Annotated in this window: 61 protein-coding genes and 1 pseudogene (2 of these 62 cut by a window edge); 27 read left to right on the forward strand and 35 right to left on the reverse strand. The window is 69.2% G+C overall.

Annotated features, from left to right (window positions below; genetic code table 11):
• Both ACIBL3_RS10510 and ACIBL3_RS10515 read right to left on the reverse strand, forming a co-directional pair.
• Positions 1-474, reverse strand: the 5' portion of a protein-coding gene (locus tag ACIBL3_RS10510) for a LysR family transcriptional regulator (RefSeq protein ID WP_396353016.1). The gene continues 396 nt to the left of window position 1, outside the view; 474 of the gene's 870 nt are visible here — the first part of the coding sequence; its start codon is at positions 472-474; its stop codon lies beyond the left edge, outside the window.
• Positions 475-517: 43 nt separating this feature from the next.
• Positions 518-1,387, reverse strand: a complete 870-nt coding sequence (locus tag ACIBL3_RS10515; protein WP_396353017.1) for a hypothetical protein — start codon at positions 1,385-1,387, stop codon at positions 518-520.
• Between the two features lie 428 nt (positions 1,388-1,815).
• Here ACIBL3_RS10515 and ACIBL3_RS10520 point away from each other — a divergent pair, with 428 nt between their 5' ends.
• Entirely contained in the window at positions 1,816-2,526 is a 711-nt protein-coding gene (locus ACIBL3_RS10520) for a 2OG-Fe(II) oxygenase (RefSeq protein ID WP_396353018.1), read from the forward strand.
• A gap of 400 nt (positions 2,527-2,926) precedes the next feature.
• Here the strand turns inward: ACIBL3_RS10520 and ACIBL3_RS10525 are convergent, their stop codons facing one another.
• Positions 2,927-3,562, reverse strand: coding sequence for a hypothetical protein (locus ACIBL3_RS10525; protein WP_396353019.1), 636 nt, complete (start codon positions 3,560-3,562; stop codon positions 2,927-2,929).
• Positions 3,563-3,579: 17 nt separating this feature from the next.
• On the opposite strand from ACIBL3_RS10525, the gene ACIBL3_RS10530 reads away from it, so the two are divergent.
• The 3 genes from ACIBL3_RS10530 (at position 3,580) to ACIBL3_RS10540 (ending at position 6,027) form a co-directional block, all read left to right on the forward strand.
• The gene (locus ACIBL3_RS10530; protein ID WP_396353020.1) at positions 3,580-4,032 is read left to right on the forward strand and encodes a GNAT family N-acetyltransferase; all 453 of its coding nucleotides are present in this window, start codon (positions 3,580-3,582) and stop codon (positions 4,030-4,032) included.
• Between the two features lie 153 nt (positions 4,033-4,185).
• Entirely contained in the window at positions 4,186-5,046 is an 861-nt protein-coding gene (locus tag ACIBL3_RS10535; RefSeq protein WP_396353021.1) for an LLM class flavin-dependent oxidoreductase, read from the forward strand.
• A 24-nt stretch (positions 5,047-5,070) separates the two neighbouring features.
• Positions 5,071-6,027 (forward strand): formylglycine-generating enzyme family protein, encoded by a 957-nt coding sequence (locus ACIBL3_RS10540; protein ID WP_396353022.1) that lies wholly within the window; start codon positions 5,071-5,073, stop codon positions 6,025-6,027.
• Here ACIBL3_RS10540 and ACIBL3_RS10545 read toward each other — a convergent pair.
• Together ACIBL3_RS10545 and ACIBL3_RS10550 are read right to left on the reverse strand one after the other, a co-directional pair.
• Positions 6,014-7,252, reverse strand: coding sequence for an MFS transporter (locus ACIBL3_RS10545; protein ID WP_396353023.1), 1,239 nt, complete (start codon positions 7,250-7,252; stop codon positions 6,014-6,016). The two genes, ACIBL3_RS10540 and ACIBL3_RS10545, sit on opposite strands and share 14 nt — an antisense overlap.
• The gene (locus ACIBL3_RS10550; protein WP_396353024.1) at positions 7,249-7,725 is read right to left on the reverse strand and encodes a MarR family winged helix-turn-helix transcriptional regulator; all 477 of its coding nucleotides are present in this window, start codon (positions 7,723-7,725) and stop codon (positions 7,249-7,251) included. The genes ACIBL3_RS10545 and ACIBL3_RS10550 overlap by 4 nt, the downstream gene beginning before the upstream one ends.
• Before the next feature lie 27 nt (positions 7,726-7,752).
• On the opposite strand from ACIBL3_RS10550, the gene ACIBL3_RS10555 reads away from it, so the two are divergent.
• Positions 7,753-7,908 carry a hypothetical protein gene (locus ACIBL3_RS10555; RefSeq protein WP_396353025.1) on the forward strand — a complete coding sequence of 52 codons (156 nt, stop codon included), beginning with the start codon at positions 7,753-7,755 and terminating at the stop codon, positions 7,906-7,908.
• Positions 7,909-8,026: 118 nt separating this feature from the next.
• Here ACIBL3_RS10555 and ACIBL3_RS10560 read toward each other — a convergent pair.
• Positions 8,027-8,341 (reverse strand): annotated as a pseudogene (locus tag ACIBL3_RS10560) (MFS transporter); the annotation flags it as partial.
• A gap of 141 nt (positions 8,342-8,482) precedes the next feature.
• Between ACIBL3_RS10560 and ACIBL3_RS10565 the strand changes: the two are divergent.
• The 5 genes from ACIBL3_RS10565 to ACIBL3_RS10585 all read left to right on the forward strand — a co-directional run bounded on the left by ACIBL3_RS10565 (position 8,483) and on the right by ACIBL3_RS10585 (position 11,661).
• Positions 8,483-9,055, forward strand: coding sequence for a TetR/AcrR family transcriptional regulator (locus tag ACIBL3_RS10565; RefSeq protein ID WP_396353026.1), 573 nt, complete (start codon positions 8,483-8,485; stop codon positions 9,053-9,055).
• Positions 9,052-9,558: an SRPBCC family protein gene (locus ACIBL3_RS10570; RefSeq protein WP_396353027.1), complete on the forward strand. Its 507-nt coding sequence runs from the start codon at positions 9,052-9,054 to the stop codon at positions 9,556-9,558. The genes ACIBL3_RS10565 and ACIBL3_RS10570 overlap by 4 nt, the downstream gene beginning before the upstream one ends.
• A gap of 34 nt (positions 9,559-9,592) precedes the next feature.
• Positions 9,593-9,985, forward strand: a complete 393-nt coding sequence (locus ACIBL3_RS10575; protein ID WP_396353028.1) for a VOC family protein — start codon at positions 9,593-9,595, stop codon at positions 9,983-9,985.
• 71 nt (positions 9,986-10,056) lie between these two features.
• Positions 10,057-11,034: an aldo/keto reductase gene (locus ACIBL3_RS10580; protein WP_396353029.1), complete on the forward strand. Its 978-nt coding sequence runs from the start codon at positions 10,057-10,059 to the stop codon at positions 11,032-11,034.
• Positions 11,035-11,100: 66 nt separating this feature from the next.
• Positions 11,101-11,661 carry a BON domain-containing protein gene (locus ACIBL3_RS10585; RefSeq protein ID WP_396353030.1) on the forward strand — a complete coding sequence of 187 codons (561 nt, stop codon included), beginning with the start codon at positions 11,101-11,103 and terminating at the stop codon, positions 11,659-11,661.
• Positions 11,662-11,894: 233 nt separating this feature from the next.
• Here the strand turns inward: ACIBL3_RS10585 and ACIBL3_RS10590 are convergent, their stop codons facing one another.
• The gene (locus tag ACIBL3_RS10590) at positions 11,895-12,920 is read right to left on the reverse strand and encodes a LacI family DNA-binding transcriptional regulator (protein WP_396353031.1); all 1,026 of its coding nucleotides are present in this window, start codon (positions 12,918-12,920) and stop codon (positions 11,895-11,897) included.
• A gap of 197 nt (positions 12,921-13,117) precedes the next feature.
• Here ACIBL3_RS10590 and ACIBL3_RS10595 point away from each other — a divergent pair, with 197 nt between their 5' ends.
• Genes ACIBL3_RS10595 through ACIBL3_RS10615 form a run of 5 tightly spaced genes read left to right on the forward strand, consistent with a single transcriptional unit; the run spans position 13,118 to position 18,306 of the window.
• Positions 13,118-14,359, forward strand: a complete 1,242-nt coding sequence (locus ACIBL3_RS10595; RefSeq protein WP_396353032.1) for an ABC transporter substrate-binding protein — start codon at positions 13,118-13,120, stop codon at positions 14,357-14,359.
• The gene (locus ACIBL3_RS10600; protein WP_396353033.1) at positions 14,356-15,321 is read left to right on the forward strand and encodes a carbohydrate ABC transporter permease; all 966 of its coding nucleotides are present in this window, start codon (positions 14,356-14,358) and stop codon (positions 15,319-15,321) included. The genes ACIBL3_RS10595 and ACIBL3_RS10600 overlap by 4 nt, the downstream gene beginning before the upstream one ends.
• A complete protein-coding gene (locus ACIBL3_RS10605) occupies positions 15,318-16,136 on the forward strand; it encodes a carbohydrate ABC transporter permease (protein ID WP_396353034.1) in 819 nt (272 codons plus the stop codon). Before ACIBL3_RS10600 ends, ACIBL3_RS10605 begins: the two co-directional genes overlap by 4 nt.
• Positions 16,133-16,753: a hypothetical protein gene (locus ACIBL3_RS10610; RefSeq protein ID WP_396353035.1), complete on the forward strand. Its 621-nt coding sequence runs from the start codon at positions 16,133-16,135 to the stop codon at positions 16,751-16,753. Before ACIBL3_RS10605 ends, ACIBL3_RS10610 begins: the two co-directional genes overlap by 4 nt.
• Positions 16,754-16,779: 26 nt before the next feature.
• Positions 16,780-18,306, forward strand: coding sequence for an alpha-N-arabinofuranosidase (locus ACIBL3_RS10615; RefSeq protein WP_396353036.1), 1,527 nt, complete (start codon positions 16,780-16,782; stop codon positions 18,304-18,306).
• Here the strand turns inward: ACIBL3_RS10615 and ACIBL3_RS10620 are convergent.
• From ACIBL3_RS10620 to ACIBL3_RS10645, 6 genes are all read right to left on the reverse strand, one after another.
• Complete coding sequence (locus ACIBL3_RS10620) at positions 18,290-19,108, reverse strand: MerR family transcriptional regulator (RefSeq protein WP_396353037.1); 819 nt, start codon at positions 19,106-19,108, stop codon at positions 18,290-18,292. The genes ACIBL3_RS10615 and ACIBL3_RS10620 overlap by 17 nt on opposite strands.
• A gap of 67 nt (positions 19,109-19,175) precedes the next feature.
• Positions 19,176-19,439, reverse strand: coding sequence for a hypothetical protein (locus ACIBL3_RS10625; protein WP_396353038.1), 264 nt, complete (start codon positions 19,437-19,439; stop codon positions 19,176-19,178).
• Positions 19,440-19,646: 207 nt separating this feature from the next.
• Entirely contained in the window at positions 19,647-20,708 is a 1,062-nt protein-coding gene (locus ACIBL3_RS10630; RefSeq protein ID WP_396353039.1) for a zinc-dependent alcohol dehydrogenase family protein, read from the reverse strand.
• A complete protein-coding gene (locus ACIBL3_RS10635) occupies positions 20,684-20,860 on the reverse strand; it encodes a hypothetical protein (RefSeq protein WP_396353040.1) in 177 nt (58 codons plus the stop codon). The genes ACIBL3_RS10630 and ACIBL3_RS10635 overlap by 25 nt, the downstream gene beginning before the upstream one ends.
• 71 nt (positions 20,861-20,931) lie before the next feature.
• Positions 20,932-21,774: an ABC transporter permease gene (locus tag ACIBL3_RS10640; protein ID WP_396353041.1), complete on the reverse strand. Its 843-nt coding sequence runs from the start codon at positions 21,772-21,774 to the stop codon at positions 20,932-20,934.
• Positions 21,771-22,643: an ABC transporter ATP-binding protein gene (locus ACIBL3_RS10645; protein ID WP_396353042.1), complete on the reverse strand. Its 873-nt coding sequence runs from the start codon at positions 22,641-22,643 to the stop codon at positions 21,771-21,773. The genes ACIBL3_RS10640 and ACIBL3_RS10645 overlap by 4 nt, the downstream gene beginning before the upstream one ends.
• A 183-nt stretch (positions 22,644-22,826) precedes the next feature.
• On the opposite strand from ACIBL3_RS10645, the gene ACIBL3_RS10650 reads away from it, so the two are divergent.
• Positions 22,827-23,753 carry a MarR family transcriptional regulator gene (locus ACIBL3_RS10650; protein WP_396353043.1) on the forward strand — a complete coding sequence of 309 codons (927 nt, stop codon included), beginning with the start codon at positions 22,827-22,829 and terminating at the stop codon, positions 23,751-23,753.
• Here the strand turns inward: ACIBL3_RS10650 and ACIBL3_RS10655 are convergent.
• Positions 23,746-24,807, reverse strand: a complete 1,062-nt coding sequence (locus ACIBL3_RS10655; protein WP_396353044.1) for a hypothetical protein — start codon at positions 24,805-24,807, stop codon at positions 23,746-23,748. The two genes, ACIBL3_RS10650 and ACIBL3_RS10655, sit on opposite strands and share 8 nt — an antisense overlap.
• 12 nt (positions 24,808-24,819) lie before the next feature.
• Entirely contained in the window at positions 24,820-25,932 is a 1,113-nt protein-coding gene (locus ACIBL3_RS10660) for an NAD(P)/FAD-dependent oxidoreductase (RefSeq protein WP_396353045.1), read from the reverse strand.
• Positions 25,933-26,042: 110 nt separating this feature from the next.
• Between ACIBL3_RS10660 and ACIBL3_RS10665 the strand changes: the two genes are divergently transcribed.
• On the forward strand, positions 26,043-27,500 hold the full coding sequence (locus tag ACIBL3_RS10665) for an alpha/beta hydrolase (RefSeq protein WP_396353046.1): 1,458 nt from the start codon (positions 26,043-26,045) through the stop codon (positions 27,498-27,500).
• Here the strand turns inward: ACIBL3_RS10665 and ACIBL3_RS10670 are convergent.
• The 5 genes from ACIBL3_RS10670 to ACIBL3_RS10690 all read right to left on the reverse strand — a co-directional run bounded on the left by ACIBL3_RS10670 (position 27,494) and on the right by ACIBL3_RS10690 (position 30,914).
• Positions 27,494-28,264 carry a hypothetical protein gene (locus ACIBL3_RS10670; RefSeq protein WP_396353047.1) on the reverse strand — a complete coding sequence of 257 codons (771 nt, stop codon included), beginning with the start codon at positions 28,262-28,264 and terminating at the stop codon, positions 27,494-27,496. The genes ACIBL3_RS10665 and ACIBL3_RS10670 overlap by 7 nt on opposite strands.
• Positions 28,265-28,425: 161 nt before the next feature.
• Positions 28,426-29,160 (reverse strand): SigB/SigF/SigG family RNA polymerase sigma factor, encoded by a 735-nt coding sequence (locus tag ACIBL3_RS10675; protein WP_396353048.1) that lies wholly within the window; start codon positions 29,158-29,160, stop codon positions 28,426-28,428.
• 136 nt (positions 29,161-29,296) lie between these two features.
• Positions 29,297-29,734: a VOC family protein gene (locus ACIBL3_RS10680; RefSeq protein ID WP_396353049.1), complete on the reverse strand. Its 438-nt coding sequence runs from the start codon at positions 29,732-29,734 to the stop codon at positions 29,297-29,299.
• Positions 29,731-30,411 carry a hypothetical protein gene (locus ACIBL3_RS10685; protein ID WP_396353050.1) on the reverse strand — a complete coding sequence of 227 codons (681 nt, stop codon included), beginning with the start codon at positions 30,409-30,411 and terminating at the stop codon, positions 29,731-29,733. Before ACIBL3_RS10685 ends, ACIBL3_RS10680 begins: the two co-directional genes overlap by 4 nt.
• 26 nt (positions 30,412-30,437) lie before the next feature.
• Positions 30,438-30,914, reverse strand: coding sequence for an Hsp20/alpha crystallin family protein (locus ACIBL3_RS10690; protein WP_396353051.1), 477 nt, complete (start codon positions 30,912-30,914; stop codon positions 30,438-30,440).
• Positions 30,915-31,046: 132 nt separating this feature from the next.
• On the opposite strand from ACIBL3_RS10690, the gene ACIBL3_RS10695 reads away from it, so the two are divergent.
• Positions 31,047-31,481, forward strand: a complete 435-nt coding sequence (locus ACIBL3_RS10695) for an SRPBCC family protein (protein ID WP_396353052.1) — start codon at positions 31,047-31,049, stop codon at positions 31,479-31,481.
• A gap of 1 nt (position 31,482) precedes the next feature.
• Positions 31,483-32,988, forward strand: a complete 1,506-nt coding sequence (locus ACIBL3_RS10700; protein WP_396353357.1) for an FAD-dependent oxidoreductase — start codon at positions 31,483-31,485, stop codon at positions 32,986-32,988.
• Positions 32,989-33,052: 64 nt separating this feature from the next.
• Here the strand turns inward: ACIBL3_RS10700 and ACIBL3_RS10705 are convergent, their stop codons facing one another.
• Positions 33,053-33,883 (reverse strand): SAM-dependent methyltransferase, encoded by an 831-nt coding sequence (locus ACIBL3_RS10705; RefSeq protein ID WP_396353053.1) that lies wholly within the window; start codon positions 33,881-33,883, stop codon positions 33,053-33,055.
• A gap of 857 nt (positions 33,884-34,740) precedes the next feature.
• On the opposite strand from ACIBL3_RS10705, the gene ACIBL3_RS10710 reads away from it, so the two are divergent.
• Positions 34,741-34,974: a DUF397 domain-containing protein gene (locus ACIBL3_RS10710; RefSeq protein ID WP_396353054.1), complete on the forward strand. Its 234-nt coding sequence runs from the start codon at positions 34,741-34,743 to the stop codon at positions 34,972-34,974.
• Between the two features lie 216 nt (positions 34,975-35,190).
• On the opposite strand, the gene ACIBL3_RS10715 is transcribed toward ACIBL3_RS10710, so the two are convergent.
• Both ACIBL3_RS10715 and ACIBL3_RS10720 read right to left on the reverse strand, forming a co-directional pair.
• A complete protein-coding gene (locus ACIBL3_RS10715) occupies positions 35,191-35,376 on the reverse strand; it encodes a hypothetical protein (protein WP_396353055.1) in 186 nt (61 codons plus the stop codon).
• Positions 35,377-35,405: 29 nt separating this feature from the next.
• Positions 35,406-35,597 (reverse strand): hypothetical protein, encoded by a 192-nt coding sequence (locus tag ACIBL3_RS10720; RefSeq protein WP_396353056.1) that lies wholly within the window; start codon positions 35,595-35,597, stop codon positions 35,406-35,408.
• A 450-nt stretch (positions 35,598-36,047) separates the two neighbouring features.
• Between ACIBL3_RS10720 and ACIBL3_RS10725 the strand changes: the two genes are divergently transcribed.
• Complete coding sequence (locus ACIBL3_RS10725) at positions 36,048-36,920, forward strand: helix-turn-helix domain-containing protein (protein ID WP_396353057.1); 873 nt, start codon at positions 36,048-36,050, stop codon at positions 36,918-36,920.
• Positions 36,921-36,923: 3 nt separating this feature from the next.
• On the opposite strand, the gene ACIBL3_RS10730 is transcribed toward ACIBL3_RS10725, so the two are convergent.
• From ACIBL3_RS10730 to ACIBL3_RS10745, 4 genes are all read right to left on the reverse strand, one after another.
• Positions 36,924-37,550, reverse strand: coding sequence for a DUF2461 domain-containing protein (locus tag ACIBL3_RS10730; RefSeq protein ID WP_396353058.1), 627 nt, complete (start codon positions 37,548-37,550; stop codon positions 36,924-36,926).
• A 112-nt stretch (positions 37,551-37,662) separates the two neighbouring features.
• Positions 37,663-38,871, reverse strand: a complete 1,209-nt coding sequence (locus ACIBL3_RS10735) for an epoxide hydrolase family protein (protein WP_396353358.1) — start codon at positions 38,869-38,871, stop codon at positions 37,663-37,665.
• Entirely contained in the window at positions 38,817-39,107 is a 291-nt protein-coding gene (locus tag ACIBL3_RS10740; RefSeq protein ID WP_396353059.1) for a hypothetical protein, read from the reverse strand. The genes ACIBL3_RS10735 and ACIBL3_RS10740 overlap by 55 nt, the downstream gene beginning before the upstream one ends.
• A gap of 206 nt (positions 39,108-39,313) precedes the next feature.
• A complete protein-coding gene (locus tag ACIBL3_RS10745; protein ID WP_396353060.1) occupies positions 39,314-39,826 on the reverse strand; it encodes a DinB family protein in 513 nt (170 codons plus the stop codon).
• A gap of 57 nt (positions 39,827-39,883) precedes the next feature.
• Between ACIBL3_RS10745 and ACIBL3_RS10750 the strand changes: the two genes are divergently transcribed.
• Positions 39,884-40,306 (forward strand): ArsR/SmtB family transcription factor, encoded by a 423-nt coding sequence (locus ACIBL3_RS10750; protein WP_396353061.1) that lies wholly within the window; start codon positions 39,884-39,886, stop codon positions 40,304-40,306.
• On the forward strand, positions 40,303-41,283 hold the full coding sequence (locus ACIBL3_RS10755; protein ID WP_396353062.1) for a cation diffusion facilitator family transporter: 981 nt from the start codon (positions 40,303-40,305) through the stop codon (positions 41,281-41,283). The genes ACIBL3_RS10750 and ACIBL3_RS10755 overlap by 4 nt, the downstream gene beginning before the upstream one ends.
• Here ACIBL3_RS10755 and ACIBL3_RS10760 read toward each other — a convergent pair.
• A complete protein-coding gene (locus ACIBL3_RS10760) occupies positions 41,237-41,749 on the reverse strand; it encodes a GNAT family N-acetyltransferase (RefSeq protein WP_396353063.1) in 513 nt (170 codons plus the stop codon). The two genes, ACIBL3_RS10755 and ACIBL3_RS10760, sit on opposite strands and share 47 nt — an antisense overlap.
• Before the next feature lie 240 nt (positions 41,750-41,989).
• Here ACIBL3_RS10760 and ACIBL3_RS10765 point away from each other — a divergent pair, with 240 nt between their 5' ends.
• A complete protein-coding gene (locus ACIBL3_RS10765) occupies positions 41,990-42,277 on the forward strand; it encodes a DUF1905 domain-containing protein (protein WP_396353064.1) in 288 nt (95 codons plus the stop codon).
• Between the two features lie 153 nt (positions 42,278-42,430).
• Here ACIBL3_RS10765 and ACIBL3_RS10770 read toward each other — a convergent pair whose 3' ends face one another.
• The 6 genes from ACIBL3_RS10770 to ACIBL3_RS10795 all read right to left on the reverse strand — a co-directional run bounded on the left by ACIBL3_RS10770 (position 42,431) and on the right by ACIBL3_RS10795 (position 50,154).
• Positions 42,431-44,029 carry an ABC-F family ATP-binding cassette domain-containing protein gene (locus tag ACIBL3_RS10770; RefSeq protein WP_396353065.1) on the reverse strand — a complete coding sequence of 533 codons (1,599 nt, stop codon included), beginning with the start codon at positions 44,027-44,029 and terminating at the stop codon, positions 42,431-42,433.
• 287 nt (positions 44,030-44,316) lie between these two features.
• Positions 44,317-45,276, reverse strand: a complete 960-nt coding sequence (locus ACIBL3_RS10775) for an ABC transporter permease (protein WP_396353066.1) — start codon at positions 45,274-45,276, stop codon at positions 44,317-44,319.
• A 3-nt stretch (positions 45,277-45,279) separates the two neighbouring features.
• The gene (locus ACIBL3_RS10780) at positions 45,280-46,206 is read right to left on the reverse strand and encodes an ABC transporter permease (protein WP_396353067.1); all 927 of its coding nucleotides are present in this window, start codon (positions 46,204-46,206) and stop codon (positions 45,280-45,282) included.
• A 118-nt stretch (positions 46,207-46,324) separates the two neighbouring features.
• Positions 46,325-47,338: an ABC transporter ATP-binding protein gene (locus ACIBL3_RS10785; protein ID WP_396353068.1), complete on the reverse strand. Its 1,014-nt coding sequence runs from the start codon at positions 47,336-47,338 to the stop codon at positions 46,325-46,327.
• Positions 47,339-47,414: 76 nt separating this feature from the next.
• Positions 47,415-48,395 (reverse strand): ABC transporter ATP-binding protein, encoded by a 981-nt coding sequence (locus tag ACIBL3_RS10790; protein ID WP_396353069.1) that lies wholly within the window; start codon positions 48,393-48,395, stop codon positions 47,415-47,417.
• A gap of 4 nt (positions 48,396-48,399) precedes the next feature.
• Positions 48,400-50,154 carry an ABC transporter substrate-binding protein gene (locus ACIBL3_RS10795; protein WP_396353070.1) on the reverse strand — a complete coding sequence of 585 codons (1,755 nt, stop codon included), beginning with the start codon at positions 50,152-50,154 and terminating at the stop codon, positions 48,400-48,402.
• Positions 50,155-50,524: 370 nt separating this feature from the next.
• Here ACIBL3_RS10795 and ACIBL3_RS10800 point away from each other — a divergent pair, with 370 nt between their 5' ends.
• The 3 genes from ACIBL3_RS10800 to ACIBL3_RS10810 all read left to right on the forward strand — a co-directional run bounded on the left by ACIBL3_RS10800 (position 50,525) and on the right by ACIBL3_RS10810 (position 53,724).
• Positions 50,525-51,208 (forward strand): response regulator, encoded by a 684-nt coding sequence (locus ACIBL3_RS10800; RefSeq protein ID WP_396353071.1) that lies wholly within the window; start codon positions 50,525-50,527, stop codon positions 51,206-51,208.
• 3 nt (positions 51,209-51,211) lie between these two features.
• Positions 51,212-52,651 (forward strand): ATP-binding protein, encoded by a 1,440-nt coding sequence (locus tag ACIBL3_RS10805; RefSeq protein ID WP_396353072.1) that lies wholly within the window; start codon positions 51,212-51,214, stop codon positions 52,649-52,651.
• A gap of 80 nt (positions 52,652-52,731) precedes the next feature.
• A complete protein-coding gene (locus tag ACIBL3_RS10810; protein ID WP_396353073.1) occupies positions 52,732-53,724 on the forward strand; it encodes a 2-dehydropantoate 2-reductase in 993 nt (330 codons plus the stop codon).
• Here ACIBL3_RS10810 and idi read toward each other — a convergent pair.
• Positions 53,719-53,851: the final stretch of an isopentenyl-diphosphate Delta-isomerase gene (idi, locus tag ACIBL3_RS10815; protein WP_396353074.1), read on the reverse strand. The gene runs 425 nt beyond the window's last position; only the last 133 of its 558 coding nucleotides appear in the window; its start codon lies off the right edge, out of view; its stop codon occupies positions 53,719-53,721. The genes ACIBL3_RS10810 and idi overlap by 6 nt on opposite strands.

Consider the following 53,851-nt stretch of genomic DNA (forward strand, 5'->3'; position numbering starts at 1 on the left):
GCCGTCGCTCGGCGGCTCGTCGTCGTACCGGAAGATGATCGCCAGATCGAGCACTCCCTCACGGAGTTGCTGCTGCGCGACGACCGGATGGACGTCGGTCAGCTCGAGCTCGATGTTGGGGTGCCTGCGGCGGAGCTCGGCGGCCGCGGGCGGGACCAGCACGGTCAGCGCCGAGGTGAACGCGCCGAGGCGGACCCGGCCGACCTCCAACCCGATGAGCGCGGCCAGCTCCGCGTCGGCCGCATCGACTCGGCCGATGATCTCGGCGGCTCGCCGCGCGAGCACCTGGCCCTCGGGCGTCAGCCGGATGCCACGCCCCGCCTTCTGCACGAGCCGCGCGCCGGTTGCCGCCTCCAATCGCGCGAGGTGATGGCTGACCGTCGGCTGGGTGTAGTGCAGGGCCTGCGCGGCCGCCGTCACCGACCCGTGCGCCGCCACCGCCGCCAGCACCCGAAGCCGCACCAGATCGAGCATGCATCGATGATATCGATGAATCCCCGCCGATCACGGCAGATCGTCAATCGACTGTTGACTCGGGTTCGCCGTGGTTGGTCCGGGGAGCGAAGAACTTGGAGGGGTTGCCGGCGGCTCGGGGCCCGGATTCGAGCCACTGGGTGAAGGAGTCGGGGGCGCGGCGTTCGAGCTCGTCCAGGTAGGCGGTCCGGGCGGCGATCACCGCCAGGCGCTGCTCGTCCGTCGTACAGCCCTGGAGTTCGGTGAAGCTGCGCCGCCAGGCGAGGCAGAGGTCCTCGTCGGTGAAGCCGGTCAGGTCGACGGGTGCGGACGGTTCGAGGAGGACCGGCTCCGGGAGTGGTGGCGGCTCGGGGATCGGCTGCCGCTTCGCCTTGCGGTCGGCCTTCGCCTTCCGGTCGGCCTTCGCCTTCCGGTCGGCCTTGCGATCTGCCTTGCGGTCGGCCTTGTGATCGACACCGCGGTCGGGCTTGCGGTCGATCTTGGGCTCGGTGTCCCGCGTCCGGCTCGGGCGGGGTTCTCGCTCGGCCGGGGATTCGGGGGCAGGCCGCCGTACTGATCCTGGTTGCTGAGGCCAGATCCAGGTGACGACCGGTGGTGAGGTGACGCCGAGCAGCAGGACCAGCCAGAGGGTGGCCATCCCGATCGCGGTCGCGTAGCCACAGATCGCCACCACGCAGAGCCCAGCCCGGCCGGCCCAGCGCAGCACGTCCCGGATCAGCTCGGGGGTCTTCCGCTCCTGGGCCAACCCGACACTCAGATAGACAGAGGACACCAGGGTCCCGCCCATCAGGAAGGCGACCAGGTTCGTCGACCACCCGACGAACACCAGTGCGGTCACCAGGCCGAGACCGGCCAGCACCGCCACCGCTGCTCTCCAGCCGCGGCGATACGTTGCCCAACCGTTGTCCGCCATACGCATTCGGTGCCCACCCACCCCTCTCCCAACCGTCGCTCCACCCGCGCCTCCAGTCAAGAGACGCAGGCCTTCCACCACCATGGACCGGCTGGCCGGCCGAGATGTGACGGATCCCCTCACCCCGCCCGCGACCAGTTCGGCCGAGAGCGCCGGCGGGTAGAGCCGATCGGGAGTCGACCGCCGCGACGACGAGCCGGGCCTTCAAACGGCTGAGTCCCTCGCGAAGATGGCCGCGGTCGCGAGTGAGGTCGTGGGTGTTCAAGCGAGTACGACGTACGCCCCGGCGTCGAAGCGTCGGACCAGCTTGGCCGCGTGGTCGGCCGTCCGCCCGGCGTGTCACTCGACGGGCCGCTGGTCCCCTGGCAACCACCGAGCACATTCGCGCCTCGGACTCACAGGCCGGGGCGCTTCGCCGTTCCATACTCATGACCACGTTTGAGCGACGCGTAGCGACGGCTGACTGGGACCAGGTGACGGCCGAGGTGAACGACCTCGGGTGCGCGCTGCTGCCGCAACTGCTGACCCCGCGCGAGGCGGCCCGGATCGCCGCGCTGTACGACGACGCGTCGCGGTTCCGGGCGACCGTCAACATGGCACGGCACCGCTTCGGCGAGGGCGAGTACCGGTACTTCGCCGAGCCCTTCCCCGACCCGGTCGAGTCGCTGCGCCAGGCCCTCTACCCGCGATTGTTGCCGATAGCACGCGACTGGTACGCCAAACTCGGCCGCGACGCCGAATGGCCCGACACCCTCGACGAGTGGCTCGACATCTGCCACCAGGCCGGCCAGACCCGCCCGACCCCGATCCTGCTGCGCTACGGTCCCGGCGACTGGAACGCCCTGCACCGTGACCTGTACGGCGACAAGGTCTTCCCGCTCCAAGTCGTCATCAACCTCAACGACCCCGGCGTGGACCACACCGGCGGCGAGTTCCTCCTGGTCGAACAACGCCCACGAGCCCAGTCCCGCGGCACCGCCACCCTCATCCCCCAAGGCCACGGCCTCGTCTTCACCACCCGAGACCGCCCCGTCCAATCAACCCGAGGCTGGTCCGCCTCCCCCGTCCGCCACGGCGTCTCCCCCATCCACACCGGCCACCGCCACACCCTAGGCCTCGTCTTCCACGACGCCACGTAACCGGACACGACCCCCCGCGCGGGTCGGCGATGTCGGCGAGTCGTCGATTTCGGTCGTCTGGTGAGCGGATCTGCAACAGAAATCCACAACTCGGCGAACGAACCTACGGTCGTTTGGCCGCGTGGCCGGGATGGGGAGCATTCCTGGCCGATTCAGGTGCGAAACCCTCCCCAGGTACGCGGGACGCCAAACAGCAGGATGGCAAGCCAACCTTTCGGACGCGGTACCAGAACCACCGGGACGGACAGTGGGTGCCAGGGCTCTCTGCTCCTCTAACCGCATCCCCTCGACTGCCCCCGTCACGTCACGCGCCGCCGATCACCTCCGACCGCAACACGGTTGAGCGCGCCGCCGGAGGCGGCCGGAAGTCAGCCGCGGCCGGAGGTTGTGTCCGTTGGGGCTACTCGGTGGTGAGGGACTCGCAGATGGTCCAGGCGGATTGGCGGAGGAGGGTGGCGGTGGCGGGGTCTAGGGCCTTTACCGGGACGTCGATGTCGACTGGGTCCTCGTGGAGTAGGGCTATCAGGAAGACGCAGGCGGCTAGGTACGTGCCTGGTAGGGCTGGGTGGCTGTTGTCTTTGTCATGGAGCACCGGCTGGTCATACTCGGCCAGGAAGTGTTGCCAGACGAGGCCTACCGGGATGAGGGTGGCGTCCAGTTCGGCAGCGGCGGCGGCGTACTCGGTGGTTAGAGCCTGTTGGGTGTCGGGCGCGTTGCGGCGGGCCCAGGTCATGTAGAGGGCGGTGCGGGCGCCGGCTGCCTTGATTGCCTTGTCGAAGTCTCGGGCGCTCTCGCGGAAGCGGGCCGGTGACTTGATCGGGAGCGTGCTCTGCTCCTGCAGTACGACGACGTCGTACTCGCCACCCGCGATCGCCTCGAGCGCCTTGCCGGCGTTGAGGTGCTGGCGCAGGGAGGCGCCGCCGGCCTGGATCAGCTTGTGCTCGATCTCGATCCCGCGAGCGGCAGCCATCGCCTTGATCAGCCCGGGCAGGTTGTTGCGCGCCGTGAAGCTGTTACCCACATAGAGAATCCGCACGGCACTAGACTCGCATGGTGCCTGAGCTTCGGATTGTGCCGGTGACCGATGACGCCACGCTGCTGGACTGGCAGCGCGTGCACAACGAGATCATTCCGACCGCGCCGCTGTCGGTGGACGAGGTTCGCGAGCGAGCGGGGCGGCACGTGCTCGAGGTCGCGTACGCCGGTGACGTCCTGGTCGGATGCTCGACGGTTCGGCCGCCGTCGGAGGAGACCGCGGCGGCGACCGTGATCGCACGCGTGCTGCCCGAGCACAGGCGTCAGGGCTACGGCTCGGCGATCTACGAGCGCAGCCTGACGAAGGGCCGCGAGCTCAGCGCCGAAGGCATCGAGACGCACATCCTCGCCACCAACGAGGACGGACTGCGCTTCGCGAAGGCGCACGGCTTCGAAGAGGTCGAGACCTACCTGCTCCCCGGCGACACCATCCCGTTCATCGAGCTGCGCCTAGAGCAACCACGCCGGTGAACGTCGCTCCGCGCTCAGCGGTCAGACCCGACTGACCCCGTGATGGCGGCTTATGTCACCGGTGGTGTGTTGCACAACCCGCTGTTGGTGACATAAGCCGTCATCGGCGGGAACCCGATTGCCGGGGGCGGTCGGAGGGGGCAGGATGCGGGTGTGCGCTTCTCGATCAACATTCCGAACTTCGGGGACTTTGCCGACGCCCACACCGTCGCCCGGGTGGCCACGACGGCGGAGGAAGCGGGGTGGGACGGGCTGTTCGTGTGGGACCACGTCGTCCACAGCAAGAAGCAACGGCAGGGGCAGCCGTTCGGGGACCCGTGGATGTTGCTGACCGCGGCCGCGCTCGCGACCTCGCGGATCACGCTCGGCCCGCTGGTCACTCCGGTGGCACGGCGGCGACCGGAGCAGCTCGCGCGGCAGGTCGCGACGCTCGACGCGATGAGCGGCGGCCGCGTCGTCTTCGGGGCGGGTCTCGGTGGTCCGATCGACGACGAGTTCGGGAGCTTCGGCGACGAGACGGACCCGAAGATCCTGGCCGAGCGGCTCGACGAGGGCCTCGACCTGCTGACGGCGTACTGGTCCGGTGAGCCGGTCGACCACCACGGCCGCCACTACCACGCCGACGACGTGACGTTGCTCCCGGCAACCGTTCAGCGCCCGCGGCCGCCGGTCTGGATCGCCGGGTACTGGCCGCGCAAGACGCCGATGCGACGCGCGGCCCGCTGGGACGGCGCCGTACCGCTGTTCCTGGACGCCAACCACGGCGAAGCCCCGCCGGTCGAGCAACTCCGCGAGCTGGTCACCTACCTGCACAGCCTCCGCAACGACGAGGCGACGCCGTACGACGTGATCGTCGGCGGCATCACCACCCCTGCCGACGCCCGGGCCACCGTCGAACCCTTGGCCGAGGCCGGAGCCACCTGGTGGGACGAACGCCAACTGATCCGCGGTACCGACTTCTACCGCCTCGACCCCGTCCTCCGACGCATCGAGCAAGGCCCACCAACCCTGTGATCAGGGGTTTGAGATCCTGGCGTCATGAGTGAGGAACAGCCGTCGTGTTGCGCGCCGTCCCGGCCAGTGGTCGGGCTCGGTTCGGCACCGCCGCCTGCACCGGCAGCCACCGGGCAGCATGGCGTTGAGCAGGTCGCGCTCGAGGGCGGCGTGTTCGCCATGGGTGACGGCTACGGGGACGGCAACCCCGGTGACGGCGAGGTGCCGATTCACCAGGTGCGGGTGCAGCCGTTCAGCATCGACGCGACGTCGGTGACCAACCGGGACTTCGCCCGGTTCGCCGAGGACTCCGGCTACCGGACCGAGGCGGAGATCTACGGGTTCTCCGCGGTGTTCCACCTGGCGGTGCACGCGGATCCGGCCGACCTGATGGGACCTGCCGCGGGCACACCATGGTGGACCGGGGTGCACGGCGCCGACTGGCGGCACCCCGGCGGCGGACGGTCCGACCTCGATGGGCTCGACGACCATCCCGTCGTGCACGTGAGCTGGAACGACGCGGTCGCCTACTGCTCGTGGGCCGGGCGGCGGCTGCCGACCGAAGCCGAGTGGGAGTTCGCGTCCCGCGGCGGTCTGGAAGGCGCGCGGTACCCGTGGGGCGACGACCTGGTCGGCGAGGACGGTGTCTGGCGCTGCAACATCTGGCAGGGTGTCTTCCCGCAGTCGAACACCGAGCAGGACGGCTTCCTGACCACCGCCCCGGTGCGGACCTTCGAGCCGAACGGCTACGGCCTGTGGCAGACGGTCGGCAACGTGTGGGAGTGGTGTGCGGACTGGTTCGGCCCGCGGTACTACAAGTTCTCTCCGGACGAGGACCCACGCGGTCCGTCCCTCGGCGCCTCCCGGGTGATGCGTGGCGGCTCGTACCTCTGCCACGACTCGTACTGCAACCGCTACCGCAACGCAGCCCGCTCGTCGAACACCCCGGAGTCCTCGATGGGCAACGCCGGCTTCCGCACCGTCGCCGTCACTGCCGGCTGACGTCCGACACCGTCGTACGGCGAAGTCCAGGCGTCGTCGCGGCCACTGCCAACACGGCGACGACGCAAAGCACGGCACCGGAAGCCAGCGCAACCACTCCGGAGGTCGCCTGAGCCACGAGGCCGCCGCGCAGGTTCCCGAGGTCCGGCCCAGCCTGCCCGACGATCTGCTCGGCGGCCGTCACCCGGCCCAGCAACTCGTTCGGCGTGTGCAACTGGACGATCGTGCTCCGCGACACCACGGCCACGGTGTCGGCAGCGCCGGCGACCGCGAGAAACGCCAACGCAAGCCAAGGCAGCGGTGAGAACGTGAACAGCACCAAAGCGATCCCCCACCCGGCCGACCCGGCGAGCATCACGACACCGGGTCGCGGCAACCGCGTGAACGAGCCGGACAGCACCGACGCCGTCACCCCGCCGACCGCGATCGCGCTCAGGAACAACCCCAACGTCCGCGGATCGTTGCCGAACCGCTCGGCGTTGATCACCGGGAACAGGCTGATCGGCATCGACAACACCGTCGCCGCGAGATCGGTGAGCAGCGCACCCCGGATCACCGGCGTCGACACCACGAACGTCAACCCGTCCCGCACTCCACCCAGTCCCGGTCGCGCCACCGCCTCGACGCGCATCGTCGGCAGGCCGAGTACGCCGTACATCGCCGCCAGGAAACTCAGGCAGTCGACGAGGTAGCAGACGCCGACACCCCACGCGTTCACGATCAGTCCGCCGACCGCCGGGCCGATCAGCATCGCACCCTGGAACCCGACCCGGTTGAGCGCGATCCCGGCGGCGAGCAACTCCCGCGGCAGCAGCTGCGGAAGCACGGTCCGCGCCACCGGCCCACCTGCGGCGGCGAACGCCGCCTGCGCCGCGACGAACCCCAGCAGTACGCCGACCGGCACCGGCCCGATCACCAACTGGCCGGCCATCAGCGCCGACACGACGACCTGGCCGCTGATCGTGATCAGGTAGAACCGCCGCCGCTCGACCCGATCGACAGCCGCGCCCGCGAACAGACCGAGCAGGATCAGCGGCAATGCCTGAGACAACCCGACCGCCCCGGTCCAGGCCGCACTGGACGTCTGGTCCCACACCTGGAACATCACCGCGACGAACGCGAGCTGACCGCCGAACGTCGACAGCACCTGTCCGGCCCACAGCCGCCGGAAGACCGGCGAGACTCGCAGCGGTTCCAGGTCGATCAGCGCATGCCGGGCGCTCATGGCTGCTGCTCGAGCTTCTCGGCGATGCGGTCGTGGAAGCTCTTGCGCGCCAACGCCTCCTCGACGTCCCGGACCACCTGGGTCATCGGGTACGGGAGCTCCGCTTCGAGTTCCGTGATCGCCGCCTCGGTCGCCCGCCACTCGGCCGCCAGCAACTCGACGATGCCCTTGGCCTTCGCGGTGAGCGCGACCTTCTTGCTCCGGGCGTCGGTGCCCGGCACTGTCCGGACCAGGCCGGCGGTGCGCATCGCCGAGACCTTCTGGCTGAGCGCCGAGTGGGTCCGGCCGACCGACTCGGCCAGCTCGGTGATCGTCATCGTCCCCTTGGCGTGCAGCCGGAGCAGCTCCATCACGTAACTGGGTTTGAGCCCCTTGATCTGCCGCTCGGTGTAGATGCGCCCGATCTCCGCATCCATCCGCCCCAGCAACTGATGCAGGCTCCGCCACTGACTCTCTTCCGTCGGATCGTCCATGTCCGGATCATAACAGCACTTATATAAGTGCTGTCAGATCCATTCCGGCGGATCCAGGCCGCGACGAGCACGGCGGCGCCGACGCTGATCACCGCCAGTGTTGCGAAGCCGTACCTGGTGTCGGTGCGTCCCGTGACAACCGACGCGAGCGGCATGACGACGACCGTTGCGGCGAGCCCGTAGCCGTTGGCGGCGCCGAACGCCCGGCCGACCCGCGATTCCTCGACCGACGTCATCAGCAGCGACCGGGTCGCGATCCGCGCCTGCCCGAACACGAACGCCCCGACGAACACGCCACCCATCAGCACGCCGACTCCAAGCAGCGGCTGCACCACATGCCGGACTGGAGGGCGATCTCGTAGTGGCCGTTGAACCGGCGCAACTTCGGTGCCGGCACCCGTTCCCGCACGAGCGCGGCACTCGCCGGGACGAACAACGCCGCGACCATCGCCAGCGCCAAGTTGCTCGCGTAGACGAGAGCCTGCTGCGACGCACCCACGGCCAGGCCGATCGGCAGGCACAGGGCGGCGATCGCGCTGACCACATCGCAGCCGATCCACAACCGGCGGCGGTCGAACCGATCGGCGAGCCGGCCGAAGTACGGCGACAACACCGCCTGCGGAACCGCAACCCGAGCACGCTGTCAGTAAAACCTGCCAAATCGTGGCAGCGTTTATTAATCGCTACCGGAGTTGCGTAAATCCGTCGATCCGAGCTACGGTATTTCCGACACCGCAGTAGCGAAAAGAGGATGGCGATGGTGGGACGAGGGCGGCCGCGCGATGCCGGGGTGGAGGGCCGGGTGCTGGAGGCCGCCATGGCCGAGATGCGGCTGCGTGGGTACGACGGGATGTCGGTTGACCGGGTCGCGGACCGGGCCGGGGTGGCGAAAACCACGATCTACCGGCGCTGGCCGAGCAAGGCCGAGCTGGTGATCGCGATGATCGCCGGGCTGCGGGCCGCCGTGTCGTTCGAGCCGACTGGCGACCCGCGCCACGACCTCACCGATCTCGTCACCGCGATCTCCTCGGCGCTGGCCGCCGTACCAACGACCCTGATCGCCGACCTGGCCGCGGCCGCCGCCCGCGAACCGCGCGTCAGTGAGAGCGTCCGGGCGTTGTGGGGTGAGCGGCACGCGGCCGTCACAGCGGTCGTCGCTCGAGCGCAGGAGGATGGGCTCGTCCCCGGGCATGCCTCCCCCGCCGTACTGGTCGATCAGCTGGTCGGCCCGCTGTACTACCGGCTCCTGATCACCGGAGAGCCGATCACACCCGCCTACGTGAGCGAGCTGGTGCTCAGCACGCTCGGTCCTGTTCAGGAGCAGTCATGAAGATTCTCGTTGCCCTCGGCGCCCTACTCGTGCTGATCGCGGGCTATACCGTCTACACGGTCGTCCGGCCGTTCGTCCTGCACACCGCCATCGAGATCGACGCGAACCCGGCGCAGGTCTGGAAGGTGCTCGCCGACCGGGAGGCCTACCCGGAGTGGAATCCGTTCATCATCTCCTCCACCGGCGAGCTGACAGCCGGCGGCACGATCACGAACGTGCTGCGTGACACCAACGGCAAGGAGACCTCGTTCACCCCGGAGCTGCTGGTCGTCGAGCCGAACAAGGAGCTCCGCTGGATCGGCAAGGTCCCGCCTGGGTTCATTTTCGACGGCGAGCACTCGTTCCGGCTCGAGGAGCTCCCGAACGGCCGCACCCGGTTGATCCACGAGGAGACCTTCCGGGGCGCTGCCATTCCGTTCACCAGATCCATGCTGAACAACACGATCAAGCCCCAGTTCGCCGCCATGAACGAGGCCCTCGCCGCCCGCGCCACCGCACCCTGAGCTCAACCCCTCCAAGACGGGCATCCTGGGACGCATGAGCGGACTACTTCGGGCAGTGGATGCGGTGACGGTGCGGGTCCCGGACCTCGACAGCGGACTGGCCTTCTACCGGGACGTGCTGGGGCACGAGCTGGTGTGGCGGAACGACGAGATCGGCCAAGCCGGGCTGCGACTGCCGGACAGCGACACCGAGATCGTGCTCGCGACCGACCTCGACTACGCGCCGAGCTGGCTGGTGACATCGGCCGACGAGGCGGCCGAGCAGATCGTCAGCCGCGGCGGCCGGCTGGTCACGGCCGCCTTCGACATCCCGGTCGGCCGCTGCGCCGTCGTCGCGGACCCGTTCGGCAACCCTCTGGTCGTCTTGGACCTGTCCAAGGGTCTTTACACCACGGACGCCGCCGGCCGGGTCACCGGAGTGAGTTGATGTTCTGAGCGCATCGACTGTGCGATAAAGATGCATTGGACGTCTGACCGCGGTGCTGGTTGGCTCGGAGTATGGAGAAACGTGCGTTGGGACGAGTCGGTATCGAGGTCAGCCCGGTGGGGTTCGGGTGCTGGGCGATCGGGGGTCCGTTCACTAATCCGGCCGGGGAGCCGCTGGGGTGGGGCGAGGTCGACGACGACGAGTCGGTGCGGGCGATCCGGCGCGCCGTCGACCTCGGCGTGACCTTCTTCGACACCGCCGACGTGTACGGCGCCGGCCACAGCGAGCGCGTGCTCGGCAAGGCGCTGGCGGGGATGCGGGACCAGGTGGTGATCGCGACCAAGTGGGGCAACACCTTCGACGAGTCGACCGGCGTCATGCACCACCAGGACAAGTCGGCCGAGTACGTCGGCAAGGCGGTCCGGGCGTCGCTCGACCGGCTCGGGACCGACTACATCGACGTCTACCAACTGCACTTCGACACGACCAACGACGTCGCGCTGCCGTTGCGGGAGGCCTGTGAAGAGCTCGTCCGCGAGGGATTGATCCGCAGCTACGCGTGGAGCACGGACACGCCGGCCAGCGCGGAGTTCTTTGCGGAAGGCAAGCACTGCTCGGCGGTGCAGCACGAGGCCAGCGTCCTGCACGACGCGCCCGAGTTCTTCGCGCTCTGCGAACGCGCCGATCTGGCCAGCATCAACCGAACGCCCTTGGGAATGGGCCTTCTGGGTCGGCGCGACGCGAACCAGCCGGCCACCGGCGCGGACATCCGGACCCTTCCCCCGGCCTGGTTGCGGTACTTCGACAAGGGTGGCGTCCCCGCGCCCGAGTGGTGGGACAAGGTGTCCGCGATTCGCGACGTACTCGAGAGCGACGGGCGGACGCTGGCCCAGGGAGCCCTTGCGTGGCTGTGGGCGCGGAGCCCGCGAACCGTTCCGATCCCCGGGTTCCGCACTGTCGAGCAGGCGGAGCAGAACGCGCGGGCGATGGAGTTCGGGCCGTTGCGGGACGAGCAGATGACGCAGATCGCGACGCTGCTGGAGCGGTGACGAATTCCCTGCGGCCGAATGGGTACCCGATCGGTGAGCGACCGTCATCGAGAGGGTGAGAGAAAGATGCGACTGATCGTCGACCGCAGTACCCGGCGCCGCGGTATCGCGGTGAAGGATCACGGGCATCCGTTCCTCAAGACCGCCGGGCTTGCCGTGGCGAGCGTCTGTGCCGGGGTGGTGACCGAATACCTGCTGGACCCGGACAGAGGCCGCGCACGACGAGCCCGGTTGCGGGACAGGTCCGCGCACGTCGGCCGCGGGATGGGGGAAGGCCTGAACGGCCTGTCCCGGGACATGACGAACCGCGGACGCGGGATGGCGATGGCCGCCCGCTACCGCGTCACCGGGCGCTCGGCCGACGACTCGGTCCTGCACGACCGGGTCCGGGCCGAGCTCGGCCGGCACGCCAGCCATCCGCACGCGGTGCAGGTCCGTGTGGACAACGGGACCGTCACGCTGGTCGGCGACATGCTCGCCGCCGAGGAGAAGGCGACCCGGCACGCGGTCAAACGGATCCCGGGTGTGAAGTCCGTGGACGCCCAATGGACGGTCCACGAAGAGCCAGGCGACGTACCCACGCTGCAAGGCAAGGGCCGCGGCCACCGCTCTCCCACACCTAGTTGACCAACCCCAAATCCAGTCCGGCGCTTTCGCCACACCAGCGGTGGCGCCGGGCTGCGCCACGCCCGCTCCGCGGGCGTGCGGAAGGGTGGTGCAGGGAGCAGCGCGGGGCGAGCGGCGCGCCTGCGCGCCGGAAACTCGTTGAAGCCGACCTCTTGCCGACTGGTTAGGTTTATCGATATACCTCTGTCGAACAGCCCACCCTCCCGGGAGATTCGATGAGGTTCGCAGTGCGGTCAGGCGACGGGGTTCGTCGTGCCGCGCTGGAAGAGCTCGGCGGGGACGATCAGTTCCTGGGGGTCGCCGGTGGGGCCGCCGGTGATCTGGGCGACCAGCAGCGACGTGATCGCCTCGGCCATCGCGTCGTGCCCCGGATTCACCGAGGACAGCGACGGGACCAGGTACGACGCCTCGTCGATGTCGTCGAACCCGACCACCTGGACGTCGTCCGGCACCCGCCGTCCGGCATCGGCCAGCGCCCGCAGCGCCCCGATTGCCACCACGTCGGTGAGTGCGAACACCGCGTCGAAGGCGGTCCCGCGATCGATCAGCGACCGGATCCCGTCGTACCCGTCCTGCAGCCGGAAACTGCACCGGACGATCAGCTCGGGATCCATCGCCACGCCGGCCGCGGTGTGCGCGATCGCGTAGCCCTCGGCCCGCAGCGCCGGCATGTTCGCGCTGGTGTCCGGGTTGCCGCCGAGCATCGCGATCCGCCGGGCTCCGGTGGCGAGCAGGTGCGCGGTCGCCTGCCGGGCGCCGTCGACGTTGTCCATCATCACGTGGTCGAACCGCGACGGCAGCGCCCGCTCACCGATCAGCACGACCGGTGCGTCGGTCCGGATCTGGGTCAGCTCGGCCGGGTCGATGTCGACCACGCTCAGGATCAGGCCGTCGTACATCCGCAGCCGGGAGAAGGCGACCGCGTCCAGCTCGCCCTCGCGGCTGGCGCCGGTGCGCTCCATCACGATCCGCAGTCCGTGTGCCTCGAACCGGTCGGCGAGCCGGCCGGCCAACTGGGCGAAGTACGGGCGTTCCAGTTCCGGAACCGCGAGGCCGACCACCCCGGTCCGGCCCGCGCGCAGGTGGCGGGCCGCCAGGTTGACCTGGTAGCCGAGGTCGCTGATCGCCGCCAGCACCCGTTCCCGGGTCGCCGCGCCAACCCGCGGCCGGCCGTTGATCACGTTCGACACGGTCATCGTGGACACCCCCGCGGACCGCGCCACATCGGCCATCGTCACCACGGTGGACCCCTTCTTCATGGTCCATACCTTAGGGGGTTGCTTCTTGTCCCGGGCAGTCGCGAGCAGGTGCTCGGGGGTGTAGCTCGGTGTGCCGGGGCGAAGGGCTCGATGCGGAGCATCGTGACCTTTGCACCGGTGCGGCGAGATGCGCCGCCGAGTGCCGCGCAGCACGCCCGGGACAAGAAGCAACCCCCTCGACACCTTCTGGAGTTGCGATGAGGAAACGCCGCACTCTGGCCGCCCTGGCGGCCCTTGCCCTCGCCCTTCCGCTGGCCGCCTGTGGTGGCACGCCGGGGAGCGGCGGTGACGACAAGAAGCTCACCTTCTTCTCCTGGGACGGCGAGGAGACGATGAAGCCGCTGATCGCCAAGTTCGAGGAGCAGAACCCCGGCCTCAAGGTCGAGTTCTCCAACGCCCCGCCGGTCGCGGAGTACATCTCCACGCTGCAGTCGCGGATCCTCGCCGGTACGGCGGCCGACGTGTTCGCGATCGCGGCCGAGAACAAGACGAACCTGATCAACGGCAAGCACGTGGTCGACCTGAAGGACAAGCCGTACCTGAAGAACGTGCCGAAGTTCAACCAGACCACGTACTCCGGCCCGGACGGCGCCGTGTACGGGATGTCGGTCGCGTCCTGGGGCGCCGGGATCCTTTACAACAAGGACCTGCTGGCCAAGGCCGGCGCGACCACGATCCCGCAGACCTGGGACGAGTTCCTTGCCCTGTGCAAGAAGCTGAAGGACGCCGGCGTCACGCCGTACCTGGAGTCCGTGCAGGGCATGTCGACGCCGCTGTCGGCGTTCCTGGGCGCCGAGAACCAGTCCACCGGCGACACCATGGACCAGAAGATCTTCGACGGGTCGGCGAAGTTCAAGGACTACTGGGTCGAGCCGCTGACGCAGTGGTCGCGGCTGTGGTCCGAGGGCCTGGTGACCCGCGGAGTGGTCGGCCTGACCGGTGACCAGGTCCGGACCGAGTTCGCCACCGGCAAGGCGGCGATGATGATCGCCGGGCCGTGGGACGTGCCCGGGGTCCGCAAGGCGGCGCCGAAGCTGAACATCGAGATGGCCCCGATCCCCGGGATCGACGGCGGCAAGCCGTACCTGGCCGGCGCGGCCAGCCCCGGGTACGCGATCAACTCCAAGGCGAAGAACCCCGAGGCGGCGGAGAAGTTCCTCACCTTCCTGGACTCGCCGGAGGCGATGGCGCTGTACCAGAAGGCGACCGGCGCGATCACCGTCACCACCGACTTCGAGCCCACCCTCGACCCGGCGCTGACCCCGATCGTGAAGGACGTCCGGGCCGGCAACGTGTACCTGCCGCAGATCGCCTGGAAGCGGGCCGAGGACATCCTCAACGTCGAGGCGACCGCGCAGCTCCAGCTGCTGGTGCAAGGCAAGGCGACGCCTGAGCAGGTCGCGAACGCCCTCGACACCAAGCTTGCGAGTACGTCGTGACCGCTGGCCTGATCGCCCCGCCCGGGACCTCCACCGAGGTTCCGGGCGGGGCTGCCGGCCGGCCACCGCGGATCAGCTGGGCCCGGGCCCGCGAGACGTCCGCGAACCAGCTGTTCCTGGTGCCGGTCGCGCTGGTCTTCGTGGTGCTCCTGGTGGTGCCGCTGACGCAGACGTTCTACTGGAGCTTCACCGACTTCACCGGTTACTCGGCCGGCGTGAAGTTCGTCGGGTTGTCGAACTACGCCAAGGTGCTGACCGATCCGTCGATGCTGGCCGGTCTCGGGTTCACCCTCGCGTTCACGATCGGTTCGGCGGTGCTGATCACGGTGGTCGCGATTCCGCTGGCCGTCGTGCTGAACAAGAAGTTCTTCGCGCGCAACTTCGTCCGGTCGGTGTTCTTCTTCCCGGCCATCCCGAGTATCGCGATCCTCGGCCTGGTCTGGGGCTACATCCTGTCCCCGCTGGGATCCGGCGTCCTGAACTCGGTGCTGGAGAGCCTGTTCAACGCCGGTCCGTACCCGTGGTTGTCGGACGCGACGCTGGCGCGGCTGTCGGTGATCGTGGTCGCGGTCTGGGGCGGCGCCGGCTGGCACGCGATGCTGTATCTGGCTTACCTGCAGTCGATTCCGTCGGACTACTACGAGGTGGCGACCATCGACGGCGCCTCGGCGCGGCAGCAGTTCTTCCACCTCACGCTGCCGCTGCTGACCCCGGCCATCGTGATCAGCAACTTCCTGCTGATGACCGGCGGGCTCAAGGTCTACGACCTCCCGTACACGCTGACCAAGGGTGGTCCGGGCTACTCGACGTACACGATCACGCAGTCGATCATCACCAGCGGCGTCGCCCAGGGTCGCTACGGCCTCGCGTCGGCGCTGGCCGTCCTGTTCACCATCGCGGTCGGCGTGGTCGCCGTCGCCCAGCTCTGGGTCTCCCGCCGCATCGAACGGAGAGTCCTTTGAAACAACGACGTTCGCCGGTCACCAGTGTGGTGATGATCCTGCTGGCGTGCCTGGTCGGGGTGCCGCTGTACTACATCGTCGTCAACACGCTGAAGACGCAGGAGGAGATGACGCAGTCGCCGTTGGCGTTGCCGACGCAGCTGTTCCTCGGCAACTACCAGCAGATCTACGAGACCGTGCCGCTCGGCCGGAGTTTCGTGAACACGCTGATCGTCACGGTCGCCTCGATCGTGGTGATGCTGTTCGTCGGCTCGACCGCGGCGTACGCGATGGCGATGCGGGCCAGCCGGTTCAACCGGATCTTCGGGGCACTGCTGCTGCTCGGCTTCGTCGTACCGGGGCAGTCGACGCTGATCCCGCTGTACCGGATGCTGGTCGACGTCGAACTGGTCGACACGTTGCGCGGGCTGGTGGTGATCTACACCGGCGGCTCGATCTTCGTGTACTTCCTGATCCAGGGCTACATCAGCCGGCTGCCGTTCGAGATCATCGAGGCGGCCCGGATCGACGGCGCCGGGCCGTTCCAGATCTACTGGCGGATCGTGCTGCCGCTGATCCGGCCGATCCTGGCCACCGTCGGGGTGTTCCAGACGATGTGGATCTGGAACGACTTCATCACCCCGAGCGTGTTCCTCAGCTCGCCGGAGAAGGCGACACTGGTGCTGCAGGTGTACCGCTCGGTCGGCGAGTTCTCCACCGACTGGCCCGGCTTCATGACGATGAGCGTACTGGTGCTGATCCCGATGGTCGTCTTCTTCATCCTGACCCAACGCCACATCGTCGACGGCCTGCTCGCCGGAAGCGTCAAGTCGTGATGCGAGCACCGTCGCCGCTCTCCACCGATCCGGTGCATCTGGCGCCGACCGATCCGACGCTCATCGCCGGACCGGACGGGACGTGGTGGATGTTCTACACCCAGCGCCGTGCGCGCGAGCCCGACGGTGGGACCCGCTGGGTGCACGGCACGGACATCGGCGTGGCCCAGTCGGTCGACGGCGGTCTGACCTGGACGTACGGCGGGGTCGTGGCCGGCCTCGATCCGCATCCGGGCCGCAACGTGTTCCGGGTCGGCGAATACTACTGGATGATCACCGGCGAGTGGCGCGGTCAGGCGGTGTACCGGTCGACCGACCTGACCACCTGGGAGCCGGCCGGCCGAATCCTCGACGAACCGGGATCGCGCTCCCTCGACCGGGGCGTCGGTCACCACGCGGACGTCGTGGTGGGCCGGGACGAGCAGGGGCTCGAGGTCGGCTGGATCTTCTACTTCACCCACCGCACCTTCGCCACCTCAGATCAACACCGCGTCGACAACGGAGTCGATCCGCGGCGGCTGACCGACATCCACGTCGCGGTACTGCGCGCGGACGCGGACCGGCTCGGCTGCGACCGCGACGCACCGGTCGCTCTCGACCTGCGTCGTACTGTCTGAACCACCAGGAAACCAAGGAGACTTAGTTGTCCAAGGCATCGTCGTCGCGGGTCGTGATCGACCTGGACGTTTCCGGTCCGGCGATCAGCCGGCATCTGTACGGGCACTTCGCCGAGCACCTGGGGCGCTGCATCTACGGCGGCTTCTACGTCGGCGAGGACTCCGGCCTGCCGAACGAGGGCGGCATCCGGCTCGACGTCGTCGAGGCCCTGAAGGCGCTGAACATCCCGAACCTGCGCTGGCCGGGTGGCTGCTTCGCCGACGAGTACCACTGGAAGGACGGCATCGGGCCGAAGGCCGACCGGCCGTCGATGATCAACACGCACTGGGGCAACGTCGAGGAGAACAACCACTTCGGCACCCACGAGTTCATGGCGCTGTGCGAGCTGCTCGGCGCCGACCCGTACGTGAACGGCAACGTCGGCAGCGGGACCGTCCAGGAGATGAGCGAGTGGGTCGAGTACCTGACCCGCGACGGTGACAGCCCGATGGTCCGGCAGCGCAAGGCGAACGGCCGGGACGAGCCGTGGAAGGTCCCGTTCTGGGGGGTCGGCAACGAGACCTGGGGCTGCGGCGGCAACATGCGCGCCGAGGCGTACGCCGACCTGGCCCGCCGGTACGCGACGTTCTGCCGCAGCTACGGCGACAACCAGCTCTACCGGATCGCCGCCGGGGCGTCCGACTACGACCTGGTCTGGACCGAGGCGCTGATGAAGGCGATCAGCTGCCTGGGCTGCGGCCGGGAGCCGAAGAACATCTTCCAGGCGATCTCGTTCCACTACTACACGATCGCCGGCAGCTGGGACAGCAAGGGCAGCGCGACCGAGTTCGCCCTCGACGACTACTACCGGACGCTGATCAAGGCGCAGGACATCGACCGGATCATCCGCGGCCACTCCGCGGTGATGGACGCCTACGACCCGGAGCGCAAGGTCGGCCTGGTGCTGGACGAGTGGGGCACCTGGTGGGACGTCGAGCCGGGCACCAACCCCGGGTTCCTGTTCCAGCAGAACGCGCTGCGGGACGCGCTGGTGGCGAGCGTGCACTTCGACGTGTTCCACCGGCACGCGGACCGGCTGGTGATGGCGAACATCGCCCAGACGGTCAACGTGCTGCAGGCGATGGTCCTCACCGACGACGACGGTGGGCTCGTGCTCACCCCGACGTACCACGTGTTCGAGATGAACAAGGGGCACCACGACGCGACGTCGGTCCCGGTGCACCTGGTCGAGCAGCCGGAGCCGTACGAGCTGGACGGCAAGACGATGGACCTGCTGTCCGCGTCGGCCAGCGTGAAGGACGGCAAGGCGCTGATCTCGGTCAGCAACCTGGACCCGAGCTCGCCGGCCGACATCGTCCTGGACCTTCGGGGCGCGGAGGTCCGCAACCCGACCGGTCGGTTGCTCACGGCATCGAAGCCGCAGTCGCACAACACGCCCACCGACCCGGGCGCGGTGGCGCCGGTGCCGCTGACCGACCTGGCAGCGGACCCGCGTGGCCTGCGGGTCACGCTGCCACCGCACTCCTTCGCGACGGTCAGTCTGGACGTGTGACCGGGATCTGGAACTCGTGCACCCAGTTGGCGGGGTTCTCCGGGTCGAACTGCAGAGTCACCTCCCGGGCGTAGCCGTGGCTGCGGTACCCGTTGTCCTCGATCCAGCGGGCCAGCGTCTGCATGCTGCGGTCCGCCTCGATCATGTCTCCTTGGTGCACGATGGTCGCGGCTTGGGCGAGTTCCGGTAGTTCGTGCACGTCGACGTCGGCAACCTTGTCGGCGTCGACGGGTACGGCGGCGTGCACGAGGATCTGGTCGTCCTCGGCGTCCTCGTAGTACGCGACCGGCGAACCGGACGGCATCACGCCGGCGGCGCCGAGGCGGTCCATCAGCTGGCCGAAGAGCGGCTGGATGACCGGGCCGATGTCTTCACCCTCGTAGCTCTTGGCGAGCGCGGTGAGTTGGGCGACCCGAGTCGGGGCGATGCGTTTCAGGACGATGTCGTCGGTGGGCATGTGACCTTCCTTCTCGATCAGACGGAGCCTCGCCTCGACACTGATGAGTTGCGACGCGCTGCGCGCCAGGTCCTCCTCGAGCTGCGCCCGGCGCAGCCGGAGCATGCCGCGCAGCTCCTCGGCGGACAGCTTGGCGTCGACGATCTCGCCCACCTGCTGCAGGCTGAACCCGAGATCCTTGAGCGCGATGATCCGGTTCAGCCGGCTGAGCTGCTCGGCCGAGTAGTGGCGGTACCCGGTCGCGTCGTCGACGACCGCCGGGCGGAGCAGCCCGATCGCGTCGTAGTGCCGGAGCATCCGGGCCGAAACCTGCCCGAACGCCGCGAAGTCTCCGATGGTGAACATGCCCCCACCTTCCGGCTTGACACTGTGTGAAGGTCAAGCATGCAGAAGCCGGTCGGCGCGGGTCGAGTCAGGAGGCGACGCGGGTACGGCGGTCGCGGACCGCGGCGACCGCGAATCCGGTGAGCATCAGGGCGACGCCGCCGGTGCCGAGACCGACGACGACGTCACCGCGGGATTCCAGGCGGGGGTCGCACTGCATCGGCGTGATGCCCTTGTCGGGCTGGAAGACCGAGCCGCAGTCCCGGCCGTCGATCGTGACCGGACGGACGGCGAACACCACCCCGGCGATCAGCAGGACCACACCCACCGCGCCGAGAACCTTGCTCAGCACTTCCCGTCCTGTCGCGCGGTACTCGGGAAGGCAGCCGCAAGGACCGACCACACCTGCCTGGTCAGACCTCGCATATGGCGTTCACGCTCCCTGGTAGCCCGGTAAGATTTGATCAAATCTAACGCAGCTAGTCGTCAGTGCTGAAGCCCGGACCCCACCCCGGATTGAATCTTCACCCAGTTCTAACGAATGGTGGCACCGAACGGTTCAAACGTTAAGTACGGCGACCAGCGAGCCCGCCGCCCGCCCGTTCGCGACGTCGGAAAGCGCCCGGTCGATCCCCTCGAACGGCACGACGGTGGTGTGGGCACGCACCGGTAGCCGCGACACGAGCCGGAACAGCTCCTCACCGTCCCGCCGGGTGTTGGAGGTGACGCTGCGTAGGTCGCGCTCGTGGAAGAGATGGCGCTCATAGTTCAGCGCCGGGACGTCGGTCAGATGGATCCCCGCCACCGAGACCGTCCCGCCGGGCTTCACCGCCTCCAGCGCGTACGGCACCACCTCACCGGCGGGCGCGAACACGATCGCCGAGTCCAGTGGGACGGGCGGTCGATCGGCGGTCTCACCGACGTACGCGGCACCGAGTGAGCGCGCCAACTCCCGGTTCCGCTCGCCGCGGGTCATCACGAACAGCTCGGCACCCTGTGCAGTCGCGAGCTGCGCCGTCAGGTGCGCGCTCGAGCCGAAGCCGTAGATCCCGAGCCGGCCGCCCGGCGGCAGCTTCGCCCGGAGCAGAGCGCGGTAGCCGATGATCCCGGCGCACAGGAACGGCGCCAGTTCCTCGGCCGGGCGGTCGGCCGGCAGCGCATACGCGTAGTCCTGCGGCACGACGGCGTACTCGGCGAAACCGCCGTCCGCGTCCCAGCCCGTGTACGACGACCGCGGGCACAGGTTCTCGGCTCCGGAGCGGCAGAACTCGCACGACCCGCAGGTCCCGCGCAGCCACGCGATCCCGACCCGATCCCCCATCGCGAACCGCTCGGCCCCGACCCCACGCCCAACCACCGATCCCACCACCTGATGCCCAGGTACGACGCCCGGCCGCCGCGGCTCCAGATCCCCCTCACATAGATGCAGGTCCGTCCGGCAGATCCCACACACCTCGACCCGCACAAGCACCTCCCCCGCCCCTGGCTCCGGCACCGTACGGCGAACCCGCTGCAACGGCCCGCCATCGATCGGCCCGGGCCGCTGCACCGCCCACACCGCCATCTGGTCGCCCATACCTCGACCATCCCAGAACTTCAGCCGCCGGTCTCCCGTCGCCACCACGGCTCCTCCTCGTCCGGGTCCGGTGCGTCCGGGTCGTCGAGGTGGTGCAGGCGGTCCTCGGGGATGCGATGGGCAGCGTTCGGCGGCGGCAACCGCCGCAGCGCCGCCTCGTCGAGGTCGGGCGGGCGGCCGGAGTCGTCTGCGTCCATCTGAGCATCCCCTTGCTGTCCTTTCCTCGAAGGTAGGAGCGGGCAGGCTCAAGACACCTTTCAAAACGCTTTCAGGCCACCCGCTGGAGCGCCCGTTCGCGCCGCTCAGCGACCTTCGAGCCAGACTCCCGCCGAGCCATCCGACGCAGTACGACGGGAGCGACGGCCAGCCCGATCATGGCCCAGACGCCGAGCACCGCGGCCGTCTCCAGGTGCCGCCAGGAGGCGTCGATCTCGACCACGACCGCACTGTCGGGCAGCAGCGCCGACCGCATCCCGAGGCCCATCCAGTAGATCGGGCCGAGCTGACCGATCCACGCCAGCCAGTCCGGCAGCGCGGTGATCGGGTAGAAGATGCCGGAGATCGCGATCAGGCCGAGCACCGGGAGCTGGATCAGCCCCTGCGACCGGGCGGTGGTGAAGACCGTGCCCAGGACCGCGCCGATCGGCAGCGTCGCGACCAGGCCGAGCACCAGCACCCAGACCAGGATCAGCCAGCCGACGGCCGAGCCGAGCGCGAGCCCGTCCACGATCAGCAGTCCGGGGATCAGCAGGATGGCCAGGTCGGCGAGCGTCCCACCAGCGACTGAGACGACCTTGCCGACGAGGTAGCCGCGCATCCCGTTGGGAGTCGCCTTGGCCCGCAGCAGGGTGCCGTCCTCGCGGTCCGCGGTGAGCTGCTGGCTCATGCTGACCATGCCCATCGCCGCGTTCATGCCGAGGATGCTCGGCAACGCGAGCGCACCGAGCAGGAACCCGGTGGAGCCGAAATCCCGGTCCCGGAGGAAGAACAACGCGGCCAGCATCAGCACCGGCCAGAGGAAGTGGCTGAACAGCTCGGGCCCGTTGGTGAAGGACTGGCGCAACTCGATCCGGCCGCGCTGCCAGCCGATCCGGACAGCGGGGAGGTTCATGCCACCGGCTCCTTTCCGCGCACCAGCGCGAGATACGTGTCTTCCAGGGAGGCAGGCCGTACCTCGAGGTCGGTGACTCCCGCGCCGTACTGCGTGAAGAGGCCGCGGACGAACTCGGTCGAGTCGGCGGTGGACCGGCGGAACTGCTGTCCGTCGATGCTCCAGCGGACCTCGTCCTCGCCGGCGATCAGCGTGGTCAGCTCGGCCGGTGAACCGGCGGCGACGATCCGGCCGCCGGTGAGGATCAGGATGCGGTGCGCGAGCCTGCTGGCCTCGTCCAGGTCGTGGGTGGTGAGCAGGATCGTGGTCGAGTGCTCGGCGGCGAGTCGCCGTACCAGGTCGTGGAACTCGTGGCGGGCCTGCGGGTCGAAGCCGGTGGTCGGCTCGTCCAGGAACAGCACCTCCGGCCGGCCGACGATGCCGATCGCCACGTCGAGGCGGCGGCGCTGGCCGCCGGAAAGGGTCCTGATCTTCTGGCCGGCGTGGTCGGTGAGGCCGACCGCGGCCAGCAGTTCGTCGGTGTCCCACGGCCGGTGGATGGAACTCGTCGAGTACGGCGCGTAGTACGTGCCGAGGTGATGCAGGAGCTCCCGGACTCGCCAGTTGCCGTGGTCGCGCCAGGACTGCAGCACGATGCCGAGCCGCGACCGCCAGCGCTCGTCCCCGTACGCCGGGTCGACGCCGAGCACCTCGACCGTCCCGGCCGACCGCAGCCGGAATCCCTCCAGGATCTCGATGGTCGTGCTCTTCCCGGCCCCGTTCGGGCCGAGCAGAGCGACGACCTCGCCGTGCCGGGCCCGGAACGAGACGTCGTGCAGGACCTCGGTGTCGCCGTAGCGCATCCGCAGGCCGTCCACCGCCAGCACCATGGGGCGGCTCCTTTCGTTTCCGATTTCCTGAAAGCTACGTTGCGTTCAGACCCCCGGCAACGCGCGCAGCTCGTGATACGCGTGATTTTCTGGGCGAAACCTGGCAATCTGTGCAATGACGATGCGAGCGAATGCAACCGGTCGTTGCAATGAGCTGACGCTGAACGCACCGAGGAGGCGCCGATGCCGGGCGGCAGGCTGACGCACGAGGACCGGCGCCGGATCGCCGAGGGCCTGGAGTCCGGGCTCGGGTACGCCGAGATCGCCCGGGAACTGGACCGTCCGACCTCCACGGTCAGTCGCGAGGTCGCCCGCAACGGCGGCGCCCGTGGCTACCGGGCCGACCACGCGCACTACGCCACCAGCTCACGGGCCCGGCGCAGCAGACCGCCTGGTCGGGACGCAGGACCTGACACAGGACCGGCCGAGGGCGATCGGGCCGTCGTGCAGGACTTCGCCGAGCGGTTCGCCGTGATGATGGTCGACGGCGGCCTGCCGCGGATGGCGGCCCGGGTGCTCGCCCAGCTGTACACGGCCGACACCAGCAGCCTGACCGCGGCGGAGCTGGTCCAGGTCCTCCGGGTCAGCCCGGCGTCGATCTCCAAGGCAGTCGGCTACCTGGAACAGGTCGGCATGATCCACCGCGAGCCCGACGCACGGCGCCGGCTGCAGCACTACATCATCGCCGAAGATGTCTGGGTGCACGCCTGGAAGGTGAGCGCCCGGACCAACCTGAACTGGGCCGAGACCGCCGCCGAAGGCGCCGAACTGCTCGGCGCCGAATCGCCCGCCGGCGGGCGCCTGAGCAAGATGGCGGACTTCTTCCACCGCCTGGGTGAGGACATGGCGGGCGGACCGGCCTTCGAGGTCATCGACGACGCGTTCACAGTGGTCGCCGCACTCCTGCACGCGACCCGTCCGCTCACCGCCGAAGAGCTGACCACCGCCCTTGGCTGGCCGCCTGCTCGCGTCACCGACGCGCTGGTCAACGCGGCCAAGTACGCCGAGTACACCGACCCGGTCGTGCTCGACCAGCCGACGTCAGACACCTACACCGCCGTACCGACTCCGACCCGGCTCTCGCCGGATCAGTTGGCCGCGCTCAGCTAGGCCCCGGGTAGGGGTGCAGCCCGGCCGGGTACTCGTTGCCGTGGGCTACCAACCAGCCGGCCGAGTCGACGATCAGCGCGGCGGTGATGTCGAAGGCGTTCAGGCTGTCGCCGTCCCCCGCCGCCAGGTTGGCCACGTGCCCGCCGGCGAACAGCAGGATCTCGCGGCCGCCGACCCGGTGACGCGTGACCGACGGGATCGCCTGTTCACCGGCGCCCAGGGCCCCGAGGTCGATCTCGTCCGGCGAGTGGCCGGCGTTGACGATCAGGCACCCGTCCTTCAGGCCGCTGATCACGTCCGCGGACACGGTCCCGGTCCGCCCGGTCGCGGTGACCACGATGTCGGCCCGGTCGCCGCCGAGCTCGACGACCTCGAAGCCGTCGTACGACGCGACCAGTGCGCGCGCCGGGTCGACCTCGGCGACTTGCACGATCGCGCCGAGGCCGCGCGCCGTCCGGGCGAGGCCTGCGCCGACCTCGCCGTACCCGGCGACCAGGACGTCGAGGCCGTTCAGGGAGAGCTGGGTCCGGGCAACGACCGTGTGCCAGGTGCTCGTGCCGACCGTGAACCGGTTGTGCAACTGGTTCTTCAGCGGTACGCCGTCCAGGTCGAACACCGGGTAGGACAACGCCAGCGCCGCGACCCGGTTCAGCCCGGTCCGCGTCATCTCGATCCCCGCGACCACGCCGTCGTACCCGCGCGCCGCCGCCTCGACCACGATGTCGCCGCCCATCTCGACCGTATGCGTCGGACGCCACTCGACGCACGCGCCCGGGTCGGTGACCTGGATCCCCCAGGTCTCGACCAGTCGCTGGACGTCGGGTCGGGTCGTCGCCGGGTCGGCTGGATGCACGATCACCGCGGCTCCGGCCTCCCGGTACGCCTGCAGGAACAGCGCCGACTTCAGGTCGAGGTGCGCGGTGACCGCGAGCCGCACGGTCGCCATGTCCGGCAACCGCCCGGCCGCGGCGGCAGTCCGCTGCATCCAGCGCCGCGCCCACGCGAGCCGCTGCTCGAGCTCAACCCCTTGCCACGCAGTCGTCGGAAGGTCCACCCGCTCACGATGTCACACCACCAGCGCGCGCAGCAGGCGGCCGGTGATGAGACCGTCGGCAAGGCCGAGTTCGACCAGGTCGTCGAAGATGGTCTGATCGGCTGCGGCGGCGCGGATACCGGCGTCGAGGACCCGTCCAGAGCGCGTGAGCTGGGCGGTGAGCGCGGTGTGCCGAAGGTGCTTCCCGAGGAGGCGGCTCGTCTGGCGGCGGTACGGCGTACCGGCGTCGGTGCTGTTGTCGTGCAAGGCAGCGGCGACCGCTCGGCCGGCGAGCAGGCCGGTCGCGACGGCGTAGTAGATGCCCTCGCCGGTCATCGGGTTGATCAGCCCGGCGGCGTCGCCGGCGAGCATCACCGGCCCGGGCTGCGGACGCCAGGACCAGCTCGACAGCGGCAGGTGATGACCCCACCAGGACTTCCCGCCCTCGGTTGCTCCCGGTAGTAGCTCCTCCAGATGCGCGAGCAGGTCGGCTCGTGTCGGGCGTGGGCGGCTGGCGGTGAGCTGTTCGCCGTACCCGACGTTCGACCAGCCGTCGCCGCGATCGAAGGACCAGGCGTACGACGGTTGCCGGCCCGGACCGTAAGCGATCACTTGACTCGCCGCCCGCTCCGGCGGTGTCGGCGCGTACCCACGGATCGCGAGTGCGACCGGACCCGGCGGCATCCCGAGATCGCGCCGTACGACGGAATGCGCGCCGTCCGCACCGACGACGAACCGGGCATGGAGCTCACCGTCGACGCTGATGGATCCGTTGGCGATCTGGATCCCGCGGACGCGACGCCGGACCAGGTCGGCCCCGGCTGCCTGGGCTGCTTCGGCGAGCCGCTGGTCGAAGACGGTCCGCGGCACCACCCAGTTCGGCCGGGCCATGTCTCGGTCGACCCCGACCGCGCCCCTGGTCAGCGTGAACCGCCGTACCGGCGTCCAGTCGTCGACGATCCCGGTGACGTCGACCTCGGCCAGCAGATCGAACACGTGCGGCGCGATTCCGTCCCCGCAGGCCTTGTCCCGCGGGAAGTCGTGCCGGTCCAGCAGCAAGACCGACAAGCCGGGATCGACGACCAGCGCCCCCAGCGCCGCCGACGCCCCAGCCGGCCCAGCCCCGACCACCACCAGATCCCACACGACTCCCAGTGTCGCGAAGTGGTAGCGCGCACGCGACCTCCAAGCGGGTCCCAGGCGCACTGTGCCGGGGCTTGCCGATCTCTAGCGTCGACAGGGACTGAGGAGGATCGATGAAACTGCTACTGATCTTGGCGCTGTTGTCAGGTACGGCGCAGGCCACGGAAGAACCACCCGCCATCCAATGGCACCACTGTCAGCTGAACGCCGCCGACGCCGAGGGCGCCGCGCTGGATGAGGCCGGGGCGCAATGTGGTGAGCTGAAAGTTCCGCTGGACTACAGCCGGCCGGACGGGCCGAAGATCTCGATCGCGATGTCGCGGCTGAAGGCGACCGGCGACCGGATCGGTGCGATGGTGCTCAACGACGGCGGTCCGGGTGGTCCCGGGCTGACCATGCCGCTACGGCTGCGGGTTGCGATGAAGGAAGCCGGGTCGCGGTACGACCTGATTGGACTCGACCCGCGGTTCGTCGGCCGCAGTACGCCGGTGGACTGCAAGCTGCCGGCCGCGGGCTGGCCGTGGTCCGGCGGCAGCGACCGGTCGTCGTTCGTGCGCTCCACTCGCCTGCAGGCCGACATCGCCGCGCAGTGTGCCAAGAATGCGGGGCCGGTGCTGCAGTACATCAACACGCGGAACACTGCCCGGGACATCGACCAGGTCCGGATCGCGCTCGGCGAGGACAAGATCTCGTACCTCGGCTACTCGTACGGCACCTATCTCGGCGCGGTCTATCTGCAGCTGTTCCCCGGCCGCACGGATCGGGTCCTGCTGGACGGGCCGATGGATCCGTCGAAGTACGGACCGCAGCTGCTGCGGGAGGTCGGCCCCGCGAACGAGGCGGCGTTGCGGGCCTGGGCGTCCTGGGCGGCTGCGCGGCACTCGACGTACCAGCTGGGTACGACGACCGCGCAGGTGCTGGCCAAGATCGACCGGATCTACCGGGTGACCGCTCAGCAGGGGCTCCGGATCGGGAAGCACACGCTCGACGAAGGCTCGATGCCGATGGTGCTCTTCGGGCCACTCGCGGACGACCGCGATCCGGCCCGGGCGATGTACACCGAGTTCGTGCAGACGTTGCTCAAGGCCACCAATGGACCGGTCGAGCCGAGCGAGGCGCTCGGCGGGTTCCTCGAGCTTTTGCTGACGCCGGCGTTCTCGCAGCTGGTCAGCGCGCAGATCGCGATCCCGTGTGGCGACCGGGCCGTGTCACGGGATCCGCAGACCTACTGGCGCGACATCCAGCAGCACCGACGCGACGAGCCGTACTTCGGTGCGCTGACCCGGATGATCTCGCCGTGCGCCTTCTGGCCGGTGCAGCCGCAGGAGCCGCTGACCCGGATCGCGAACCGGGAGCCGGCCCTGATCGTCGCGGCCGACGGCGACCCGCGGGCAATCTACGCGAACGCCGCGCAACTCCAGAAGGGCCTGACCGAGGCCCGCCTGCTGACCCTGAAGAACGCGCGCAAACACGGCATCTTCGGTGAGTACGGCAACGCCTGCGTCGACGACCGGGTCGTGTCCTACCTGATCAGCGGCCGCCTCCCGGCCACCGACCAGATCTGTTACTGACCCGGACGCCGGCCAGGTTTGTGGGTACGACGGCCGGCGGTACGCCGTACCCGCGGGACCAAGCGGTCGGCGTGACCGGTCGACTCGCTCGAGCTGACCGGACGAGCCTCCTCGAGGTCCACGATCTTCGGCGGCGGCGGGACGTAGATGTGGATCGTCTCCTCGTCGTCCGGTGGTGGTGGCGCCGGAACCGGCACGGGGGCGGCGCGGGCGGCGGACTCCTTGCTCACCCGGGCCCGGGGTGCCGCCGCCACCGCCGCCGCGGCGACCGGGACCCGGACCGGGCGGCGCGGCAGCTTGGTCCGCAGCTCGAGGCCGAGCGCGTCGATCAACTTGCGGACGGCAACGATCGAGATGGCGACCGCGACGACCGTGCAGCCCGCGAACAGCACCGCCTGGCCGCCGGCCGCCCAGTTCGACGGGTCGGTCCGGCGCATCGAGGCGAGCATCGCCACCACGACCACATTCGTGAGGCCGAAGGCGACCGCAACGCCGACGGTGCGCAGCAGCACCGCACGCTCCAGCCCGACGTCGTCGGCCGCCGCGACCAGGCCGGCGATCAGCCCGGCCAGCACCGGCACGGTGTAGACCAGCGCGAGCGTGAGCCCCGGACTCGCGATCAGGTAGAAGACGTCGAAGACCAGGGCGGTACCGGTCAACGCGGCCGCGAAGCAGACGACCATCGGCGGGTACGACCGCACGATGGCCACCGCGTCCGCGGGCACCGTCCTGAACATCCCGAACGCCAAAACCACCGACTCCATCCGTCGTTTCCCCCATTGTGCAACCAGCCGGGGCCCGGCGTGACCATCCCGGGCGGGTGAGTCCTCACCCCGGGCACGGACAGATGAACGACGAACGCCCAGCCGGCGTCACGGCGCAGCCGGCACTTGCCCGGGTTGCCCCGGGCAAGCACCGGCTTCGGTCAGGCGGCGGCGGGGAGCGGGGTCAGCTTGGTGCGGAGGTCGTCCAGGATCTTGCGGAGGACCCGGGACACCTGCATCTGGCTGACGCCGATGTCGCGCCCGATCTCGGACTGGGTCCAGCCCTCGACGAACCGCAACTGCAGGATCCGGCGTTCCCGCGGCCCGAGCCCGGACAGTACCGGCTGCAGCATCTCGACCGTCTCCAGCTGGTCGATGCTGCCGTCCTCGGTGTCGGCGACGACGTCGGCCAGCGTCAGGTCGGCGTCCACGTCCGACGGACGGTCGAGCGACAAGACGTTGAAGCAGCCCTTGGCAGCGAGCGCTTGCTCGACCTCGGCGACCTCGACCTCCAGGTGCTCGGCGATCTCGGCGGGCGTCGGCTCGCGGTTCAGCTGCTGCTCGAGCAGCGGCAGCTTGGTGGCGATCGTGCCCTGCATCTCCTGCAACCGGCGCGGGATCCGCACCGTCCACGCGCAGTCGCGGAAGTAGCGTTTCACCTCGCCCCGGATGGTCGGGATGGCGAACCCGATGAACGGCGTGTCGGCGTCGAGACGGTAGTGGTGGGCGGCCTTCACCAGGCCCAGGTACGCGACCTGCTCCAGGTCGTCCGCCTCGGCCCCGCGGCCTCGAAACCGGCGGGCGATCCCCCGGGCCATCTCGATGTTGAGCTCGACGACCTCTTCGAGCAGCTGTTGCCGCTCTGTTTCGTCGGTGCTGGCAGCCCTGCGTTCCATCAGCTGTCGGGTGGCTGCTTCCCGGGCGGCCCGATCGGCCGCGGTCGAACAATGAACAGGAACCTGCTGTTCTACGGTGACCATTGGTATGACCTCGCGACGGTGAGTCACGGCGTGGCACGTTTCTGGACCACGGTCATGCCTGCCCCAAGCCTGTACCCACCGGCCGGGATGTCATGCACGGCTCTGCGTGCGCAACGATCCGCTCGGTGGTTCCGGACGGTCCGGCCCCGTCGCCGGGCGCCGGGTCGAGGAGCCGGATCGCGCTGCCGGTCCGGTCCGCGAACACCGCGTACCGGCCGAGTGGACTGTCCGCGGGGCTGAGCAGCCAGTCGAGCTCGCGATGGTCCTCGAAGAAGGTGTCGATGTCGCCCACGTCGTACACGCCGCCGGCGCCGAGCGCTCCCTCCGCTGGGTCGCGGACCAGGGCGATGGTGGGCCGGTGGCCGCGGAGCCCGAGCAACGCGGTGTCGTCACTGGGCCAGGCGATCGGTTCCAGGCCCAGGTCCCGGTAGTAGTCCACACTGGCTTCCAGGTGCTCGACCGGGCGAAGTTCGAACAACAGTTTCATCATCGGTCAGCCTCGTCTGTGCTAGCGGTCCGGCCGTGGCCGTGGTGGCGGTTCCGGCCGGAACAGCGGGCCTCGTCGGTGCGGGCGCCGATCTCGGTGATCCGGTCGGCCAGCGCCCCGTGATCCTTGCCGAGTTGCGCGCCCGCGGCAGCCAGCGGCGCGAGCAACGCGGCCGAGTCATTGTTGCCAAGGGCATCGTGTACGGCGTCGACCCGGGCCTGCGCCGTACCGTCCAGCCCGTCGAGTGCCGCGACCTGCCCGGCGAGCCGGCGGAGATCGGCGGCGTTGTCGCGGGCCCAGCTCGCGACCGCGCGGTCGCCGGCCCGCTCGTCCCGGGCCGCCTGCACCCGTTGCTCGCCGTTCAGTTCCGGCTGGGACGCGTGCGGGTTGAGCCGCAGGTAACGCCGCTCGGCCGCTTGCCGGCTGGTGACGCCGAGCACCGGCGCCAGCCGGATCCAGCTGATCCCGGCGGCCCGGGCCGCCTCGATCAGCCGCGGTTCCCAGCCGTTCAGCCGCTCCCGCAACTCCCGCAGCAGGACGAGTGCTTCCAGCACCTCGTCCGCGGCGGAATCGCCCTCCACCCAGGGGACGTTCGGGGCGGAGGGCAATCTTTCCAGCACGTCCAGCAGGAGTTCCAGCGCCGCCGCCGGAGCGGGACCGGTTCCGTCAGGCTGCGGCATCGGCACTCCTGTCAGGCGTCGAAATCTCAGGCGTCGAGCTGCTTGCTGTCGCCGACGGTCTCCCCGGTGACGGTTCGGCTGCCGGTGTCGCCGCCGGCGATCGCGATCTTGCGCGGCTTGGCCTGCGCGGCAACGGGGATCGTCAAGGTCAGGACGCCGTTCTCGTACGACGCGCTGATCCGGTCGGCGTCGAGCGTGTCGCCCAGGAACAACTGCCGTGAGAACACCCCGAGCGGCCGCTCCGCGACCTGCATCTCGACGCCCTCGTCCAAGGCCGCCGGACGGCGCTCGGCCTTCACGGTCAGCACGTTCCGCTCGACGTCGAGATCGATGGCGTCCGGGCTCACCCCGGGCAGGTCGAACACGATCACGTACTCGTCACCGGACCGGTAGGCGTCCATCGGCATCGGGCTCGGCCGCGACCAGGTACCCGGTGTCACCGCACCGGTCAGCTGCTGGGCGAGCCGGTCGAGCTCCCGGAACGGGTCAGTGCGCATCAACATCGTTTCCACCTCCACCATTCGTCGACATTCGGTGTCAACACGCACCTCTTGATATAGCATGTCATCGATCCGTTGACAAGATCGATGTCAGCATTTCGTTGACACTGCGTCGATGCTGGGTACAGGCCGCCCATGACGGAGAACGAGTGGTTGATTCGGGCGCCGGTGGCCGACGTGTTCGCGATCCTGACCGACGGGTGGACGTACGCCGCCTGGGTGGTCGGAGCATCCCGGGTGCGGGACGTCGAGGAGGGGTTCCCGCAGCCCGGTCGCAGCCTGCACCACTCGGTCGGGATCTGGCCGCTGGTCATCGACGACACCACGACAGTCGAGCAGTACGAACCACTGCGTTTTCTGCAACTCCGCGTGCGCGCCTGGCCCACCGGCGAGGGGCAGGTGGAGTTCGTCGCCACCGACCGTGACGGCGACTGCCACCTGGTGATGCGCGAGCAGGCCGTCAAGGGACCGGCCGCCGCGCTCCCGCACAGCCTGATCGACCCGGTCCTGAGTGTCCGCAACCACGAGACCCTCCGCCGGCTCGCACTACTCGCGGAGCGGAAGCACTGAGATCGCCCCAGGCGGGTACCGGAACCACATGACGACGCAAGGTTCCGTGTGGCTCGCGACCGCAACGATTCCGCAGTACGACGGGATCCTCGCCGACAAGCACGCCGACGTGGTCGTGGTCGGTGGTGGCGTGATCGGGCTGACCACCGCGTTGTACCTCCAGCAGGAGGGCGCGGACGTCGTACTGCTGGAAGCCGGCCGGGTCGGCGGGCGGACCAGCGGCAACACCACCGGGAAGGTCACGTCCCAGCACGGTGCGATCTACGCCGACCTGCTCGACCGGCACGGTCCCGGCAAGGCGGGCCAGTACGCGACCGCCAACCAGGCCGCCGTCGAGGAGGTCGCCGCACTGGTGGACCGACTCGGTATCGACTGCGAACTCACTCGTACGCCGGCCTTCGTCTACTCGTCGACACCCGACTCCACGCTTCGCCGCGAGGCCGATGTCGCGGCCGCATTCGGGCTCCCGGCCCGCTTCGCCCACCCGGACGAGCTCGACCTGCCGTTGAAGGTCGCCGAGGTCGTGTGCTTCGACGACCAACTCCAGCTCCATCCGGCCCGCTACCTGGCCGGCCTCGCGACCGCGTTCACCCAGGCCGGCGGCCGGATCTTCGATAACAGCCGGGTGACCGAGCTGAACACCGACCACGACATCCAGGCAGTCACCGCGCAGGGTCCTCTGGTCCGCGCCAACCACGCGATCGTGGCGACCTTGCTGCCGATCGGGCTCACCGGCGGGTACTTCGCGCGTACCCGTCCCAGTCAGTCGCAGGGCATCGCCGTACGCCTGCCGATCGAAGCGCCGCGTGGGATGGCAATCTCCGTCGACGCGCCCGTGCGGTCCACCCGTCCCTGGCCGGGCGGTGGCCCGAACGGGCTGATCGTCGTCGGCAATGACGAGGACAGCGACGCCGAATCGGCGTACCAGAGCCTGGTCGACTGGGTCGGCGAGGCGTGGGGCTTCGAGGCCGTGCCGGAGTACCGCTGGTCGGCGCACGACTACAGCACGCCGGACCTGCTCCCGTTCGTCGGCAAGGCCCCGGGGACGCCGGCTCTGGTTGCCACCGGCATGCACAAGTGGGGCCTGACCAACGGAACCGTTGCCGCCGGCATCCTCCGCGACCTGGTCCTCGACCGCGACAACCCGACGGCGAGCCTGTACGACGCCGGCCGGATCGGCGACGTGCAGGCAGTGGCGAAATTGGTGAAGGACAACCTCCACGTCGGCAAGGAGTTCGCGAGCGGACACCTGGGCCGGTTGAAGGGCGGACTCGACCACCTCGAGATCGGCCAGGGCGGCCTGCTCACGCTCGCCGACGGCAGCACCGTCGGCGCCTACCGCGACCACGAAGGCGAACTCCACACCGTCGACCCCGTCTGCACCCACCTCGGCTGCCCCCTGCGCTGGAACCCCGCCGACACCACCTGGGACTGCAACTGCCACGGCTCCCGCTTCAGCTACACCGGACGGAATCTCGACGGACCGGCCACCAAGCCGCTGACCTGACTGCCGGACATGCGAAAGGCGCGCGGCCCGTAGTCGGGACGCGCGCCTTTCGGGGGTGCTGGGGTCAGATTTCCTTCTTGGCGATGCCTGCCATCAGGATGCGCTGCCAGGGCTGCAGGTCCTCGACGGCCGGAACCTCGGCCTCGGGGTCCTCCGGGAACCAGCGGGCCAGGAAGTCCAGGCCCGGCGGGATCAGCGGCATGCCGAGGAAGTGCTGCTCGATCCGCTCCGGGGTCCGGATCCAGCCGTTGCCGAGGCTCTCCAGGCCGGCCCGCTCCATCCCCTTCTGCAGCGGCTCACCGGTGTCGACGAAGTCGGTGATGAACAGGTAGCTGCCCGGGACGAGCTTGTTCATGATCGTCCGGACCCACTCGTCCGGCTTCTCGTCGTCGTGGAAGTGCATGTGCAGGCCGACGATCATCAGCGCCACCGGACGGTCGAAGTCCAGGTGGTCGTTGATCTCCGGGTTGTCCAGGATCTCCTGGGGCTGCCGCAGGTCGGCGGTCACCACGATGGTGCTGTTGTTCGTCGCCAGCAGCGCCCGGCCGTGCGCGAGCACGATCGGGTCGTTGTCGACGTACGCGACCTTGGCGTTCGGGTTGATGTCCTGCGCCGCCTCGTGGGTGTTCTTCTGCGTCGGCAGGCCACTGCCGATGTCGAGGAACTGGTCGATACCGGCCTGGCGGGCCAGGTACTGCACACCCTTGACCAGCGCCTGCCGGTTCTCGATCGCACAGCGACCGGCGTCCGGGACGTACTTCAGGTAGAGCCCCGCGCCTTCCCGGTCGGCGGCGAAGTTGTCTTTACCACCAAGCAGGGCGTCGTAGACGCGAGCGATGGTCGGTTGGGAAGTGTCGAACTCCGGGTTCGGATCCGAAGTGTCGGAAGTCGCCATCGGCGCAGCCTTCGTGTCGGGGAATTCTGGATTTGTCATCGTAGGGCAGTTGCAGACCTGTTGGAGCACTGGTTGGTCCTTGCGGCTCCGGTTGGTCCGAACGTCGGTCGAAGCAACCGCTCGATTCCCTGATTCGTCAAGCAGAGAAGCCTTTTCGGATCACCCGCAGGTCCTGACAAACCAACCACCCGCCAGCCTCCACCCCCTACTTTCCCCACCCCACAACACCCCAACCACACCACCTCTCAGTACTACTGCCAACACCCGTCTCCAGCCGCAGCACCTCGCCAGAGCCGAACCGCCAACAGACGACCGAGGCAGCCGCCGCAGGCGGTCGCAGGGCAGGGCCGCGCGCGCTGAGCCGCCGCAGGCGGATGCAGGCGGCAGAACCGCCCAGCCGGCGGCTCGGGCGGTGGCGGCCTTCGTGGTCGCTGGCAGGTTGTGCAGCACGTCAGCGGTCAAACAACCCGCCAGCCGACCTGCAGTGGTCGAGCGGCCCGTCGGCTGCATTGAGTCGAGCAGGTGCTGTGGGACGAGGTGGTGGGTGCCAGGGTGGCCGGCGCAGCCGGGCCGGGGTTCCGCCGCACGCGGAGGCGGGGGCGGAGGCCCGGCGGCACCGCGCCCACGCGGAAGCAGGCGGCGGCACCGCCGCAGGCGGTTTCGGCACAGGTGGCATGTGCCCATCCGGCCTGTCGCTCCGGGGGAAACGGTCACGTCGGGCGACTGCTGACGTCACCTGTGAGCAGGTTTTGAGCACGCGGGGTAACGGTGCGGACACATCGGCGCCAAGCGTGTACGATGCAAATGCAAGGCCAAATGCACGTGCATATGCCAAAGACGTACGGAAGGTGCAGCTGATGACTGCTGTCTACAACGGCATGCCCGGCGACTCGATCACCGAGCTGAACTGGCGGAAGAGTCAGCGGAGTGGCCCGAACGGCAACTGCGTAGAGGTTGCGAAGCTGCCGGGCGGCGGCGTGGCGATGCGGAACTCGCGTCACACCGATGGACCGGCGCTGGTGTTCACCAAGGCCGAGATCGAGGCGTTCCTCGGCGGTGTCCACGACGGGGAGTTCGACGACCTCGCCTGAACTCCACCGGAAGCAAGAGACCCCTTCGCCAGGCGAGTGACGAAGGGGTCTCTTCTTGTGTGCGGCGACTCAGCACGGATCAAGCAGACATGAGTACGGCGCCCCGCCGCGGACGCCGAGCGCGTCCGGCAGAGCGCCGTACTGAACTGTAAGAGAACAGCAAAGGCCGACCCTCCGGCAAGGGTCGGCCTTGGTCTGTGGTTGGGGCGGCGGCGACTACTGAACCGTGAGCGGCCAGAGCTGCTCACTCGGCAGCTCGGACGCCGTCCCGCCGGCCGAATTGTCAACGGTGATTCGCAAACCGGTGAACTTCGGCGTCATCACCCGCTGGTACCGCGATGCGCGGTCGGGCTCGGCAAGGTACTCGGCGATCAGGTGGTCTCCCAGCCAGATCCGCACCATCTTTCGGCCTCCTGCTGCTCTGTCGGTGGTCATGGGGCCAAGCTCACGATCGGGTCGCCGTCGAGTTGACGGACGCCGCGCAGCCAGCCCTCGAAGGCCCAGCGCTGTTGCTCGGGGCAACGCGCGACCAGCTCCTGGATCTCCCGCTCGGTCAGCTCGTCGGGCGCGCGTCCGCTGATCTCCGCGGCGCGTTCGGCTGCCTCACTGTCGTCGTCAGTCATCGACTCGGGTTCCCCAACCAGTCGTGCCGGCGCTTGCGCCCCGGCGGTCTGTAGGACCGGCCTGCCGGATCACGCGATGTCACTTTTCGCGAGATTCAGCTCACCTTCTGTGCATGAATCAATCATGGCGTCGGCACGCTGCGAATGCAAGCGTCGGATGCACGTGCATCCGCACGTTTTCCACTTCGTGACCCGAAAACCTGGTTTTCCGCCTGCGAACGGCGGGCCGGCGGCCCGACGAACACTGTTCGACCAGCCTCTCGATCGTTAATTTGTCATGACAAAGATGATCTGCCGGACCGGTTCACTACTACGCTGCGTGATCGTGGATGTGAAGGCTGACGGCTTATGTAAGAACTTCGGCAGATTCCCGGTCGTCCGTGCGATGATGTCTCCCTGCGGAGTGATGTCGCCGCTGAACCGAGCTGCTGGGGGCTGTGGGAGGTGGGTGTGACAGAGTCGGGCGCGCAAAGCGGGCCGACTGCGCTCCGGATCATCCTCGGAGCGCACCTGCGTCGGATGCGGGAGGCGGCTGGGATCAGTCGCTCCGACGCAGGCTGGGAGATCCGCTCGTCGGAGTCCAAGGTCAGCCGGATGGAGCTCGGCCGCGTCGGCTTCAAGGAGCGCGACGTCAGCGACCTGCTCACGCTGTACGGCCTGGACGACGGCGAGGAGCGCGAGCGACTGCTGTCACTGGCGCGCGACGCGAACAACCCCGGCTGGTGGCACCGCTTCGGCGACGTGCTCCCGAGCTGGTTCCACTCCTACCTGGACCTCGAGTCCGCCGCGCAGCTGATCCGTACCTATGAGCTGCAGTTCGTCCCCGGCCTGCTGCAGACCCCGGAGTACGTGCGTGCCGTCGTCCAGCTCGGCCGCGGCCTGATCCCAGCCGAGGAGGTCGAGCGCCGCGTCGCGCTGCGGGTGAACCGGCAGGGCATCCTCACCCGGCCCGACCCGGTGCGGCTGTGGGCCGTTGTCGACGAGTCGGTGCTGCGCCGGCCGATCGGCGGCGTGAAGGCGATGCGGTTGCAGCTGGAGCACCTGCTCGAGGCTACCCACATGCCGAACCTGACGCTCCAGGTGATGGAGTTCGAGGGCGGCGGCCACGCCGCGACCGGTGGCGCGTACAGCATCCTGCGTTTCCCGGAGCAGGACCTGCCGGACATCGTCTACATCGAGCACCTGACCAGTGCGCTGTACCTGGACAAGCTCGAGGACCTCGACCGCTACACGGCCACCATGGAAGCGCTGTGCGTCGCGGCCCCGCCGCCGAACAAGACGCGCGACATCCTCTCCCGCATCCTGCACACGTACGACGACTGACGTTCAGCTGTTGTCGGTCAGCCAGGTGATCAGCGGCTTGGTCGCCCGCCAGTCGGCGCGCACCAACTCGGCCAGCTCCGGAGTGTGGATCACCGGTTCGAAGCCGTAGGACTTCCCGACCGTCAGCGACTTGTGCCGGAGCAGGTCGATCCGCGGATGGTCCGCGTCGTACCCGCGCGGGCTCGTCTTCAACTTGTCGCCGCCGACCTCCCAGCCGGCGCCGGTCAGGTCGGCCAGCAACCGTTCGAGCTGCTTGCCGCGCCGGTCGTCGTCGATCGCCGTCCGGACCCGCCCGAGCCGCTCCGAGCTCGCCTCGTAGAACCCGGCCGCGACCCGCACCCCGGGCGCCGAGACCTGCACGTACCACCCAGTCGCCGGCGCGACGTCGATGAACGCGCCCTGGTGCGTCTTGTACGGCGTCTTGTCCTTGGCGAACCGCACGTCGCGGTACGGCCGGAAGAGCTTCGCGGTCCCGAACTCCTCCTCGAGCTCGGCCAGCAGCGCCGCCATCGGAGCGCGGACCGACTCCTCGTAGACGTGCTTGTGCGCCGTCCAGAACGTCTTGGTGTTGTCCATCTCGAGGTCGTCGTAGAAGTCCAGCGCCGCCGCCGGGAAGCCGGTAAAACTCATGGCAGCCACGATAGTTCGCGCGTGATTGAGGGTTTGCGCCGCGGGTACTGGAAGGGTCTGCCGACCGAGCAGGTGCGCCGGCAATAACCTGGCGCATGCCGGCGCACCGCCATCAGCTCAGGCTGCGGAAGAACGCCCGGATGTCGTCGACCAGGATCTCGGGCTGTTCGAGTGCGGCGAAGTGACCGCCGTGCGGATGGCTGGTCCAGCGGACGATGTTGTTCGTCCGGTCCGCGATGTGGCGCAGCGGGATGAAGTTGTCGTGCGCGAGATCCAGCAACGCGGTCGGGGTGGCGGACGGCTCCGGCGGCTGCCCCCAGTACGGCGCGTGCGCGCGCTCGTAATAGATGCGCCCCGCGGATCCCGCCGTACGGGTGAGCCAGTAGAGCATCACGTTGGTGAGCAGCAGGTCGCGGTCGACGGTGCTCGCCGGGTCGGACCACTCCGCGAACTTCTCCGCGATCCAGGCCAGCTGCCCGACCGGTGAGTCGGTGAGTGCGTAGGCCAGCGTCTGCGGTCGCGTCGTCTGCAGGTCGGCGTACCCCTGCTTGTCCTTCGCCCACTCCTGGTATCGCCGCCAGGAGGCCCAAGTGCGTTCGCGTTCTGCGGGGGCGAGTGGCTCGAGTTCCTCCGGTGTCGGCTCGGTGGTCGCGCCCGCGCCGGGGATGAGGTTGAGGTGTACGCCGATCACCTGCTCGGGGTGGATCCGCCCGAGCTCCCGTGAGATGCCGCCACCCCAGTCGCCACCTTGGACGCCGTACCGCTGGTAGCCCAGGCGGGTCATCAGCACCGACCAGGCTTCGGCGATGCGGAGCAGCTCCCAGCCGGTGTCGCGGGTCGGCCCGGACAACGGGAATCCGGGGATGCTCGGGATCACCAGGTGGAAGGTGTCGGCCAGGTCACCGCCGTACGTGCGGGGGTCGGACAGCGGTCCGGCGACGTGGGTGAACTCGACGAGGGAGCCGGGCCAGCCGTGGGTGAGGAGGAGTGGCGTTGCGTCCGGCTCGGGCGAACGGAGGTGGGCGAAGTGGACGGTCGCGCCGTCGATGGTGGTCGTGTACTGCGGCCAGTCGTTGAGGCGCTGCTCCGCCTGGCGCCAGTCGTAGTCGTGACGCCAGTAGTCGACCAGGTCCTGGAGATACGACTTGGGTACGCCGTACGCCCACCCGACATCGGGGAGCTCGTCCGGCCAGCGGGTCAGGTCGAGGCGGGCCCGCAGGTCGGCGAGGTCACTGTCCGGCACGTCCAGCCGGAACGGTTCGATGCTCAGGCGCTGACCTTGTCCCGGACGACCTTCACGGCGGCTGCGGCGATCAGGCAGAGCACGCCCGCGCTGATCACGACCGTGACCAGCGTGCCGGAGCTGTTGAGGGCGTTGTCGCAGGCCATGGGGGTGATGCCGGCGGCGGGCTGGAAGGCGGAACCGCAGACCGTGCCACCGGCCGAGACCGACCGGAAGCCGAGCGCCACCCCGCCGAGAGTGACGACCACTCCGGCGATGGCAAGAATCTTGTTCAGCGTCGTCACGACGATCCCGGCGCCGACAAGTGTGGGCATGCCGACGGCACGCCCCGTGAGCCCCGTTGCACTTCGTTCACTCCTGACCTCGACTGACCACCCGCGTTCGAACTTACGGTCCGGCGCCGGGTGATCCACACTCGGGCGGAGGGTCAGCACTGATTCTTCACACAGTCCTTACTCAGGACATGACCGGCCGTGACGATCGTCTCAGAGTGCGATGTGGCCCCGGTCACGCACCCCTACTACCGCAACGAATCCTGACGCAGAGCGTCCAGCAGCAGATCGAGGTGACCGCGGTGCTGCGCGGTCTCCTCGATCATGTGCAGGTAGATCCACCTCAGACTGACCAACTGTTCCCCGAACGAGGCCCGAGCCGCGAGCGCATCCAGTGAGTCGATCCCCGCGGTGATCCGCCGACTGGCCGCACACGCCGCGACGTACAACTCCCGCAGTACGCCGACCGAGTCGCCCGCCGCCGAGTGAAACTCCCAGTCCGGGTCCTCGTCGAACGGCGCGGAGCGCCACGGCTCCGCACTCGGTGCGTCGAGCAGCTTGTGGCTGAACCAGAGGTCCTCCATCGCGGCCAGGTGCTTCACGATGCCGCCGACGGTCAACTCCGTCGCCGGCAGCACCCGCTGACCAACCAGTGAGTCGGGCACGCCGTCCAGCGTCCGGAGCACGGCCGCGCGGTGGAAGTCGAGGAACTGTTCCAGCATCGAGCGCTCGTCGGTCGACACCTGTGGGTAGTCGGTCACCAGCCGATTGTGCCCGGGTTCTTGGCGTGTCGCGGGATCATGCTTTAGCCTCGACGTATGAAGAGTTCTGCAGATGTGCAGAGTGTGGATGCGTGCAACGTCCGGCTCGTGGATCCGGAGCGGGTGGCCAGCGTCAACGCCAGGATGCCTGCCGAGGCGGATGTGGTCGACACGGCTGACGTGTTCAGCCTGCTCGGGGATCCACGCCGGCTGAAGTTGCTGGTCGCACTGCTCGACGGCGAGCTGTGCGTCTGCGACCTCGCTGCCGTCACCGGGATGAGTGAGTCCGCGACCTCCCATGCCCTCCGGCTGCTGCGGGCACACCGGGTGGTCGCCGTACGGCGGGACGGCCGGATGGCCTACTACCGCCTGGACGACGCGCACGTCCGGATGCTCGTCGACCTCGCCGTCGCGCACACCGAGCACACCGACGCCATGCATCCCGAACGGCATGGCCACCCCGAAAGGTCCGACGCATGAGCGAGGAACACGGTCACGGGCACGGCCACGGAGTCAGCGCCGACGCGGACCGGAAGCTGCTGAGCGGTGCGCTCGCGCTGATCGTCGGCTTCATGGCCGCCGAGGTGGTCGTCGGTATCGCGGCCGGCTCGCTGGCGCTGATCACCGACGCGGCCCACATGCTGACCGACGCGATCGCGATCGTGCTGGCCCTGATCGCAATCCGGCTGGCCGCCCGGCCACCGGCCGGCGGGTTCACGTTCGGGCTCAAGCGGGTCGAGATCCTGTCCGCGCAGGCCAACGGCATCACGCTGCTGCTGCTCGCGGTGTACTTCGTCTACGAGGCGATCCACCGGATGATCGACCCGCCCGAGGTCAAGGGCGCGCTGGTGCTGATCACCGGTGTGGTCGGCATCGTGGTGAACCTGATCGCCACCTGGATGATCAGCAAGGCGAACCGCAGCAGCCTGAACGTCGAGGGCGCCTACCAGCACATCCTGAACGACCTGTTCGCGTTCATCGCGACCGCGATCGCCGGTCTGATCGTCCTGGTGACCGGGTTCGCCCGCGCCGACGCGATCGCCGCGCTGGTCGTGGCCGCGCTGATGCTGAAGGCCGGCATCTCGCTGGTCCGCGACTCCGGCCGGATCTTCCTCGAGGCCGCGCCCGCCGGCCTGGACCCGCAGGCCCTCGGCGCCGAGCTCTGCGCCGTCGACGGGGTCGTCGAGGTGCACGACCTGCACGTCTGGGAGATCACCTCCGGCGAACCGGCCGCCTCCGCCCACATCCTGGTCGCGGAAGGCCTCGACTGCCACCAGATCCGCGTCCAGATCGAGGCGCTACTGGCCGAGCGTCACCACCTGACGCACTCCACCCTGCAGGTCGATCACGCTACCGGCGACGAGGTGGACGCGCACTGCAGCGACGCGCACGGCACCGTGCACCGGTCGATCACAGCCGCTGGAAGAGGACCTGACCCGGCCATTCCGAGTCATTGACCGGTACGGCGAACTCGACCATCCGCGTGAACCCCTGCTTCTCGTAGTACCGGACCAGCGCCCCATCGCCACCCGCGAAGCAGTCCACCCGGAGCATCCCGACTCCGGCGTCTCGCGCCAGCTTGCGGGCGTGGTCGAGCAACGTCGTGCCGATGCCCAGGCCGGCGGATGCCCGGTCCGTCACGAGCAGGCGCACGTACAGCTCCGGCTCCTCCGCGGGCGGCACGTATGGCATCGCGTCACCCACAGCCAGCGCACCGACGACCCGCCCGTCGTCCTCGGCCACCCACAGCCCACCGTCGTCGGCGAACCCGGTGATCTGCGCGATCCGCCGCGGGTTCGTCGAGTGCGGCTCGGTGCCCCACTGGTCCGTCCGCCCCTGAGCCACCAGCCACTCGGTCGCGCCGTCCAGCAACGCCAGTACGTCGGGTACGGCGGAGCGCCCCGCCGGGCGGATCGTGATCACCGATCAACAATAGTGTCCCGCGTCGGGTGTCGCTTGAGTGATTGCGGTGTTCAGGTGCGTGCATCGCGGTGCTTGAGCAGTGGCCTCGATGCGGAGCATCGTGGGCGCTGGGCAAGTGCCGCGAGGTGCGTGCCTGGGCGCCGCAAGCGCCAAGCGCCACCCGACGCGGGACACTCAATGTCGAAAACCGGGATTCGGTCTCTACCTAGTGGGTGAAGGCACCCCAGAGAGGAACTCACCGTGACCAAGAAGACCGGAAAGCTGGACAAGACGTTCACCGCGCCGCTGCAGAAGAGCGACGCGAAGGGCGGCTGGACCTTCGTGCAGATGCCGGGGTCGGCCGAGTACTTCGGCACCCGCGGACTGGTGAAGGTCCGCGGCACCATGGACGGCCACCCGTTCGAGAGCTCGTTCATGGCGCTCGGCGACGGCACCCACAAACTCCCCGTGAAGGGCACGCTGCGCGACCTGATCGGCAAGCAGCCCGGCGACGAAATCACCGTCCACCTGCAGGAACGCCTCAGCTGACCCGCCGCCCCCCTTTGGTTGGCTGACCCACCAGAGTGTGGGTCAGCCAACCGGATTCCCGGTGGCCAACCCACCCAGAGGTGGGTCAGCCAACCGGAGGGGACGGTACGGCGAGGGGACGGTACGGCGAGGGGACGATCGGCGAGGGGACGGTTAGGCGAGGGAGACGAGGTCGAGGTAGTCGTTGGTCCAGAGGTCCTCGGTGGCGTCCGGGAGGATCAGCACCCGGTCGGGGCGGAGGGCCTCGATGGCGCCTTCGTCGTGGGTGACCATGACGATCGCGCCCGGGTAGCTGCCGACCGCGCCGAGCACCTCGTCGCGGGACGCGGGGTCCAGGTTGTTGGTCGGCTCGTCCAGCAGCAGCACGTTGGCGCCGGAGTGGACCAGCCCGGCGAGCGCCAGGCGGGTCTTCTCGCCGCCGGACAGCACGTGCGCCGGCTTCTCCGCGTCGTCACCGCTGAACAGGAACGAGCCGAGCACGTTCCGGACCTCGCCGTCGGTCAGACCGGGCGCGACCGACGCCAGGTTCTGCCGGACTGTCCCGGCCAGGTCCAGGGTGTCGTGCTCCTGGGCGAAGTACCCGAGCCGCAGCCCGTGACCGTGCACGACCCGCCCGCCGTCCGGCTCCTCGCGACCGCCGAGCAGCCGGAGCAGGGTGGTCTTGCCCGCGCCGTTCAGCCCGAGCACGACCACGCGACTCCCCCGGTCCACGGCCAGGTCGACGCCGTCGAGCACCTGCAGGCCGCCGTACGCCTTCCGCAGACCGGTGGCGCTGAGCGGGGTCTTCCCGGACGGCGCCGGCTCCGGCAGGCGGATCCGGGCCACCCGGGCGGCACGCCGTACCGGCTCGAGGTCGGAGAGCAGCTTGTCCGCCCGCCGCGCCATGTTGCGCGCGGCAACGGCCGTGGTGGCGCCCGCCTGCATCTTCGCCGCCTGGGCGTGCAGCACCGCCGCCTTCCGCTCCGCCGTGGCCCGTTCCCGGGTACGGCGACGCTCGTCGAGCTCGAGCTGGTCGAGGTACTTCGCCCAGCCGGTGTTGTGGACGTCGATCGTGGTCCGCTGCGGATCCAGGTGGAACACCCGGTTGACCGTTGCCGCCAGCAACTCACGGTCGTGGCTGATCACCATCAGCCCGCCCGGGTAGCCGAGCAGGAACTGACGCAGCCACAGCACCGAGTCCGCGTCCAGGTGGTTGGTCGGCTCGTCGAGCAGCAGCGTGTCGTGCTGCGCGAACAGGATCCGGGCCAGCTCGACCCGGCGCCGCTGTCCGCCGGACAACTCGCCGACCGGCTGCTCGAGCGCGCGGTTGGGCAGGCCGACGCCGGCCGCGAGCCGAGCCGCCTCCGCCTCGGCCGCGTAGCCGCCGCCCGCCTGGAACCGCGTCTCGGCCCGGGCGTACGCCGCCATCGCCCGCTCCTGCGCGTCGCCGGTGGCGGTGCTCATCGCCGCCTCGGCCTTGCGCAGGTCGCGGACGGCGACGTCCAGCCCGCGGGCGGACAGGATCCGGTCGGTGACCGTGAGGGCCGGGTCGGCGGCCCGCGGGTCCTGCGGCAGGTACCCGACGGAGCCGGTCACGCTGACGGACCCAGCGGCCGGACGGTCCTCGCCGGCCAGGGTCTTCATCAGGGTGGTCTTGCCGGCTCCGTTACGGCCGACCAGTCCGACGCGGTCGCCGGGGCTGACGTGGAAGGAAAGGTCGGACAGCAGCAGGTGGGCGCCGACGCGAACATCTACACCGCGGACGGTGATCATGGTTACTCTCCGTGAAAGCTAGTGGACACACTTCTGGCGTGGAAGCGGGTCCGCAGCTAGACACAGAGGCAAGTAGCCATGCGCCCAGAGTAGGTCGATCCCGGAGCGGCACCAACTGATTTAGGGCGTGTCTGACGGTCCAGCGCCGTAGCGAGCAGGTGCTCGGTGCGGTAGCTCGGCGTGCTGGAGTGAAGGCCTCGATGTGGTTTCATCGTGGCCTTTGCTCCAGTGCGGCGAGATGCCGTGCCGAGTGCCGCGCAGTAGGCGATGGACCGTCAGACACGCCCTTAGTGCAGCCGGACTCTCGGGTCGAGGACGGCGTACGCGATGTCGACCAGCAGGTTGGCCACCACGACCGCGGCGGAGGCGAACAGGACGATGCCGATGATGACCGGGAGGTCCTGCTGGTTGATGGCGGTGACCGCGGTCTTGCCGAGTCCGGGCAGGCTGAAGACGGTCTCGATGACGACGACACCGCCGACCAGCTGGCCCAGGTCGATGCCGAACTGGGTCACCACCGGGGTCATCGCGCTCCGGAGGCCGTGGCGGACGATGACGCGACTCTCCCGGAGGCCTTTCGATCGCGCCGTACGGATGTAGTCCTCGCCCAGCACGTCGAGCATCGAGCCACGGGTCAGCCGGGTGTAGGTGGCCGCCAGCAACAGCGCCAGTGCGATCCACGGCAGGAACAGGTGCTGGAACCACGGCCCGATCCCCTCGCTCAACGTCGCGTAGCCGCCGGCCGGGAACCAGTCGAACCCGGCCAGCGTGAGCCGGAAGTACAGGAAGTACAGCAGCAGCAACCCGAGCAGGAACGACGGGAACGAGTAGAAGAACAACGAGAACAGCGTCAGCCCGCGATCGGCCAGCGACCGCGGATGCACTGCCGAGATCACCCCGTTGAACACCCCGAGCAGCAACCACAGTACGGCGGCTCCGAGCGCGAGCGAGACCGTGATCGGCAGCGCCTGCCCGATGATCGTGGTCACCGGCACCTGGTGGTAGTAGTCGTAGCCGAGGTTGCCCTGGGCCGCGTTCTCGACGAAGTGCAGGTACTGCTTCCACACCGGCAGGTCCAGCCCGAGCCGGTGCTTGATCAGCGCGATCGTCTCCGGCGTCGCCTGCCGTCCCGCGAGCGTCTGCGCAACGTTGCTCGGGGCAACGAAGAACAACGCGAACACCGCCACCGTGATCAGCCAGAGGACGAGGATCCCGTGGCCGAGCCGGCGAATCAGGAACAGTGCCATGTCCTAGGTCCGATCCGCTCGCGGGTCGAAGGCGTCCCGGACGCCGTCACCGAACAGGTTGAACGCCAGTGTCGTGATCAGCAGCGCCAGACCGGGGAACAGGATGAACCACCAGGCGGTCGTGTAGTAGTTCTGCGACTCGCTGATCATCCCGCCCCAGTCCGCGGTCGGCGGCGGCAGCCCGAGCCCCAGGAACGACAACGTCGCCTGGGTCACGATCACCACCGGGATCAGCAGCGTGGTGTAGACGATCACCGGCGCCAGCACGTTCGGCAGCACGTCGACGAACATGATCCGGACGTCACCCGCACCCAGCGACCGCGCCGCCTCGACGAACTCCCGCTCGCGCAGCGACAGCACCTGGCCGCGCACGATCCGGGCCACCGACGCCCAGCTGAAGAACCCGATCACCAGCACGGTCACGGTCAGGCTCGGCCCGGTGACCGACACCAGCGCGATCGCGACCAGCAGGAACGGCACCGACAGGACGACGTCGATCAGCCGGGCCAGCACGGTGTCGACCATGCCCCCGAGGAATCCGGCAGCCAGTCCTAGTACGACGCCGATCGCGACGGTGATCGCGGTCGCGATGACGCCGACGAGCAGCGACACGCGGGCGCCGTACGCGATCCGGACCAGGATGTCGCGGCCGAGGTCGTCGGTGCCGAGCCAGAACGTCGCGTTCGGCCCGCGCGGCAGCCCGTCCGGGGTCAGGCCGATGTCGCGGTACTGCTCGTTCGGCGGGTGCCCGGTGACGTGCGCGAACACCGGCGCGAAAATCGCCATCAGCACGATCAGCACGATCACGCCGAGCGAGACCATCGCCACCTTGTCCCGGCGCAACCGCCGCAACGCCAGCACGAACGGGCTGCGCCCCTCGATCGCCGGCGCCTCGACCGAGGTGTCCACCAACTCCAATGCCGTGGTCATGGGGCCTCCCGGCCTGGACTGAGGAGTGGAGGGAGCGAAGCGACCGGAGGGACGAGGGAAGGCCGGGAGTTCCAGCCCCATGACCCCGCCGGCGCCGAAGGCCCGGCAATGTGCACAGTCATGAGGCCTTCAGGTCCGGTACGGCGGTGGACAGGTCCTCGCCCAACTCCAGGGGATGAATGCACGCCGTCTGATGGTCGGACGGATCGTTCAGTACGGCGACCAGCGGCGGCTCGCCCGTCGCGCAGTCGGCCCGCGCCTTCGGGCACCGGGTGTGGAACCGGCAGCCGGGCGGCGGGTTCGTCGCGGCCGGGATGTCACCGCCGAGGATGATCTGCTCGCGGCTGTCGGCGGTGTCGGGATCCGCCACCGGCAGCGCGGACAGCAACGCCCGCGTGTACGGGTGCCGGGTCTGCGCGAACAGGTCGGCGGTCGGCGCGATCTCCGCGATCTTGCCCAGGTACATGACCGCGATCCGGTCGCTGACGTGCCGGACCACGGACAGGTCGTGCGAGATGAACACGTAGGTGAGGTCGAACTCGCGCTGCAGATCCGCCAGCAGGTTGATGATCTGCGCCTGGATCGAGACGTCGAGCGCCGACACCGGCTCGTCGCAGATCACCAGCTTCGGCCGCAGCGCGAGCGCCCGGGCGACCCCGATCCGCTGCCGCTGCCCGCCGGAGAACTCGGCCGGGAACCGGTTGTAGTGCTCGGGGTTCAGGCCGACCAGCTCCATCAGCTCCTGGACCTTCTTCTTCCGGTCCGGGCCGGCCGCGATGCCGTGGATGCTGAACGGGTCCCCGATGATCGAGCCGACCCGGCGGCGCGGGTTGAGCGAGCCGTACGGGTCCTGGAAGATCACCTGGACCTCACGTCGCACCGGACGCATTGCCTTGCGGGACAACGTGCTGATCTCCGTCCCGTCGAACCACACCGAGCCGGACGTCACGTCGTACAGGTGGGCCATGCAGCGGGCGAGGGTCGACTTGCCGCAGCCGGTCTCGCCGACCAGGCCGAGCGTCTCGCCCTTGCGGACTTCGAGGGAAACCCCGTCGACCGCCCGGACCACCTCCCGCGAGTGCGTGGGGAACTCCTTGCGGACGTTCTCCACTGTCAGCAGTACGGTACTCATCCACGTCCTCGCTTCGCTCCGGGCGCGGATGAGGCTCCGAGCGTGCTGTGTTGTTTGATGAACTCGCTTCGCTCGTTCATGAAGCGATCGCCTCGCTTACGTCGTGAGGTAGCCAGCAGGCCGACTGGTGCCGGGGGTCGCCGCCGACGTCGAGCAGCGGCGGCGTCTCCGCGCGGCACTTGTCGAACACGTGCGGACAGCGGGACGCGAACGGGCAGCCGGCGGGCAGGCTGATCAGGCTTGGCGGGCTGCCCGGGATCGGTGTCAGCCGCTCGCCGGAGCGGGCCGGCAGGGAGGCCAGCAGGCCTTGCGTGTAAGGGTGATGGTTGCGGTAGAAGATGTCGCGGCGTGGTGCCCGTTCCATCACCGAGCCGGCGTACATCACGACCACGTCGTCGGCCATCTCCGCGACGACTCCGAGGTCGTGGGTGATCAGGATGATCGCCGTACCGAACTGCTCCTGGAGCCGCCGCATCACGTTCAGCACCTGGGCCTGCACGGTCACGTCGAGGGCGGTGGTGGGCTCGTCGGCGATCAGCAGCGCCGGGTCGAGGGCCATCGCCATCGCGATCATCACCCGTTGCCGCATCCCGCCGGAGAACTGGTACGGGTAGTCGTCGATCCGCTCCGCGGCCCGCGGGATGCCGACCAGCGTGAGCAGGTCGGCGGCCCGTTGCCGGGCCGCCGCCTTGCCGATCACCCGGTCGTGCGCGCGGATCATCTCCACGATCTGCCAGCCGATCCGGTAGTGCGGGTGCAGGCTGGACAGCGGGTCCTGGAAGATCATCCCGATCCGGTCCCCGCGCAACCGCCGCAGCGTGGCCGGGTCGGCCGTGATCAGGTCGGTGCCGTCGAAGTACGCCGTACCGGAGACCTCAGCACCCCTGGTCAGGCCGGTGATGGTCTGGGTGGCAACGCTCTTGCCGGAGCCGGACTCGCCGACGACCGCCAGCGTCTGCCCGGCCTCGACGTCGAACGACACACCCCGAACGGCACGGACGGTGCCGTCCGGGGTGTCGAAGGAGACCTTGAGGTCCCTTACTTCAAGCAGGGCCATGAGGTTAGCCGCCCTGCCTGTCCTTGGAGAGCCATACGTTGGTCGGGTCGTAGTTCTGCATCGAGGGGACGTAGACGGCGTTGTTCACCTGCTCGGCGTGGTAGTTCGCCTGCTTGTTGTTGGTCAGCGGGTAGAACGCGGCCTGGTCCATCACCCGGGCGTCGGCCTTGGCCCACAGGTCGGCGGCCGCGTCGGTCGTCGGTGCGGCGATCGCCTGCTGGATCAGCGCGTTGGTCTCCGGGTCGTTGTAGAGGCCGAAGTTGCTGCCGATCGGCGGGAACGACGGCTCACCCGAGAACAGCGGGTTGAAGAACGACAGGGCCGCGTTGCCGTACCAGTCCGCGCCCCAGCCGGCCAGCGACAGGTCCCAGACCCCGCGCCGCGCGACGTCCGGCACCTGCAGGTACTTCACGTAGAAGTCCGCGTTCGGCGACGGTACGCCGGTGACCGTGATCCCGGCCTTGGTGAGGTCCTGCTGGATCGTCTGGAACGTCTTGCTGCTGCCCTCGGTCGCGTTGCGGTAGAGGAACTTCAGCGTCAGGTGCGGGTACCCGGCCTCGGCGAGCAACTGCTTGGCCTTGTCAGGGTCGTACGGGTACGGGTCGATCTGCTTGGACCCGGTGATCACGTCCGGCAGCACATGGGTGAGCGGCGGGTTCAGCGTCTTGCCGCCGAGCACCTGCAGGATGTGGTCGCGGTTGATCGCGTAGCTGATCGCCTGCCGGACCTTCGGGTTCTCCAGCGCCTTGTTGTTGTTCGGCGAGACGGTGTTGTAGATGACGTACGGGTTCGAGCCCGCGGTGTCGCCGATGGTCAGGTTCGGGTCCTTCTTGGCCTGCAGCGCGGGCAGCTGTGACGGCGGCGGCGCGACGTCGAACTCCATGTCGGCGGTCGGCGTACCGGTCTGCAGCTGCTGCTGCACCGAGTCCTGGGTGACGGTCTCGTTCACCACGATCTTGTCGACGTACGCCTTGCGGACCGGGTCGGTGGAGGCGTCCCAGGCCGGGTTCCGCGAGTACGTGATCGACTTGGTCGGCACCCACGAGTCGACCTTGTACGGGCCGTCGGACGGGTAGTTGTTGCCGAGCTCGGTGCTGGCCGGCAGGTACTTGAGCACCTCGACCGGGGCCGGTGAGAAGGCCGGCAGCGTCAGCATGTCGACGAAGTAGGTGGCCGGCTGGGTGAGGTGGAACTCGACCGTGGTCTGGTCCTTGGCCACCACGCCGGGCAGCGGCGTCTTGTCGATGTACGCCTGGATCGCGGCCGGGGTCTTGCCCACCTTGGCGAAACCGTCCGCGAACGCCTTGTAGCCCACGATCAGGTTGGCGAAGTCGGGGATGCCGCCGAACGGCTGGACCGGGTTCGCGGTCCGCTTCACGCCACGGACCATGTCGGCGGCGGTCACCTGCCGGGCCGGGGACGTGTTCCACTGCGCGCCGGACCGGATGTGGATCGTGTACGTCTTCCCGTCCGCGCTGATCCCGCCGTTGTCCTTGGTCGGGATCCCGGTGGCCAGGTCGGCCACCGGCTTGGTGTTCGCGCCGCCCGGGTCGGCCGGGTAGGTGAACAGCTGGCGGCTCCACATCCGCAGGTTCAGGTAGCCGACCGAGTAGTAGCTGATGTTCGGATCCATGTAGTCCACATCGCCGGCCCCGAGCATGTTCAGGGTGCCGCCGGTGACCGGTGTGGCGGCGGTACTGCCGGATCCGGCCGGTGATCCGCCACCACTGCTGCATGCGGCGAGCGCGAGCGTCGCCACGGCGGCAAGGGATACTGCCGCCAGCCGTCTTCGAGCGTGCTGAGTCGGACGGTCGTGCCGCAGCTCCGGCGTCCAGGTAGGTGCATCGCAAGGCGGAGGAGCCGCCTCGATGCGGGGTTCATCGTGGCGGCTTCTCCAACGCCGCGAGGTGCCTGCCTGGGCGTCGGAGATGCGCACGAACGTTCGACTCAGCACGCTTGCCATTGGTCCTCCTCCGGGACTCGATACGGCCGAAGCTAGGACGGCGGGCGCCGTACGGAAGGCCGGTCACACAACCGTCAGAGGCTTGTCACCCGGGGTCCGCGGCGAGATGACGAAGTCATGACAGACGTCACTCTCGGTTGGGCCTTCGGTGGGTCACACTGGACCGGTGACACACAGCTTGCTGTTGGTCGACGACGAGCCGCGGATCCGCCGGGTCCTGCGGCTGGCGCTGGAGGACGAGGGCTACCAGATCGCCGAGGCCGCCAACGGGTACGACGCGATGGCCGCGCTGCGCCGGGAGCCGCCGGACGTGGTGCTGCTGGACCTGATGCTGCCCGACCGCGACGGTTTCTCGGTCTGCCGGGAGATCCGCCGGGCCAGCGACGTGCCGGTGATCATGGTGACCGCGCGGACCGACAGCCACGACGTGGTCGCCGGGCTCGAGGCGGGCGCGGACGACTACGTCACCAAGCCGCTGGTGGCCAAGGAGCTGTCGGCCCGGATCCGGGCGCTGCTGCGCCGGGTGGAGCCGGCCAACGCCCGGCAGTCCGAGGTGCTGGTGGTCGGGGACCTGCGGATCGACGTGCTGGGGTACGAGGTGACGCGGGGCGACACCGTGCTGGCGCTGACCCGGACCGAGTTCAAGCTGCTCGCCGAGCTGGCCGGCGCCGAGGGCAAGGTGCTGAGCCGGGAGCAGCTGCTGTCGAAGGTGTGGGGCTACGGGTACTTCGGTGACAGCCGGATCGTGGACGTCCACATCCGCCGGCTGCGGCTGAAGATCGAGCACGACCCGGCCAGCCCGACCCATCTGGTCACCGCGCGCGGCCTGGGCTACCGCCTGGTGAGCTGACCGGTGCGGAGACGGCTGGCGCGGTGGGGGCGGCATCGGATCGGGCTCAGCCTGCGTGGGCGGGTGATGCTGGCCTACGGCCTGCTCGCCCTCGGGCTGTCCTCGGTGCTCGCCCTCGTCACCTGGACCGTGGTCTCGGAGTACCTCACCCAGCAGCGTGAGTCGTCCGCGCGGGTGGAGACGTCCGACAACGCGGCGGCCTTCCAGTACGGCTTGTTCGGCCCGCCGCAAGCCTGCCGCCCGGACCGGGAGCATGTCGAGTGCGGCACCGCGACCCTCAAGCCGAACGTCAGCGTGATCGACCTGCTGAACAGCTTGCCGTCGACCGACTCCGCCTCCTCGATGGTGTACTACGACGGCCAGTGGTACTCCCTGACCGGGCGGCCGTCCGACCTGCCTCCCGACCTGCTCGCCGAGGTCCGCAACGGCAGTACGTCGCAACGCCGCATCACCGTGGGTGGTCAGCCGGTGCTCGCCGTCGGCGTACCGCTGCGAGGACCGGGAGAGGTCTTCTTCGAGTGGCATCCGCTGAGCAACCTGGACAACACGCTGCGGACGCTGAAGCTCACGCTGATCGTCGCGGCGATCGTCACCGTGCTCATCGGGCTCGCGGTCGGACGGCTCGCGAGCACGCTGGCGCTCCGCCCGCTGGCGGCGCTGACCCGGGTGGCGGACGCGGTGGCGCGCGGCCGGCTCGACGCCCGCCTGGAGGTCGAGGACGACCGGGACCTGGGCGGTCTGGCGCGGTCGTTCAACCAGACCGCCGCCGACCTGGAGCGGCGGGTGGCGGCGGATGCGCGGTTCGCCGGGGACGTCAGCCATGAGCTGCGGACGCCCCTGATGACGATGCTGAACTCGATGCAGCTGATCCAGAACCACCGCTCCGAGCTGCCGACCGCCGTCCGCGAACCCGTCGAACTGCTCGGCGACGACCTCGAACGCTTCCGCCGGCTGGTGATCGACCTGCTGGAGATCTCCCGGGACGACGGTGGCGACCGGGGCAGCCGGGAGATCGTCCGGATCGCCGATCTCGTCCGGGCCGCCGCGAACGCGGCCGCGGGGCGGGAGGTCACCACGGTCGCCCCGGAGGCCGAGGGCCTGACCCTGCAGGCGGACAAACGGCGGCTGGAGCGCGTCATCGCCAACCTGGTCGAGAACGCCGAGGACCACGCCGGCGGGTGCAAGGGCGTCAGCGTCGAAGCCGGCGGCCTCGGCGTGATCATCGCCGTCGACGACGCCGGGCCCGGGATCCCGGCGGCCGACCGGGACCGGATCTTCGAACGCTTCGGCCGCGGCGAGACCAGCAACCGCAGCCGCGGCGTCGGCCTCGGGCTGGCCATCGTCGCCCGGCACGTCCAGTGGCACCACGGCACCATCCACGTCACCGAGCGCCCCGGCGGCGGAGCCCGCTTCGTCGTCGAGCTCCCGGCCAAGACGGTCTAGATGGCTTCCGCGAGCCCGACGCGGCCGATCCGGACCGGAGCACTCCCCGATCGCGGTGCGATCCGATTGGATGTGGAGTCATGAAGATCGTGGTGTACGGCGCCGGTGGGATCGGGTGCTACGTCGGCGGACGGTTGGCGGCGACCGGGGCACCGGTGACATTCGTCGGCCGCCAGCGACTGGCTGACGAGCTGGCCACGCATGGGCTGCGGCTGACCGACTATCTCGGGGCGGATCTGCGGGTCGAGACGGTTCGCTACGAGACATCGCCTGCTGCTGCCGCCGAGGCGGATCTGGTGCTGGTGACGGTGAAGTCGGCGGCGACGGCGGGCGCGGCTGCCGAGCTGGCCGAGGTGCTCAAGCCCGGTGCGTTGGTCGTCAGCTTCCAGAACGGCGTACGCAACGGGGAGTTGCTGCGGGAGCGGTTGACCGATCAGGTCGTCGTGACCGGGATGGTGCCGTTCAACGTGCTGAACCGGGGTGGCGGTGTCTTCCACCAGGGCACGGAGGGTGCTCTCGACATCCAGCGTCACCCGGGGCTGGCGCCGTACCTGGACGCCTTCGCCAGGGCGGGGTTGCCGCTGACGCAGCACGACGACATCCTGCCGGTGCAGTGGGCGAAACTCCTGCTGAACTTGAACAATCCGATCAACGCGCTGTCCGACCTGCCGTTGCGGGACGAGCTGTCGCAGCGTTCGTACCGGCGCTGCCTGGCCGCGGCACAGGCCGAAACCCTCGGGCTCCTCGATGCCGCGGGCATCGAGCCGGCCAAGCTCCTGCCGCTGCCGATGCACCGCTTCCCGATGATTCTCCGGCTGCCGGACTTCCTGTTCCGCCGCCTCGCGGCCAAGATGCTCGCCATCGACCCGCTCGCCCGCACCTCGATGTGGGAGGACCTCCAGGCCGGCCGCACCACCGAGATCGACTACCTGAACGGCGAGGTCGTCCGCCTCGCCGAATCCCTCGGCCGCTCTGCTCCGGTCAACGCCAAACTCGTGGAGCTGATCCGCGAGGCCGAGACCAACCGCCACGCCTGGCCCGGCCCCGACCTCCTCCGCGAGCTCAGCTCATAGCTGCGCGGCCGGTGGGAGGTCGGCTGGGTTGGCGGTGGGCCAGGTCAGTGGGTCGGGGCCGAGGCGGCGGAGTTCGGTGAGTTGGAGGACGCACCACGGGGAGAGCTCCGGGAGGTCGAGCGGCCAG

The sequence above is a fragment of the Kribbella sp. NPDC050124 genome, from assembly GCF_044460355.1.
Lineage (GTDB): Bacteria > Actinomycetota > Actinomycetes > Propionibacteriales > Kribbellaceae > Kribbella.

What these genes read in the sequence shown, in the direction of transcription:
- ACIBL3_RS10515 (WP_396353017.1), bottom strand. Translation starts at nt 1,387, where the DNA reads ATGGCGGACAACGGTTGGGCAACGTATCGCCGCGGCTGGAGAGCAGCG.
- ACIBL3_RS10520 (WP_396353018.1), top strand. Translation starts at nt 1,816, where the DNA reads ATGACCACGTTTGAGCGACGCGTAGCGACGGCTGACTGGGACCAGGTG.
- ACIBL3_RS10540 (WP_396353022.1), top strand. Translation starts at nt 5,071, where the DNA reads ATGAGTGAGGAACAGCCGTCGTGTTGCGCGCCGTCCCGGCCAGTGGTC.
- ACIBL3_RS10545 (WP_396353023.1), bottom strand. Translation starts at nt 7,252, where the DNA reads ATGAGCGCCCGGCATGCGCTGATCGACCTGGAACCGCTGCGAGTCTCG.
- ACIBL3_RS10550 (WP_396353024.1), bottom strand. Translation starts at nt 7,725, where the DNA reads ATGGACGATCCGACGGAAGAGAGTCAGTGGCGGAGCCTGCATCAGTTG.
- ACIBL3_RS10565 (WP_396353026.1), top strand. Translation starts at nt 8,483, where the DNA reads ATGGTGGGACGAGGGCGGCCGCGCGATGCCGGGGTGGAGGGCCGGGTG.
- ACIBL3_RS10570 (WP_396353027.1), top strand. Translation starts at nt 9,052, where the DNA reads ATGAAGATTCTCGTTGCCCTCGGCGCCCTACTCGTGCTGATCGCGGGC.
- ACIBL3_RS10575 (WP_396353028.1), top strand. Translation starts at nt 9,593, where the DNA reads ATGAGCGGACTACTTCGGGCAGTGGATGCGGTGACGGTGCGGGTCCCG.
- ACIBL3_RS10580 (WP_396353029.1), top strand. Translation starts at nt 10,057, where the DNA reads ATGGAGAAACGTGCGTTGGGACGAGTCGGTATCGAGGTCAGCCCGGTG.
- ACIBL3_RS10585 (WP_396353030.1), top strand. Translation starts at nt 11,101, where the DNA reads ATGCGACTGATCGTCGACCGCAGTACCCGGCGCCGCGGTATCGCGGTG.
- ACIBL3_RS10590 (WP_396353031.1), bottom strand. Translation starts at nt 12,920, where the DNA reads ATGAAGAAGGGGTCCACCGTGGTGACGATGGCCGATGTGGCGCGGTCC.
- ACIBL3_RS10595 (WP_396353032.1), top strand. Translation starts at nt 13,118, where the DNA reads ATGAGGAAACGCCGCACTCTGGCCGCCCTGGCGGCCCTTGCCCTCGCC.
- ACIBL3_RS10620 (WP_396353037.1), bottom strand. Translation starts at nt 19,108, where the DNA reads ATGTTCACCATCGGAGACTTCGCGGCGTTCGGGCAGGTTTCGGCCCGG.
- ACIBL3_RS10635 (WP_396353040.1), bottom strand. Translation starts at nt 20,860, where the DNA reads ATGGACGCAGACGACTCCGGCCGCCCGCCCGACCTCGACGAGGCGGCG.
- ACIBL3_RS10640 (WP_396353041.1), bottom strand. Translation starts at nt 21,774, where the DNA reads ATGAACCTCCCCGCTGTCCGGATCGGCTGGCAGCGCGGCCGGATCGAG.
- ACIBL3_RS10645 (WP_396353042.1), bottom strand. Translation starts at nt 22,643, where the DNA reads ATGGTGCTGGCGGTGGACGGCCTGCGGATGCGCTACGGCGACACCGAG.
- ACIBL3_RS10650 (WP_396353043.1), top strand. Translation starts at nt 22,827, where the DNA reads ATGCCGGGCGGCAGGCTGACGCACGAGGACCGGCGCCGGATCGCCGAG.
- ACIBL3_RS10665 (WP_396353046.1), top strand. Translation starts at nt 26,043, where the DNA reads ATGAAACTGCTACTGATCTTGGCGCTGTTGTCAGGTACGGCGCAGGCC.
- ACIBL3_RS10670 (WP_396353047.1), bottom strand. Translation starts at nt 28,264, where the DNA reads ATGGAGTCGGTGGTTTTGGCGTTCGGGATGTTCAGGACGGTGCCCGCG.
- ACIBL3_RS10675 (WP_396353048.1), bottom strand. Translation starts at nt 29,160, where the DNA reads ATGGAACGCAGGGCTGCCAGCACCGACGAAACAGAGCGGCAACAGCTG.
- ACIBL3_RS10680 (WP_396353049.1), bottom strand. Translation starts at nt 29,734, where the DNA reads ATGATGAAACTGTTGTTCGAACTTCGCCCGGTCGAGCACCTGGAAGCC.
- ACIBL3_RS10685 (WP_396353050.1), bottom strand. Translation starts at nt 30,411, where the DNA reads ATGCCGCAGCCTGACGGAACCGGTCCCGCTCCGGCGGCGGCGCTGGAA.
- ACIBL3_RS10690 (WP_396353051.1), bottom strand. Translation starts at nt 30,914, where the DNA reads ATGTTGATGCGCACTGACCCGTTCCGGGAGCTCGACCGGCTCGCCCAG.
- ACIBL3_RS10695 (WP_396353052.1), top strand. Translation starts at nt 31,047, where the DNA reads ATGACGGAGAACGAGTGGTTGATTCGGGCGCCGGTGGCCGACGTGTTC.
- ACIBL3_RS10705 (WP_396353053.1), bottom strand. Translation starts at nt 33,883, where the DNA reads ATGGCGACTTCCGACACTTCGGATCCGAACCCGGAGTTCGACACTTCC.
- ACIBL3_RS10710 (WP_396353054.1), top strand. Translation starts at nt 34,741, where the DNA reads ATGACTGCTGTCTACAACGGCATGCCCGGCGACTCGATCACCGAGCTG.
- ACIBL3_RS10715 (WP_396353055.1), bottom strand. Translation starts at nt 35,376, where the DNA reads ATGGTGCGGATCTGGCTGGGAGACCACCTGATCGCCGAGTACCTTGCC.
- ACIBL3_RS10720 (WP_396353056.1), bottom strand. Translation starts at nt 35,597, where the DNA reads ATGACTGACGACGACAGTGAGGCAGCCGAACGCGCCGCGGAGATCAGC.
- ACIBL3_RS10730 (WP_396353058.1), bottom strand. Translation starts at nt 37,550, where the DNA reads ATGAGTTTTACCGGCTTCCCGGCGGCGGCGCTGGACTTCTACGACGAC.
- ACIBL3_RS10740 (WP_396353059.1), bottom strand. Translation starts at nt 39,107, where the DNA reads ATGCCCACACTTGTCGGCGCCGGGATCGTCGTGACGACGCTGAACAAG.
- ACIBL3_RS10750 (WP_396353061.1), top strand. Translation starts at nt 39,884, where the DNA reads ATGAAGAGTTCTGCAGATGTGCAGAGTGTGGATGCGTGCAACGTCCGG.
- ACIBL3_RS10755 (WP_396353062.1), top strand. Translation starts at nt 40,303, where the DNA reads ATGAGCGAGGAACACGGTCACGGGCACGGCCACGGAGTCAGCGCCGAC.
- ACIBL3_RS10770 (WP_396353065.1), bottom strand. Translation starts at nt 44,029, where the DNA reads ATGATCACCGTCCGCGGTGTAGATGTTCGCGTCGGCGCCCACCTGCTG.
- ACIBL3_RS10775 (WP_396353066.1), bottom strand. Translation starts at nt 45,276, where the DNA reads ATGGCACTGTTCCTGATTCGCCGGCTCGGCCACGGGATCCTCGTCCTC.
- ACIBL3_RS10780 (WP_396353067.1), bottom strand. Translation starts at nt 46,206, where the DNA reads ATGACCACGGCATTGGAGTTGGTGGACACCTCGGTCGAGGCGCCGGCG.
- ACIBL3_RS10785 (WP_396353068.1), bottom strand. Translation starts at nt 47,338, where the DNA reads ATGAGTACCGTACTGCTGACAGTGGAGAACGTCCGCAAGGAGTTCCCC.
- ACIBL3_RS10790 (WP_396353069.1), bottom strand. Translation starts at nt 48,395, where the DNA reads ATGGCCCTGCTTGAAGTAAGGGACCTCAAGGTCTCCTTCGACACCCCG.
- ACIBL3_RS10810 (WP_396353073.1), top strand. Translation starts at nt 52,732, where the DNA reads ATGAAGATCGTGGTGTACGGCGCCGGTGGGATCGGGTGCTACGTCGGC.